At 55.8% G+C, this 57671-nt stretch carries 52 protein-coding genes, 3 tRNA genes and 1 other annotated feature (2 of these 56 cut by a window edge); of the genes, 27 read left to right on the plus strand and 28 right to left on the minus strand.

Going from position 1 to position 57671, the window contains the following annotated elements:
• Both opgB and AC6I8T_RS03065 read right to left on the minus strand, forming a co-directional pair.
• A protein-coding gene (gene opgB / locus AC6I8T_RS03060) for a phosphatidylglycerol--membrane-oligosaccharide glycerophosphotransferase (protein WP_208724739.1) crosses the window boundary here: on the minus strand, positions 1-539 show its 5' portion. 1759 nt of this gene lie to the left of the window's left edge; the window shows 539 of its 2298 coding nt (coding positions 1-539); its start codon is at positions 537-539; the stop codon falls past the left edge of the window.
• A gap of 215 nt (positions 540-754) precedes the next feature.
• On the minus strand, positions 755-1144 hold the full coding sequence (locus tag AC6I8T_RS03065) for a tautomerase family protein (RefSeq protein WP_021185799.1): 390 nt from the start codon (positions 1142-1144) through the stop codon (positions 755-757).
• Positions 1145-1264: 120 nt separating this feature from the next.
• Here AC6I8T_RS03065 and AC6I8T_RS03070 point away from each other — a divergent pair, with 120 nt between their 5' ends.
• The gene (locus AC6I8T_RS03070; RefSeq protein ID WP_497833493.1) at positions 1265-2188 is read left to right on the plus strand and encodes a LysR family transcriptional regulator; all 924 of its coding nucleotides are present in this window, start codon (positions 1265-1267) and stop codon (positions 2186-2188) included.
• On the opposite strand, the gene AC6I8T_RS03075 is transcribed toward AC6I8T_RS03070, so the two are convergent.
• A complete protein-coding gene (locus tag AC6I8T_RS03075) occupies positions 2162-3181 on the minus strand; it encodes a glycosyltransferase family 32 protein (protein ID WP_208724740.1) in 1020 nt (339 codons plus the stop codon). The genes AC6I8T_RS03070 and AC6I8T_RS03075 overlap by 27 nt on opposite strands.
• Before the next feature lie 401 nt (positions 3182-3582).
• On the opposite strand from AC6I8T_RS03075, the gene AC6I8T_RS03080 reads away from it, so the two are divergent.
• Positions 3583-4533 (plus strand): beta-propeller fold lactonase family protein, encoded by a 951-nt coding sequence (locus AC6I8T_RS03080; protein ID WP_021185802.1) that lies wholly within the window; start codon positions 3583-3585, stop codon positions 4531-4533.
• Here the strand turns inward: AC6I8T_RS03080 and AC6I8T_RS03085 are convergent.
• Positions 4526-5080: a histidine phosphatase family protein gene (locus AC6I8T_RS03085; RefSeq protein WP_021185803.1), complete on the minus strand. Its 555-nt coding sequence runs from the start codon at positions 5078-5080 to the stop codon at positions 4526-4528. The genes AC6I8T_RS03080 and AC6I8T_RS03085 overlap by 8 nt on opposite strands.
• A 584-nt stretch (positions 5081-5664) precedes the next feature.
• On the opposite strand from AC6I8T_RS03085, the gene AC6I8T_RS03090 reads away from it, so the two are divergent.
• The 4 genes from AC6I8T_RS03090 (at position 5665) to AC6I8T_RS03105 (ending at position 10565) form a co-directional block, all read left to right on the plus strand.
• On the plus strand, positions 5665-7059 hold the full coding sequence (locus AC6I8T_RS03090; RefSeq protein WP_208724742.1) for an MFS transporter: 1395 nt from the start codon (positions 5665-5667) through the stop codon (positions 7057-7059).
• A 53-nt stretch (positions 7060-7112) separates the two neighbouring features.
• Positions 7113-8135: a LacI family DNA-binding transcriptional regulator gene (locus tag AC6I8T_RS03095; protein WP_208724743.1), complete on the plus strand. Its 1023-nt coding sequence runs from the start codon at positions 7113-7115 to the stop codon at positions 8133-8135.
• 8 nt (positions 8136-8143) lie between these two features.
• Positions 8144-9127, plus strand: coding sequence for a nucleoside hydrolase (locus AC6I8T_RS03100; RefSeq protein ID WP_036627489.1), 984 nt, complete (start codon positions 8144-8146; stop codon positions 9125-9127).
• Positions 9128-9344: 217 nt separating this feature from the next.
• A complete protein-coding gene (locus AC6I8T_RS03105; protein ID WP_497833494.1) occupies positions 9345-10565 on the plus strand; it encodes an MFS transporter in 1221 nt (406 codons plus the stop codon).
• Here the strand turns inward: AC6I8T_RS03105 and AC6I8T_RS03110 are convergent.
• The 3 genes from AC6I8T_RS03110 to AC6I8T_RS03120 all read right to left on the minus strand — a co-directional run bounded on the left by AC6I8T_RS03110 (position 10562) and on the right by AC6I8T_RS03120 (position 13111).
• Positions 10562-11014: a YbaK/EbsC family protein gene (locus AC6I8T_RS03110; protein WP_021185808.1), complete on the minus strand. Its 453-nt coding sequence runs from the start codon at positions 11012-11014 to the stop codon at positions 10562-10564. The genes AC6I8T_RS03105 and AC6I8T_RS03110 overlap by 4 nt on opposite strands.
• A gap of 85 nt (positions 11015-11099) precedes the next feature.
• Positions 11100-11903: a siderophore-iron reductase FhuF gene (gene fhuF / locus AC6I8T_RS03115; protein WP_208724744.1), complete on the minus strand. Its 804-nt coding sequence runs from the start codon at positions 11901-11903 to the stop codon at positions 11100-11102.
• A gap of 113 nt (positions 11904-12016) precedes the next feature.
• Complete coding sequence (locus tag AC6I8T_RS03120; RefSeq protein ID WP_021185810.1) at positions 12017-13111, minus strand: diguanylate cyclase; 1095 nt, start codon at positions 13109-13111, stop codon at positions 12017-12019.
• 232 nt (positions 13112-13343) lie between these two features.
• Between AC6I8T_RS03120 and AC6I8T_RS03125 the strand changes: the two genes are divergently transcribed.
• Positions 13344-13628: a DUF1435 domain-containing protein gene (locus AC6I8T_RS03125; RefSeq protein ID WP_021185811.1), complete on the plus strand. Its 285-nt coding sequence runs from the start codon at positions 13344-13346 to the stop codon at positions 13626-13628.
• A gap of 84 nt (positions 13629-13712) precedes the next feature.
• Here AC6I8T_RS03125 and AC6I8T_RS03130 read toward each other — a convergent pair.
• The 4 genes from AC6I8T_RS03130 to rsmC all read right to left on the minus strand — a co-directional run bounded on the left by AC6I8T_RS03130 (position 13713) and on the right by rsmC (position 15208).
• Positions 13713-13799, minus strand: a tRNA-Leu gene (locus AC6I8T_RS03130).
• Between the two features lie 29 nt (positions 13800-13828).
• Positions 13829-13915: transfer RNA gene (locus AC6I8T_RS03135), tRNA-Leu, on the minus strand.
• A gap of 32 nt (positions 13916-13947) precedes the next feature.
• A tRNA-Leu gene (locus AC6I8T_RS03140) sits at positions 13948-14034 on the minus strand.
• A gap of 142 nt (positions 14035-14176) precedes the next feature.
• The gene (gene rsmC, locus AC6I8T_RS03145; protein ID WP_497833495.1) at positions 14177-15208 is read right to left on the minus strand and encodes a 16S rRNA (guanine(1207)-N(2))-methyltransferase RsmC; all 1032 of its coding nucleotides are present in this window, start codon (positions 15206-15208) and stop codon (positions 14177-14179) included.
• 106 nt (positions 15209-15314) lie between these two features.
• Here rsmC and AC6I8T_RS03150 point away from each other — a divergent pair, with 106 nt between their 5' ends.
• The 4 genes from AC6I8T_RS03150 (at position 15315) to yjjJ (ending at position 18275) form a co-directional block, all read left to right on the plus strand.
• On the plus strand, positions 15315-15725 hold the full coding sequence (locus tag AC6I8T_RS03150; protein ID WP_208724747.1) for a DNA polymerase III subunit psi: 411 nt from the start codon (positions 15315-15317) through the stop codon (positions 15723-15725).
• On the plus strand, positions 15697-16137 hold the full coding sequence (rimI, locus tag AC6I8T_RS03155; protein ID WP_208724748.1) for a ribosomal protein S18-alanine N-acetyltransferase: 441 nt from the start codon (positions 15697-15699) through the stop codon (positions 16135-16137). Before AC6I8T_RS03150 ends, rimI begins: the two co-directional genes overlap by 29 nt.
• Before the next feature lie 20 nt (positions 16138-16157).
• Positions 16158-16841, plus strand: a complete 684-nt coding sequence (gene yjjG / locus AC6I8T_RS03160; RefSeq protein ID WP_021185813.1) for a pyrimidine 5'-nucleotidase — start codon at positions 16158-16160, stop codon at positions 16839-16841.
• A gap of 105 nt (positions 16842-16946) precedes the next feature.
• Positions 16947-18275 carry a type II toxin-antitoxin system HipA family toxin YjjJ gene (gene yjjJ / locus AC6I8T_RS03165; protein WP_208724749.1) on the plus strand — a complete coding sequence of 443 codons (1329 nt, stop codon included), beginning with the start codon at positions 16947-16949 and terminating at the stop codon, positions 18273-18275.
• 76 nt (positions 18276-18351) lie between these two features.
• Here the strand turns inward: yjjJ and AC6I8T_RS03170 are convergent, their stop codons facing one another.
• Positions 18352-19005, minus strand: a complete 654-nt coding sequence (locus tag AC6I8T_RS03170) for a YtjB family periplasmic protein (protein WP_208724750.1) — start codon at positions 19003-19005, stop codon at positions 18352-18354.
• Positions 19006-19112: 107 nt separating this feature from the next.
• On the opposite strand from AC6I8T_RS03170, the gene serB reads away from it, so the two are divergent.
• The 3 genes from serB (at position 19113) to nadR (ending at position 22827) form a co-directional block, all read left to right on the plus strand.
• The gene (gene serB, locus AC6I8T_RS03175; protein WP_021185816.1) at positions 19113-20090 is read left to right on the plus strand and encodes a phosphoserine phosphatase; all 978 of its coding nucleotides are present in this window, start codon (positions 19113-19115) and stop codon (positions 20088-20090) included.
• A 13-nt stretch (positions 20091-20103) separates the two neighbouring features.
• Positions 20104-21486, plus strand: a complete 1383-nt coding sequence (radA, locus tag AC6I8T_RS03180; protein WP_013507777.1) for a DNA repair protein RadA — start codon at positions 20104-20106, stop codon at positions 21484-21486.
• A gap of 102 nt (positions 21487-21588) precedes the next feature.
• Positions 21589-22827, plus strand: a complete 1239-nt coding sequence (nadR, locus tag AC6I8T_RS03185) for a multifunctional transcriptional regulator/nicotinamide-nucleotide adenylyltransferase/ribosylnicotinamide kinase NadR (RefSeq protein WP_021185818.1) — start codon at positions 21589-21591, stop codon at positions 22825-22827.
• Positions 22828-22906: 79 nt separating this feature from the next.
• Here nadR and AC6I8T_RS03190 read toward each other — a convergent pair whose 3' ends face one another.
• The 3 genes from AC6I8T_RS03190 to ettA form a co-directional block, all read right to left on the minus strand.
• Positions 22907-24193 (minus strand): MFS transporter, encoded by a 1287-nt coding sequence (locus AC6I8T_RS03190; RefSeq protein WP_021185819.1) that lies wholly within the window; start codon positions 24191-24193, stop codon positions 22907-22909.
• The gene (locus AC6I8T_RS03195) at positions 24186-25340 is read right to left on the minus strand and encodes a mandelate racemase/muconate lactonizing enzyme family protein (RefSeq protein WP_497833496.1); all 1155 of its coding nucleotides are present in this window, start codon (positions 25338-25340) and stop codon (positions 24186-24188) included. Before AC6I8T_RS03195 ends, AC6I8T_RS03190 begins: the two co-directional genes overlap by 8 nt.
• Positions 25341-26521: 1181 nt before the next feature.
• Entirely contained in the window at positions 26522-28189 is a 1668-nt protein-coding gene (gene ettA, locus AC6I8T_RS03200) for an energy-dependent translational throttle protein EttA (RefSeq protein ID WP_071783592.1), read from the minus strand.
• A gap of 186 nt (positions 28190-28375) precedes the next feature.
• Here ettA and AC6I8T_RS03205 point away from each other — a divergent pair, with 186 nt between their 5' ends.
• On the plus strand, positions 28376-29323 hold the full coding sequence (locus AC6I8T_RS03205) for a 2-hydroxyacid dehydrogenase (protein ID WP_497833497.1): 948 nt from the start codon (positions 28376-28378) through the stop codon (positions 29321-29323).
• On the opposite strand, the gene deoR is transcribed toward AC6I8T_RS03205, so the two are convergent.
• From deoR to atzF, 9 genes are all read right to left on the minus strand, one after another.
• A complete protein-coding gene (gene deoR, locus AC6I8T_RS03210; RefSeq protein ID WP_021184804.1) occupies positions 29320-30084 on the minus strand; it encodes a DNA-binding transcriptional repressor DeoR in 765 nt (254 codons plus the stop codon). The genes AC6I8T_RS03205 and deoR overlap by 4 nt on opposite strands.
• Before the next feature lie 50 nt (positions 30085-30134).
• Positions 30135-30833, minus strand: coding sequence for an urea ABC transporter ATP-binding subunit UrtE (urtE, locus tag AC6I8T_RS03215; RefSeq protein WP_021184803.1), 699 nt, complete (start codon positions 30831-30833; stop codon positions 30135-30137).
• A gap of 1 nt (position 30834) precedes the next feature.
• Positions 30835-31626 carry an urea ABC transporter ATP-binding protein UrtD gene (gene urtD, locus AC6I8T_RS03220; protein ID WP_021184802.1) on the minus strand — a complete coding sequence of 264 codons (792 nt, stop codon included), beginning with the start codon at positions 31624-31626 and terminating at the stop codon, positions 30835-30837.
• A complete protein-coding gene (urtC, locus tag AC6I8T_RS03225) occupies positions 31619-32695 on the minus strand; it encodes an urea ABC transporter permease subunit UrtC (protein WP_497833498.1) in 1077 nt (358 codons plus the stop codon). The genes urtD and urtC overlap by 8 nt, the downstream gene beginning before the upstream one ends.
• Positions 32695-34260, minus strand: a complete 1566-nt coding sequence (gene urtB, locus AC6I8T_RS03230) for an urea ABC transporter permease subunit UrtB (RefSeq protein ID WP_497833499.1) — start codon at positions 34258-34260, stop codon at positions 32695-32697. The genes urtC and urtB overlap by 1 nt, the downstream gene beginning before the upstream one ends.
• Before the next feature lie 212 nt (positions 34261-34472).
• Positions 34473-35741, minus strand: coding sequence for an urea ABC transporter substrate-binding protein (gene urtA / locus AC6I8T_RS03235; protein WP_021184799.1), 1269 nt, complete (start codon positions 35739-35741; stop codon positions 34473-34475).
• A 30-nt stretch (positions 35742-35771) separates the two neighbouring features.
• Positions 35772-36473 (minus strand): GntR family transcriptional regulator, encoded by a 702-nt coding sequence (locus AC6I8T_RS03240; RefSeq protein WP_021184798.1) that lies wholly within the window; start codon positions 36471-36473, stop codon positions 35772-35774.
• Between the two features lie 9 nt (positions 36474-36482).
• Entirely contained in the window at positions 36483-40100 is a 3618-nt protein-coding gene (gene uca / locus AC6I8T_RS03245; RefSeq protein ID WP_497833500.1) for an urea carboxylase, read from the minus strand.
• A gap of 2 nt (positions 40101-40102) precedes the next feature.
• Positions 40103-41899: an allophanate hydrolase gene (atzF, locus tag AC6I8T_RS03250; RefSeq protein WP_497833501.1), complete on the minus strand. Its 1797-nt coding sequence runs from the start codon at positions 41897-41899 to the stop codon at positions 40103-40105.
• 259 nt (positions 41900-42158) lie between these two features.
• Here atzF and sltY point away from each other — a divergent pair, with 259 nt between their 5' ends.
• Positions 42159-44078: a murein transglycosylase gene (gene sltY / locus AC6I8T_RS03255; protein WP_208725487.1), complete on the plus strand. Its 1920-nt coding sequence runs from the start codon at positions 42159-42161 to the stop codon at positions 44076-44078.
• 44 nt (positions 44079-44122) lie between these two features.
• On the plus strand, positions 44123-44431 hold the full coding sequence (gene trpR / locus AC6I8T_RS03260; protein ID WP_013507794.1) for a trp operon repressor: 309 nt from the start codon (positions 44123-44125) through the stop codon (positions 44429-44431).
• Here the strand turns inward: trpR and yjjX are convergent, their stop codons facing one another.
• Positions 44432-44950, minus strand: coding sequence for an inosine/xanthosine triphosphatase (gene yjjX, locus AC6I8T_RS03265; RefSeq protein ID WP_021184794.1), 519 nt, complete (start codon positions 44948-44950; stop codon positions 44432-44434).
• A 51-nt stretch (positions 44951-45001) separates the two neighbouring features.
• Here yjjX and gpmB point away from each other — a divergent pair, with 51 nt between their 5' ends.
• On the plus strand, positions 45002-45649 hold the full coding sequence (gene gpmB / locus AC6I8T_RS03270; protein ID WP_208724757.1) for a 2,3-diphosphoglycerate-dependent phosphoglycerate mutase GpmB: 648 nt from the start codon (positions 45002-45004) through the stop codon (positions 45647-45649).
• Between the two features lie 42 nt (positions 45650-45691).
• Here gpmB and robA read toward each other — a convergent pair whose 3' ends face one another.
• On the minus strand, positions 45692-46573 hold the full coding sequence (robA, locus tag AC6I8T_RS03275; protein ID WP_208724758.1) for an MDR efflux pump AcrAB transcriptional activator RobA: 882 nt from the start codon (positions 46571-46573) through the stop codon (positions 45692-45694).
• Between the two features lie 195 nt (positions 46574-46768).
• On the opposite strand from robA, the gene creA reads away from it, so the two are divergent.
• Positions 46769-47242: a protein CreA gene (creA, locus tag AC6I8T_RS03280; RefSeq protein WP_013507798.1), complete on the plus strand. Its 474-nt coding sequence runs from the start codon at positions 46769-46771 to the stop codon at positions 47240-47242.
• Positions 47243-47308: 66 nt separating this feature from the next.
• Here the strand turns inward: creA and arcA are convergent, their stop codons facing one another.
• Positions 47309-48025 carry a two-component system response regulator ArcA gene (gene arcA, locus AC6I8T_RS03285; RefSeq protein WP_013507799.1) on the minus strand — a complete coding sequence of 239 codons (717 nt, stop codon included), beginning with the start codon at positions 48023-48025 and terminating at the stop codon, positions 47309-47311.
• A gap of 609 nt (positions 48026-48634) precedes the next feature.
• On the opposite strand from arcA, the gene AC6I8T_RS03290 reads away from it, so the two are divergent.
• The 5 genes from AC6I8T_RS03290 to thrC all read left to right on the plus strand — a co-directional run bounded on the left by AC6I8T_RS03290 (position 48635) and on the right by thrC (position 54361).
• On the plus strand, positions 48635-49339 hold the full coding sequence (locus AC6I8T_RS03290) for a tRNA/rRNA methyltransferase (RefSeq protein ID WP_021184790.1): 705 nt from the start codon (positions 48635-48637) through the stop codon (positions 49337-49339).
• Positions 49340-49524: 185 nt separating this feature from the next.
• On the plus strand, positions 49525-49596 hold the full coding sequence (gene thrL / locus AC6I8T_RS03295; RefSeq protein WP_071783593.1) for a thr operon leader peptide: 72 nt from the start codon (positions 49525-49527) through the stop codon (positions 49594-49596).
• Positions 49532-49653 (plus strand) — a sequence feature (Thr leader region). It overlaps the preceding gene by 65 nt.
• Positions 49654-49679: 26 nt before the next feature.
• Positions 49680-52142 carry a bifunctional aspartate kinase/homoserine dehydrogenase I gene (thrA, locus tag AC6I8T_RS03300; protein WP_021184789.1) on the plus strand — a complete coding sequence of 821 codons (2463 nt, stop codon included), beginning with the start codon at positions 49680-49682 and terminating at the stop codon, positions 52140-52142.
• A 2-nt stretch (positions 52143-52144) separates the two neighbouring features.
• A complete protein-coding gene (gene thrB / locus AC6I8T_RS03305) occupies positions 52145-53074 on the plus strand; it encodes a homoserine kinase (protein ID WP_208725488.1) in 930 nt (309 codons plus the stop codon).
• Positions 53075-53077: 3 nt separating this feature from the next.
• Positions 53078-54361: a threonine synthase gene (gene thrC / locus AC6I8T_RS03310; RefSeq protein WP_497833502.1), complete on the plus strand. Its 1284-nt coding sequence runs from the start codon at positions 53078-53080 to the stop codon at positions 54359-54361.
• 117 nt (positions 54362-54478) lie between these two features.
• On the opposite strand, the gene yaaA is transcribed toward thrC, so the two are convergent.
• Positions 54479-55255: a peroxide stress protein YaaA gene (yaaA, locus tag AC6I8T_RS03315; protein ID WP_208724761.1), complete on the minus strand. Its 777-nt coding sequence runs from the start codon at positions 55253-55255 to the stop codon at positions 54479-54481.
• A 213-nt stretch (positions 55256-55468) separates the two neighbouring features.
• Between yaaA and tal the strand changes: the two genes are divergently transcribed.
• The 3 genes from tal to AC6I8T_RS03330 all read left to right on the plus strand — a co-directional run.
• A complete protein-coding gene (gene tal / locus AC6I8T_RS03320; protein ID WP_013507805.1) occupies positions 55469-56422 on the plus strand; it encodes a transaldolase in 954 nt (317 codons plus the stop codon).
• A 108-nt stretch (positions 56423-56530) separates the two neighbouring features.
• Entirely contained in the window at positions 56531-57118 is a 588-nt protein-coding gene (gene mog, locus AC6I8T_RS03325; RefSeq protein WP_036626658.1) for a molybdopterin adenylyltransferase, read from the plus strand.
• A 112-nt stretch (positions 57119-57230) separates the two neighbouring features.
• On the plus strand, positions 57231-57671 hold the start of the coding sequence (locus tag AC6I8T_RS03330; protein WP_497830052.1) for an MFS transporter. 870 nt of this gene lie beyond the right edge of the window; the window shows 441 of its 1311 coding nt (coding positions 1-441); its start codon is at positions 57231-57233; its stop codon lies off the right edge, out of view.

The raw sequence follows: 57671 nt of genomic DNA on the forward strand, positions 1-57671 counted from the left end.
GTTTTTTCGTTAAAGTAGGTTCGCTCCAGACTTTCGCCATAGATATAGACCAGGTTGAGCTTTGGCTCGCTAATCACCGATTTTGGCGTCTTGTAGTAAGTCTCGAAATCGGAATCCGCCAGTCGATTATGGGAAGCAATTAAATCCTTCACCTGACGAAATGCCGGAGTGGTTTGCACTGAGCCCGCAGCACAGGCAATAGCCAACAGACTCCAGCCAAGATGGTGTTTCTGTTTGCGACGACGTAGCAGCCATGTGAGCAGACAGAACAGGAGAAATAAGGCAATGATGATACCGATCGCCGGCACCACGTATTTGCTGACGCCCGCACCGGTCAGGCTGTTAGTCAGGGTATAGAGCACCGCGTCATTAATCCCGTCGCCAGTAAAATAGTTGCTGGCAAACAGCGTGATGTTGAGCACGATGAACAGGGTAAGAAGAAGCAAAATCACACCAAACCAGAACTTATTACGTCCGGCTTTGTGGGAATAGACTGCAATCGCAGCTAAAAAAAGTACAACCGATAATACTTCGGACAAGGTCGGATCCTCAGGCTGATTGAATACGCAATCCGTGCGTAACCACCCTCTTTGGGGGTTTTTGCGTCAATCTATATTGGCTGTCACATGTCTGCAACACGACCAGTCAGATTTGTGCGGCTGATTTGACTTTGTTTAAAGCGGGTTTAGGCAGGCTATGGTTTGCACTGGCAGCAATCAAAGATCGCTGCCAGATAAGGGGGAAGAGAAGAGGATCAGAGTTTGCCGGTCAGGTACTGCGCTTCGCCATCGGCAAAGCTCCAGTCACCTTTATTATTGGTAATAAAACTGATCATCAGGTCATTGCCCTGCACGCCACAGTTTTCCTGTAACTCGCGTGCTAACTCTGCCATGAAGAGCGTTTTCTGTTCTTCACTTCTCGGGCTGGTGTAGACCCGTACCATCACCAGATTGTCACTGCGCTCAAAACCGAGGCCGGTATCCTGAAAAACCATCTGGTATCTTTTGTTTTCGTGAACAATCTGATAACGATCGCGGGGTGGGACTTTAAAAGCAGTCAGAACGGCGCGATGAGCCGCATCCAGCAGAGTACGTAATTCTGATTCAGAACGGCCCTGAATCACGTCAAATTGCAGTAACGGCATAAATAAACCCTCGTTTTTGCTCACATGGAAAGAGTAGGATGTGGTGCTATGCTGCCGTGTACCGTTGCAAAGAAAAAGCGCGCTGCCTGAAATGATTATTTATTATTTTGAACAATCATCATGAAAGAGATTAAAACCGATGCACTTTGGGTGCACCTGCACTGGCTGACCGTACTGGCTGAGTTGGGGAGCTTTACCCGTGCGGCTGAACGGCTGGACGTCAGTAAGGCGGCGATGAGTCAAAAGATTAAAGAGCTGGAAGAGATGGCGGGCGTCGCGCTGGTGCAACGCACCACCCGCAGCGTACGCCTGACATCTGCCGGAGAAAAGCTGGTGGATGAGCTGCGAGATCCCTTTGCGCGTATTGAGCAGAGTTTTTTCAGCGTGCGTGATGAGGCGGGCCCGGTACGCGGCATGGTTCGTGTCAGCGCCCCCGTAGCCTTTGCCCGGCAGCAATTGGTGCCGATTATCGGCGATTTTTTGCGTGAATATCCGCAGGTGCGTATCCAACTGGATGTGACCGACCGCTTAGTCTCGCTCGGCAGTGAGGGTTTTGATTTGGCGATTCGTCACAGCCAGCAGTTGCCGGAAACGCATGTCGCATTGCCGCTGTGTGAAACCCAGACCTTATTGGTGGCGTCCCCCGCTTACCTGGCGGAGCAGGGTACACCACAAACCCCACAGGCATTGCAGCAGCATAATTGCCTGTACTATCCGCGCGGGCTGGAGTCACCACAGTGGCGTTTCCGTCAACTGAACGACGCCAGCGAAACGGTGCTGGTCAGAATCCAGGGGAATTTTGCCACCAACAATAGCGAATCGATTCGCGATGCGGCGTTGCAGGGGCTGGGCATTGCTATGCTGCCAGATTTCAGCGCCAGCGCGGCGCTGGCGGCGGGTACGTTACAACGGGTTTTACCGCAATGGCAGTCGGTGGACGCCTTCGCCGATCGTTTATGGGTGGTGCGCCCTTTTGCGGCCCAGGTGCCACGGGCGGTCACCACCTTTATTCACTGGCTACGCGCGCGCTTTGTTGATGGCTGAGGGCGACACCAGCGCAACCGGTGCATGGGGTTGCATCATTTGTCCCAGCAGGCTGGTGCGATTGTAGTTGCCAAGGCGCAGGTTGAAGTCGAGATGCTGACGTTCATTACCGCTTAATTTAATCACCGGTGGCGGGGTGTGCGGGCGCTGCTGAAATAACACCGATTTAGCAAACGCCGCGCTATTCCAGCCGCTCAGGCGTTGATAAAAGTAGGCATTCGCTTCGCCCTTGCGCAGATAGATATTCGCCCGGCGATATTCACGCATCGCCGCCTGTTGCGCCAGGGAGCAAAGTTGCTGCTCTGGCTCGGCAATTTTTTGCGCCAGCAGGGTAAAATCATCGCGCTTATTCAATTCACTGAAGAAACGTTGCGCCCCAAGATGTTTAATCGGCGCGTACTGCTTCTGCCATTCGCGGATAAAAGGATTATTGGGGCTGGCGGCGAGAAACCAGTTTTCCATCACCGGCGACAGGTAATTCATGGTTGAGACTTCGCAATAAAAACCAATCACATCCATAGGACGTTCCTGATGCACACGATGTACCCAGGCGAGATCTTCAAACAGCAGGGTGCTGCAATCAATGGCGATGCCGCCGTAGCGTAATAATAATTCCAACCGAATGGCATCACTTTTTTGTTTCAGCGTTAATTCTGGTGAAGTGAAGATAAAATCGGGCAAGACTTCTTTTACCGTCTGACGATTTAACAAATGCACCTGATGATCGGGATTATCCTGGCGGATTTTTTGAATATTTAACGCCATTGATTTCGGTAAATATTCATCGTCCCAATACATCCAGACTATTTTAGGGATATCTGCCAACTCTTTTTCGGCAGAAATCAACACCACGTTATCCTCTTCGCTCGGATCGTATTCCGGAGCGACAAGGCTATTTTGCTGCTTTTTTTGCAGTAACATCTGGCCGGTAAAAGCAATTTTCTGCCAGTTGTGCCACAGCATACGGGCAGTTTGGAGGCGTTTTTTTGTCATGGTGCACCTGATTATTGTGATTATCGCGGTTGGGGATTCCCTGATGCTGGCGCGTGGGCGCGCTCTTGTTTCCTCACGGCTGTGTGTAAAAGACTACCCTTGCTTAATAAAACATTCCTGCGCGCGAGACCATCATTTTCTTTATCTTTCAGATAAACCGGAAAATGAATGAGCCACTCAAGTTAAAATTATCATTAAATAATTTTGGTAATCGGTGTTTGTTTAATTAAGTATGGATAAGACTATTCCTAATAAAATAGAATTTCGCTGTGGTTTGATGCGGGCAGGATTAAAAAACGTGAGTCAAATGATGGGTTAACCGTACTGGATTTTTCACTGGCCTACCCAACGCTGATCCGCGTTAGCTACGCTTAAAGGACGTTGTTAAAAAAGGAGACGCTATGCAGCCTGATAACCGCGGATTACTGGCAGTCGATAAACAGGGCAATCGCGTGTTGTTTCTCAACCCGGACACTTTTGCAGTGCAACAGGAACTGAATGCCTTTCCACCCCGGCCACATGAGTTGTTGATGCTGCCGCAGTGGGAGAAAGCCTATGTCCCGATTTATGGTGATGGCATCCACGGCGATAATCCCCATCCGGGCCACAAAATCGCGGTGATTAATCTGCGTCAGCGGGTGATCAGTGGTTTTATCGATGTTACGCCCTTGCAGGCGCCACACAGCGGGCAACTGGGGCGCGACGGTAAAGTGTATCTCTGCTGCGAAAACAGCGCCACCGTGGCGGTGATTGATCCGCTTACCGATCGGCTGGAGAAAACCATTCCCCTGCCGTCACATAACGCCCACCGGCTGGCACTGTCACCCAGTGGGCGCAAGTTGTTCACTGAAAACGAAGAAGATGCCAGCATTACGGTGGTTGATCTTTGTGAGGCTGAAGGGCGGGTTATCGACACCATTCTGATGCCAGGACCGATTGCCGGTATCGCCGCCTCGCCAAAACATCCTTATCTGGTCGCCAGCGCGGCCGATGCCCCCTTACTTTATGTGGTGGATCGTCAGAGTCATCGCATTCGCCAGCGGTTACGTTTAGCGGGTCATCAGCAACCTTGTCAGGTCGTTCGTTTCAGCGCTGACGGCGAGCGTCTGGTGGCGATTGGCGATCATGAGGCAGTGATTACGCTGTTCGACGATCTTCTCAATCCCTTGGGTGATATCGCCGTGGGTGATAAACCGATGGATGGCTGTTTCAGTGATGACAAACGCACGTTGTTGATTGCCAATGAAGGCGAGGGGTCGTTGAGCGTGATCGATTTGGCGCAGTTGAGGGTGGTTGCCACGCCGCAGGTTGGGACGGGTTGTGAGGTGCTGAGTTATTTCACCCTCAAATAAAGGGGCGATGATAAATGGCGCTACTCCAGTGGCGGCTGCTGGCGTGTTTTTCTGCCTGCCAGCCGCGCTTGCGCAGTTCGCGTGCAATCAGTTTGTTCATAATGCCGTGGCCAACCAGCAGCACGGTGCCACGGTTTGATAGCAAAATCAGTTTGTCGGCAGCCTGTTGGGCGCGCTGGCGCGCATGCTGCACCGATTCCACATGCCCGGAATAGCCACATAGCCACAACAGGCGCAGCAGCGCCAACCAGACATTGAGCGGCAAATGTAGCCTTGCGTAGGGCAAGAGCGGCATTGCCACTTCGCTGAAGACTTCATCCACTGCATGTGGCTGTAGCCCCAGGCGTGTCAGTGAGGATCGGGCACGCGGTAACGGGCTGGAGGCGATGACACTGGCCTGGCTGGCGATCGCCATGCTGCGAGGTGGTGGTGAATCACAGATATCCGCCTGGTCGTAACCTTCACACCAGTCAGCCAGCGCTCGCGCCGTAAAGCGCCCGCTCACCGGATGGTTGGGTTTGCCATGTCGCATAAGAATGATGGTCATAACGCCTCGCAATGAATTTCTCCAGTGTAATGCAGCCGGTTGGCAACCTGGGAGAGTGGCAAGATTTCAGACAAATTCTCATCTGTCATCAAAACTTAACTGAATTATGCGACAAGTGGCGCGATGCAGGTTCAATCGCCACTTTGCTAATGATAAGCAGAAATCGTCAGTCTGGTGCATTTTTGACGTTTTTTTGCGCGCTCGCATTGCATTGTAATGTCATGAATTGACGCCATTTTTATCGATAATCCCTGAGAAATAGTAAAGATAAATTAATTGTTTTTACTGAAATCACTTGATTTATCTACGCGCGTAGATAGACTAATTACACAGTGATAGCTCACGGTGCCAAAGACGAAGTTGGCCTTGAGATGACGAAGTTACATTTGCCTTGTTAATGCGATCGGTGAAAAAAACATCGGCGAAGTCTGGCAAATCAGAGAATTCCAACACCAGGGAATCCTTTATTGACCTTGCATCCAGGTTTGCCCACTAAACGTCGCCACCGGGGCGTTCCGCTTGTTGCAAGGGAACCAGACCACGGAAGGGCGTTTGCTCGATCCTCATCTATCAGGGAAATGGTTATGACGGTACATCACTCCGTTTCGCAACAACGCGCACTGTCTTCTTCTTCGGCCGCCGATGCGCGGCTCGAAACTTCCTCTGGCCGCAAAGATTTCTGGCGCGCCACCTTATCCTGCTGGTTGGGTACGGCAATGGAGTATGCGGATTTCGCGCTCTATGGCCTTGCTGCCGGCATCATTTTTGGCGATGTATTCTTCCCCGAAGCCAGTCCGACGATGGCGCTGCTCTCCAGTTTTGCCACCTGGTCGGTAGGCTTTATTGCCCGTCCGATTGGCGCGCTCCTGTTCGGCTGGATTGGCGATCGTAAAGGCCGCAAGGTGGTGATGATCACCACCATCATTTTGATGGGTGCCTCTACCACGCTGATTGGTTTAATCCCCTCCTACGCCAGCATTGGTTTGTGGGCACCCGCCTGCCTGGTCCTGTTGCGCTTTACCCAGGGGTTAGGGGCGGGGGCTGAGTTGTCTGGCGGTACGGTGATGCTGGGCGAGTATGCACCGGTGCAACGTCGTGGCCTGGTCTCGTCGGTGATTGCGCTCGGTTCCAACAGCGGTACGCTGATCGCGTCACTGGTCTGGCTGGCGGTGGTGCAGATGGACCAGCAAAGCCTGCTTGCCTGGGGCTGGCGCATTCCGTTCCTCAGTAGCGTGCTGATTGCGCTGGTGGCGTTGTGGCTTCGTCGCCATCTGCGCGAAACCCCGGTATTCGAACGCCAGCAGGCGGAGCTGAAAGCGGAACGTGACGCGAGCCTCGCCATCCATGCCGCACCCACCGATACCCGCAGTTTCTGGCAGCGTAGCCGTGCCTTCTGGACCATGGTTGGCCTGCGTATTGGCGAAAATGGACCATCGTATCTGGCGCAAGGTTTTATCGTGGGTTATGTGGCGAAAGTGCTGATGGTGGACAAATCGGTGCCCACCACTGCGGTTTTTATCGCCTCGATTCTGGGTTTCCTGATCATTCCTTTGGCCGGCTGGCTCTCTGACCGCTTTGGCCGCCGCATTACCTACCGTGGTTTCTGTCTGTTGCTGATGTTCTACGCCTGGCCTGCGTTCCACCTGCTCGATAGCCGTGACCCGGCCATTGTTATTCCAGTGATGGTGGTGGGGATGGCGCTGGCGTCACTCGGTATCTTTGGCGTACAGGCGGCGTGGGGCGTTGAGTTGTTCGGTGTGAAGCATCGTTACACCAAAATGGCGGTGGCAAAAGAGCTGGGGTCTATCCTTTCAGGAGGTACTGCGCCATTGGTGGCTGCGGCGCTGCTGTCGTTTACCGGCCACTGGTGGGCGATTGCTATCTACTTTAGCGCCATGGCAACCATTGGGTTTCTGACCACCTTTGTGGCACCGGAGACGCGCGGGCGTGACCTCAATCTGCCGGATGATGCGATCTGACGTGCATCTGCCGCTACGGTTGGGTGCCAGGAACAGAATTCGAGGTAAAAGTATTGGCTAAATCGTCGTCCGGAAATGTCACGCGTAGTGACGTCGCCAAAGCCGCAGGCACCTCTGTGGCGGTGGTGAGTTACGTCATCAACAACGGACCTCGCCCGGTGGCAGAAGCTACACGTCAGCGGGTGCTGGAGGCGATCAAACAAACCGGCTACCGGCCAAATGCCGTGGCGCGTGCGCTGGCATCGGGCAGCACCAAAACCTTTGGCTTGATTGTGCCCAATATTGCCAACCCGTTTGTCGCATCGATGGCGCATCTGTTGTTACAGGAGTCGCTAAACCACGGGCACGTCATGTTGCTGGGCGATGCTGGTGATGATCGTCAGCGCGAGCTGGAGTTGATTCAGGGACTGCTGAATCGTCAGGTCGACGGCCTGTTTTATAACAGCGTCGATCGCCACCCTTATATCGATGTGATCAAAGCCAGTGGGACACCGTTTGTCATGCTCGATCGCGTTGAGCCACAACCCGGCGTCAGCATGCTGCGGGTGAATGAGCGCGAAGCGGCACGTCAGGTGACAGCGCATCTGCTCAGTCACGGTTATCAGCAGGTTGGGATGATCAGTGGTCCACTGGAAATGTTGAATACGCAGGATCGTATTCAGGGCTGGCGTGATGCGCAGGCCGAGTATGGCTTGCAGGTGGATGAGGCGTTGATCTTCCCCACCAGTTATACGCGACAGGGCGGCTACGATGCCGCATGGCGGATGATGAACAGCAACCGGGTGCCGCGTGCGCTTTTTGCCAGCAATGAAGGGCAGGCGATTGGCTGCATTCGTGCCTTTGCTGAATCTGGCTTACGCGTGCCGCACGATGTTGCGTTGGTCTGTTTTAACGGTACTGAGCAGTCGGCCTTTCATGTGCCGACGCTGACAACAGTACGCCAGCCGCTGCGTGAAATGGCGCAGCGCGCAATTGCCATGCTAAAAAACTGGGATGGCGAGGCGGAGCTGGCGGAATTTCCTCACCATCTGGAGATCGGTGAGTCCTGTGGTTGCCAACTAACCAGCCGAAAATAAATAACACCATGAAAAGATTGATTATTGATTGTGATCCGGGGAATGGCATTGCCGGTGCAAACACCGACGATGGGTTGGCTTTAGCCTTAGCGCTGGCGTCACCTGCTTTGTCAGTGGAATTGATTACCACCGTCACCGGTAATACCCCTTGTGCGGTGGGAACCCAGGTGGTGAAGGATCTGTTGCAGCGACTGGGCCTGAATATTCCGGTGGTGCAGGGTGCCCAGCAGGCATTACGCGAAGACCCGGCACCGTGGCGCGCGCGTCTTGATGGTGTCGAGGACAAAAAACTGGCCGAACTGTGGCGCGGCGTACGTCAGCCACAGTTGTTGCCAGCCGATGGCAATGATGCCGCAGGCGTGATGGGCCAGCTGATTTGTGACAATCCGGGCGAGTTTACCCTGGTGGCGATCGGTCCACTTACCAATGTGGCACAGGCGCTACAACGTTATCCGCAGATGGCGGAAGCGGTGGCGGAGATTGTCATCATGGGCGGCGTATTTGCGCTGGACGATTATATCAAAGACACCAATTTTGGCCTCGACCCGGAAGCGGCGCATCAGGTGCTGCACAGCGGGGCGACGGTGACGCTGGTGCCCATGGATGTCACCACGCAAACGTTGCTGACGCATCAGGATCTCAGCCGTCTTACCCACCATCAACATACACTCACCCAGTTTGTCCGGGAAACGCTGCGACCGTGGATTGATTACTCCATCCGTACCCGCCATTTGCCGGGCTGTTGGATCCACGATGCTTTGGTGGTCGCCTGGCTGTTGAATCAACGTGTCGCCGACGGCATGGATTATCATGTCGATGTGGAATTACGGCCTGGTGCCACGCGGGGTAAAAGTTGGCGTTATCGCACGCCGCTGCGTCTGGATGTGGGCATTCCGCACGATGCCGGCGCGCTGGTACATGTCCTGCACAGCGTCGATAACCCCTTGTTGCTGGACATCATCGAGCAGGCATTTAACGGCCTGAACAACTAAAAAAAGCCCGGTCATCGCGCTGGCGATGACCGTATTTCACCTGACATGCTTCCTTACACCGGGACGCACTCGCTGACAATTCCGCGTCACAGCCTGCCTTTCTGACATGCTATATACAAATAGTTAACAAAATAGTAACCGATGCAATCATTCGCACGGTAACGTTCACAATAATGTCCGGCCAACGATCCGGGCGCTGTCAGACAGGATACCCCCTATGTTTAACTGGACTGCGACGCAGCGAAATGTGGCTTTTGCCAGTTTCGCCAGCTGGACGCTGGATGCGTTCGACTTTTTTATTCTGGTGTTTGTACTCAGCGATCTTGCCCAGTATTTCCACACCAGCGTTTCTGATGTTTCTATCGCGATTATGCTCACGCTGGCAGTGCGGCCAATGGGTGCGCTGCTGTTTGGTCGTCTCGCGGAAAAATATGGGCGTCGCCCGATTCTGATGCTCAATATTGTGTTGTTCTCGCTGTTTGAGCTGCTGTCAGCCTGGTCACCGAACTTTGCTGCTTTCCTGACGTTCCGCGTGATTTACGGCGTGGCAATGGGGGGCATCTGGGGCGTGGCCTCGTCGCTGGCGATGGAAACCATCCCGGATCGTTCGCGGGGTTTGATGTCCGGAATTTTCCAGGCGGGTTATCCCTGTGGCTACCTGCTGGCGTCGATCATCTTCGGTTTGTTCTTCGAGAGCGTGGGCTGGCGCGGAATGTTTATGATTGGTGCGCTGCCGATTTTGTTGCTGCCCTTTATCTATTTCAAGGTGCCGGAATCCCCGGTGTGGCTGGCGGCGCGACAGCGTAAAGAGAGTACCGCCTTGCTGCCGATTATTCGCCAGCACTGGAAAATCTGTATTTACATGGTGCTGTTGATGGCCTGCTTCAACTTCTTCAGCCACGGTACCCAGGATCTCTATCCCACCTTCCTGAAGGTACAACACCAGTTTGATCCGCACACCGTAAGCATTATTGCGATTAGCTACAATATCGCGGCGATGCTGGGCGGTATCTTTTTCGGTTCGCTGTCGGAGCGTATCGGGCGTAAGAAAGCCATTATGCTGGCGTCGTTTCTGGCGCTGCCGGTGCTGCCGTTGTGGGCGTTTTCCAGCGGTTCCTGGATGATTGGCATCGGTGCGTTTCTGATGCAGTTTATGGTGCAGGGCGCATGGGGTGTGGTACCGACCTATCTCACCGAGCTGGTGCCTGCCAATGCGCGTGCGGTGCTGCCGGGGTTTGTGTACCAGTTGGGGAACCTGATTGCCTCGGTTAACGCCACCTTACAATCGCGTATTGCGGAGGCACACGGCGGTAACTATGGCTTAGGGATGGCGATTGTTGCCGGGACGGTGGCGGTGTTGATATGCGTGTTTGTCGCATTTGGACGGGAAACGCGTGGCATTGAAATATCCGGTGCCGTGGCGCGCGAGTCGCATTAAAACGACTCGCAGACGTCAATCCATTTTGCCGCAGTGAGATCCGCCATACGCTGCGGCGAAATGCGCACCGCATTGTAAATTGAACCCGCCGCAGGCAGCACCTCATCGTAGCTACGCAATGAGACATCGCAATAGACGGTCAGCGGATTTTCCAGGCCGAATGGGCTGACTGCGCGGGCGGGATGGCCTGTCAAATTCACCACCTCATCGACGCACAACATACGTACTTTCCTGCCAAGTGTCGCTTTTAATTTGTCATTATCAAGACGCGCATCACCGCGCGTGACAATCAGCACGATTTTATCTTTTACTTTAAAAGACAGGGTTTTAGCGAGTTGTCCTGGCTCCACGTCATGCAGGCGTAGGGCCAGTTCAGCGTCCGGCATCTCGATGATATCGACATCCGGTGCATGTTCGGCAAAGAAGTGCCGTACCGACTCCAGGCTCATTTTTTTCTCCGGCAAAATCAAGCGCTAAAACTGCCATAAGCCCTCTCAACTGTAAACGAGAATGCAGGAGAATCTGTAACAGAATTTACTGAGCACACACCGCTGTTAATGTGCAGTTACCACAGCGTTCAACGTCGGGAATGCGGTAACGCTGGCAGCAACTACGTCGTTCCATCACGCCATTGCGTGGGATCATAGTGCGGTAAAGCGGGTTATCGCTGCCATCCAGCAGGGTACGGCTGAAGAACAACGCCTGCTCCAGCTGTGACACCACATCTGCGGGCAACAGCGTTTTTAACTCTCCAAGGAACCACCAGAAGGAGAATCCCATGTTGTTCCAGATCAGTTTGGCGTTGATATCACCGTGCTGCGCCATGCCATTTACGGCTGGAATCAGGTAGTACTGGATCAGGCGATCGAGACGCTGCTGTGCGTTGAGGTAACGAGCATCCTCATCCTCCTGCACATCAATCCAGAAAGCGCAGGGATGGCCATTTTCATGGAATTCAACGTGAATCAGATGGGGAGCGCAGTTAAGCGCGCGTGGTTCCAGCAGCAGTGCCAGCATCAACGGTGACAGCAACAGGCCGAAGTACCATTGCGCCCAGAGCGACTGGAGGGGCTTCGCCTCATGCGGGACATCAGGATGATTGCGATACAAATAATCGCTGTAGCGCTGGGTGAGGCGGCGGTAATGCTGGGGTTGGGACCATTCGGTAAGTGTTAAGGTGCCTGATGGCGCAGGCTGGCCGAGGTGTATTGTTTCCAGCATGTAGCTGCGCTGTTCACGCATCAGATCTTCCAGTGCGCTCGCCAGCGTGCGGTCGCTTTGGATAAAGATCAGTGGATGTTCGCTGAAGCGATGATCCTGACGGGTGATAGTAGCCATGCCGGTCCTGAATGAAAACGGGAAGCGAAAAACAAATGATAATCGTTCCCGCTTCAGCTCACAAGACAACCCGGCGTTGGATTCACCGTCATGGCACCCGTGAATCCAACGTTTCAGGCGAGATCTTTGGTATCCAGCGGCGCTTTGGGTAAATCATCCCACGCCAGGATGGTATTACGTCCCTGATTTTTCGCCACATACAGGGCACGGTCAGCATTCGCGACCGCCTGATCAAAATCATCATCAAAAATCGGGGCGATACCTGCACTGATGGTGACGTGGGTCGAAACCTTCTCATTAAAGCGATGGGGAATTTCCAGATCGACCACGTACTGGCGAATGCGCTCGGCCAGTTTCATGGCAATTGAGGCGTTAACGTTCGTCATCAGTACCAGAAACTCTTCACCGCCGTACCGTGTCACCACATCGCGCGAGCGTACGGCATCGCGAATGGCGACCGAAACCCGTGCCAATGCCTGATCGCCCATCGCATGGCCGTAGTTGTCGTTGTAGGCCTTGAAATGGTCGATATCCAGCAGTAAGACGAAGTGGCTGCCTGCGTGATTTTCCAGAATGGTATCCAGACGGTTTTTCAGCCCCCGGCGGTTATACAAACCGGTTAACGGGTCCAGCATGCTTAAGTCGCTGAAACTCTCTTTCTCTTCATATAGCTGCCGAACCAGACGGCGGGTGAAATGATCGAAGCGGCGACGCATCAGATGGTGTAATGAAAAACCAATCAACGGCAAGGTGATGGTAAACAAAATCATCATTAAATGCTGACCATCATCCAGCAGTAAAACAGTGAATACCGGCGGCGTGATGTGTAAACAGAAAGCAACTAAATAATCACTTAGCGCAATGGCACTGACAAAAAATACGCTCAACAGACTGATTATTAAAAAACTACCATCAAAATAGAAAACCAGATGGTATTTGTGGTTTATGTGCCATGCCCATAATGCACCAAATAACAATGCCACAGGATTTAATAGCGGTAATTTTAGTTTTGGGCTGATTAAACAAAGTGTAAGTAAAGAGATGCTAAAGCCTGCCACCAGTACTGCTGGCAGTGAGTGGATGCTGGATGCCTCCCCTAAAAATGGTAACAAAGAAAATAGTGAAACAGCGACATTCAAAAACAGAAAAAGCATCAGTGAGAGCCGATATTTGCTGTGTTTCAATTCATCGTAAGATTGTAATTTCATTATTATTACTCGTAACAGCCCTGAAATATCAAAGCGCTACCCGACCGGAATATTCTCCCTGCCAGGGTAATGAGCACATTATTGCTGTGTTATCAAAATAGTTATCGGCGGCAATTTAGCATTTTCCAGTAGTACTGTCATCCGCAGGGCTTTTTCGATAAAAAAAATCCGCTGCACAATGAGAAATATTATCATATGATAATACGAATACTTATCATTTGAGGGTTGCGCGATGATCATGGCGATGTTGGCTGCCTGCGGCTTATGGGGTGTGAGCTGGATTATGGGTAAACGCCTGGATAGCGGCTGGGGTGTGCTGTTGCCCTGTGCGGCGATGCCGGTCTTCGCACTATGGGAACCCAGTTTCAGCCAGTGGCGGTTGGTGATGATTGTGGCGTTGTTGCTGACAATAGTGATGTTGTTTCATCATCGTCTGCGTCATTACCTGCTGTTGCCTTCCTGCCTGGCGCTGGCGGGCGGATTAGCGGCGGTGTCAGTGAATTTTCATCTGATCTGAACGACAGAAATGACAAAATCACGCATAAGCGTGAGCAGAAGCTGTAAACATGATGGATGAGATAACCGGGAAGGATGACAACGTTGGTGCGAAGAGAGGGACTTGAACCCTCACGTCCGTAAGGACACTAACACCTGAAGCTAGCGCGTCTACCAATTCCGCCACCTTCGCATCGTAGTTGTCTGTTCATATCACCGCATTGGTGCGAAGAGAGGGACTTGAACCCTCACGTCCGTAAGAACACTAACACCTGAAGCTAGCGCGTCTACCAATTCCGCCACCTTCGCATTGTGCAGTGCGATATGAACTACGTGGTTTTTGGTGCGAAGAGAGGGACTTGAACCCTCACGTCCGTAAGGACACTAACACCTGAAGCTAGCGCGTCTACCAATTCCGCCACCTTCGCGTACCTGCAATACCTTAAGTATTGCTAACCACGGAGGCGCATTTTAGAGATTTTACTCAATGCGTCAACACATATTTCGCGGCGGTGAAACGATTGCTGGAAAAAGCAACGTTTCTGCCGCCGCGTCAGCAACATCGCTGAATTAACGTGCTTTCGCGCCGCGGCCGTAAACCGCACGGTAAACTTTAAAGCGTCCGGTTTGCGCCAGCACTTCATGGTTTCCGAAAGTCTCATCCAGCACCTGCGGATAGGGCAGGAAGGCGTTGGCGACGATACGCAGTTCGCCGCCACTGTTGAGATGTTTTGCCGCGCCACGAATCAGCGTATGTGCCGCATCGAGGCTGGTTTGCAGGCCATCATGGAACGGCGGGTTGGAGATGATCAGGTCAAAACGACCGGTGACATCGGAGAAGACGTTGCTGGCAAAGACTTCACCTTCAAGGCCATTAGCCGCCAGCGTGGCTTTACTCGCTGCTACTGCGGCGGCATGCACATCACACAGCCACAGACGGACTTTCGGCGAATGTTGCGCCAGCACGGTTGCCAGTACGCCACTGCCACAGCCAATATCCAGCACCTTACCTTTGGTGTGCGGCGTCAGCGTCGAGAGCAGCAGCGCGCTTCCGGCATCAAGGCCGTCACGGCTGAATACGCCAGGCTGGGTGTGAATGGTCAGGCCATCCAGCATATAACTGTCGTTGAAGGCGTCGGCATCGAAGATGGGCTGCTGTTCCAGTTGCCCGTGGTACAGGCCACAGCGACGTGCGCTGTCGATCTTTTCCAGTTTGGCCCACGACTCCACCATGCCTTCCGCGCTACGGACACCGCTACGGTTTTCGCCTACGACAAAAATATCGCTACCAACCGGCATCAGCGAGAGCAGGTTTTGCAGTTGGAACTGCGCTTCCGGTTTATTCTTCGGCCAGAAGTAAACCAGGGTATCGCAGCCTGCCACATCCGCCGCACATGCGACCAGGCCATAGACCGCGCGCTCCGCGAGGCGGCGGCTAAGGTTCTGCCAGTGATGATATTGTTGGGTATGCACGCGTGTTGACGCGGTTTCCAGCTGAGCGGGCAGGTCATCCTGCAAATCGCCAGCAAACAAAACATGGCGGGCGGTAAATTCATCACTGTGGCGCAGAATCACTTCACTGGCCGGGGTAAAAGCAGACATGGATGGCTCCTGTTAAATCAGAGCGGGGATTATAGTGCTTTGTTGGCGCATGTTCGATGGGTTTGCTAGCATAGCGTCGCATTCTGGCAGCACAACGGGTAATAGCATGACATCAAGGCGCGACTGGCTTTTACAGCAAATGGGGATTACGCAGTATCAACTGCGGCGTCCACGCGTGTTGCAGGGAGAGATTGCCGTTCGGCTTACGCCAGAGACTCGTCTGGTCTTGGTGGCGGAACACGCCCCGGCGTTGCATGAGCCGTTAGTTCGCGATGTGCTGCGTACCTTAAACCTGCAACCCGCGCAGGTAATGACGCTCACGCCAGAACAGCTCCAGATGCTACCGGAACAGGTGGATTGTGCGGGCTGGTTGCTGGGTGTCGATAGCTCGCATCCTTTTAATGGCGTCACTTTTGCGACCGCCGCTTTCAATGAATTAATCAGTAGCGGTGCGGCGAAACGCGCCCTCTGGCAACAGATGTGTAACCATGACAGCCATCTCTTTAGTCACCCCTGAAGACCAACCACAGCTGCTGGCGATTGAGCGCCGCAGCCATGCGTTTCCCTGGAGCGAACAGACGTTTGCCAGCAATCAGGGGGAACGTTTTTTAAATTTTCGCATTGAGGCGGAAGGCCGTCTGGTCGGTTTTGCCATCACCCAGGTGGTGCTGGATGAAGCTTCGCTGTTCAATATCGCTGTCGATCCTGATTTTCAACGCCGTGGCTATGCCCGCCAGTTATTGCAGCATCTGATTGCTGAACTGGAGAAGTGCGAGGTCATGACGCTGTGGCTGGAAGTTCGTGCCTCCAATCTGGCGGCGATAGCGCTGTATGAACAGCTGGAGTTTCACCAGGTAAGCCGCCGCCCCAATTACTACCCCACTGCCAGCGGAAGAGAAGACGCCATTATCATGGCATTGACGCTGTAGCGTTTTGGCTGAGGAGATCTATGTTAAACGACTGGGACTGCATTATTTTTGATGCGGATGACACGCTATTTCACTTCGACGCCTATGCCGGTTTGCAACGAATGTTTGCCGGTTATGACGTGCAATTCACCGATCAGGATTACGCCGATTACCAGGCGATCAACAAACCGCTGTGGGTCGATTATCAGAACGGAGCGATTTCGGCGTTGCAACTACAGACACGCCGCTTCACCGGTTGGGGCGAAAAACTCAGTGTGGCCCCGGAAGTGCTCAACAGCGGCTTTCTGAACGCAATGGCGGAAATCTGCCTGCCTTTGCCGGGGGCGGCCCGTTTGCTTGACGCGCTGCACGGCAAGGTGAAGATCGCCATCATTACCAACGGCTTTACCGCGTTGCAGCAGGCGCGTCTCGAACGTACCGGCTTCCGTGATTATTTTGATGCGCTGGTGATTTCGGAGCAGGTCGGCGTACCCAAGCCCGATCGTGCCATCTTTGATCACACGCTGGCGCTGCTCGGCAACCCGGCGCGTGAACGGGTATTGATGGTGGGGGATACGCCGGAATCGGATATCCTCGGCGGCATCAATGCCGGATTGAAAACCTGCTGGTTCGATCACGGTACGCGCCCGTTGCCTGAGCACATCATCCCGGACTGGCAGGTCACCTCGCTGTCTGAGTTGGAAAACTTACTGACGCAGCGTTAAAAGTATCTATTCATCATTGAGATGATTATGCGTCTGAAGGCCCGCTGAGCGGGCCTTTTTTCATGCTAGAATCTATTCATAAATCTATTCATCAACGAGGGCGCGATGGCGGATATCACGACACAGCTGTTGGATGGCCCATTAGGTGCGGCAGAGCTGTTGCGCCGTCTTGGCATCAGCCAGGCGACGCTTTCGCGCCAGTTACGTCAACAGGATCAGGTCGTGCGTTGGGGCAAAGCCCGCGCCACGCGCTATGCTCTGCTGCGCCCGTTGCGCGGTGAAAGCCGTTTTCCTCTTTATCGGGTGCTGCCGTCGGGTCAGACGGTACAAGCAGGCTGGCTGGTACGTACCTGGCCGCAGGGCAGTTGTTTGCATCTGGATGAACAGGAGAACGGGACGTTCTACGATGGATTGCCGTGGTTCCTCAGCGATATGCGTCCCCAGGGGTTCCTCGGACGGCTGTGGGGAAGAGAGAATGCGCATGCACTAGGGTTAACCGAGGATCTCCGTGTCTGGAGCGATGAGCAGTGCCTGATGGCATTGACGGTAACGGGCATGGACATGCCGGGCAACTGCCTGCTCGGTGCGACGGCGTATCAGCGCTGGTTGCAGCAATCTGCCCCCGTGCTGCTGAGCGCCGGGCAAAAAATTATGCGCTATCCGCAACTGGCACAACAGGTGCTGAACGGTGATGAGGTGGGGTCATCGGCGGCGGGTGAGCAGCCAAAGTTCCTGTGTTATGCCGAAACCGCCCACGGCGAACATCACTGCCTGGTCAAATTCACGGTGCCGCGTCAGAGCGAAAACAGCCAGCGCTGGCGTGATTTACTGCGGGCGGAACATCTGGCACTACGGCAATTGGCCGAGACAGGGCTGGCGGCAGCACGTAGCCAGATTATTGAACAAGGCGGCCAGTTGTTCCTCGAAGTTGAGCGCTTCGATCGTGAAGGCGAACGAGGACGGCGTGGGATGTGTTCGCTGGAAGCGGTTAGCGCGGAATTTTTGGGGCGACAGCAGCACTGGCCGGATGCGTTGCGCGAACTGGCGCGCCAGCAACGGCTGGATGAAGCATCAAAGCAGCGTGGGACGCTGCAATGGGCCTTTGGTCGCCTGATCGCCAACAGCGATATGCACGCCGGGAACCTGTCGTTTTTTACCGACGGGGAACAACTGCAACTGACCCCGGCCTACGACATGCTACCGATGGCGTTGGCACCGAACTCGCTCGGTCATATGCGTGACGAGGTGAATTTAACCCTCGACTTTTCGCTTTCCGGTGAGGTGTGGCGGACGGCCAGCGCAATGGCGAAAAGCTATTGGCAGACCATTGCAGCTGAAGGGGCGTTTAGTGAAGGGTTCCGGTTGATTGCGCGCCAGGCACAGCAGCAACTGGCTGCGCTGGACCTGACGCTGGAAAAGATGACGGAGAAATGAAATACGCTGTAGCGGTGCGATTTATCGCGCGGGTTTTACCGACAGCGTACACGGAAATGCGCGATAAATCGCGCCGCTACGGTTTACCGTTTTCCGCCTCTTCTTCTTTATCCTCTTTCACCGGTGTACTGGCGGTGAGCAGGAACGGCGACTGCTGCCAGCGGGTGCGGCGGTCGCGCAGCAGGGTACGGGTCAGGATGATGCCAATCGCCAGCGCCAGCAGCATCATCAGACGCAGAATGTTGGTGGTGTTATCTACCTGGCGCGATTCGGTGACCAGTACGTGGGTGTCCAGCGTGATACGCAGAAAACCCAGCGGGCCGTCTTTACCATTGAGCGGCTGCACAATCTGATGATTGAAATAGCTACCGGCGCGCTTGCCATCGAGGGCGAGGCGGTCGCGCACATCGATGCTTTCGCCGCTGTGCGCCACCAGGCTGCCATCATCAGCATAGACAGAGGCATCCAGGATGCGGCTGTTCTCCGTGAGCTGATTCAGCACCGCTTCAATTTGCGTGCGATTATCGTCGCTGTTATCCATCAAGGGTTGCAGGCTGAATGCCACCTGTTTGGTCAGGGTGCGGGCCAGCTCCTCCACCTGTTCGGAGCGCGCCATTTGGTGCCCGAGACTAAACCAGGATGCCCCCTGCATCAGCACCACTAACAGGGCCAGCGAGATAAGAACAATCACCGTGCGGTGCAGGCGAAATTTCAGTGCGGTTTTAACCATCAGAAACCCGTGTGACATAACAGCAGAAAGGCTGGCAATTATGTTGCCAGAACCCGCGCAGACAAGGTAGCCTCTTGCGTGGTTTTGTTGTCCCTACAGGAGCTGTAATGCCAAATCGTCTTACCTGGTGCGATCTGCCCGCCGATGTATCCCTTTGGCCGGGTCTACCCCTTTCCCTCAGCGGTGATGAAGTGATGCCGCTGGATTACCGTGCTGGTCGGACTGGCTGGCTGCTGTATGGGCGCGGGCTTGATAAACAAAAGCTGACTGACTATCAGCATCAGCTGGGCGCAGCGATGGTGATCGTCAGCGCCTGGAATGTTGATGAGTACCAGGTGATTCGTCTGGCTGGCTCTCTGACGCCGCGAGCGACCAAACTGGCGCATGATGCCGGTTTTGATGTGGCACCGCTTGGCAAAATTCCCCACCTGAAAACCCCGGGTTTGCTGGTGATGGATATGGACTCCACGGCGATTCAGATCGAATGTATTGATGAAATCGCCAAACTGGCGGGCAGCGGCGAACGCGTGGCGGAAGTAACCGAACGCGCGATGCGTGGCGAACTGGATTTCAAAGCCAGCCTGCGCGAACGAGTCGGCACGCTGGCCGGTGCCGATGCCAATATCCTGAAGCAGGTGCGTGATACGCTGCCTTTGATGCCGGGCCTGACCACGCTGGTGCAGAAATTACAGGCGCTGGGTTGGCAGGTGGCGATCGCCTCTGGCGGCTTTACCTATTACGCTGACTATCTGCGCGACACCTTGCATTTGGCAGCGGCCGTGGCTAACGAACTGGAAATCCGCGACGGCAAACTGACCGGCCAGGTGCTGGGCCAGATTGTCGATGCACAATTTAAAGCCGATACCCTGAATAACCTGGCGCAGCGTTTTGCCATTGCCCCGGAGCAGACCGTGGCGATTGGCGACGGAGCCAATGACCTGCCGATGATTAAAACCGCCGGTCTGGGTATCGCCTATCATGCTAAACCCAAAGTGAATGAGCAGACGGAGGTCATTATCCGTCACGCTGACCTGATGGGGGTGTTCTGCATCCTGAGCGGCAGCCTGATTCACGAAGAACGTTAATTAAGGAACGGATTTGGCCAAAGCGGCAAAACGCGCTTTCGTTTGTAATGAATGCGGCGCTGACTATCCGCGCTGGCAGGGGCAATGCAGCGCCTGCCATGCCTGGAATACCATCACCGAGGTGCGCATTGCCGCCTCGCCAGCCGCTGCGCGCAACGAGCGCCTGAGTGGTTACGCTGGAAGCGCCGGTACCAGCCGGGTGCAGAAGCTGTCGGAGATCAGCCTTGAGGCCCTGCCGCGTTTCTCCACCAGTTTTAAAGAGTTTGACCGTGTGCTCGGCGGCGGCGTGGTGCCGGGCAGCGCGATTCTGATTGGCGGCAACCCCGGTGCCGGGAAATCAACGCTGCTGTTGCAGGTGATGTGTAAGCTGGCGGAGGGGATGAAAACCCTGTACGTCACTGGCGAAGAATCGCTGCAACAGGTGGCCATGCGCGCCCATCGTCTGGGATTACCCACCGAAAATCTGAATATGCTGTCGGAAACCAGCATCGAGCAGATCTGCCTGATCGCCGAGCAGGAACAACCGAAACTGATGGTGATCGACTCGATCCAGGTGATGCATATGGCGGAGATCCAATCTTCGCCGGGTAGCGTAGCGCAGGTGCGTGAAACTGCCGCTTATCTGACGCGTTTCGCAAAAACGCGTGGCGTGGCGATTGTGATGGTGGGACATGTCACCAAAGATGGCTCACTGGCTGGTCCAAAAGTGCTGGAGCATTGCATCGACTGTTCCGTGTTGCTGGATGGTGACGCCGATTCACGTTTCCGTACCCTGCGCAGCCACAAAAACCGTTTTGGCGCGGTGAACGAATTAGGGGTGTTCGCTATGACCGAGCAGGGGATGCGTGAAGTCAGCAATCCCTCGGCCATCTTTCTGTCTCGCGGTGATGAAATCACCTCGGGCAGCTCGGTGATGGTGGTGTGGGAAGGTACACGCCCGCTGCTGGTGGAGATTCAGGCGCTGGTGGACCACTCCATGATGGGCAATCCACGTCGCGTGGCGGTGGGGCTGGAGCAGAATCGCCTGGCGATCCTGTTGGCGGTGCTGCATCGTCACGGAGGATTACAGATGGCGGATCAGGACGTGTTCGTCAACGTGGTGGGTGGCGTAAAAGTCACGGAAACCAGTGCCGACCTCGCGTTGCTGCTGGCGATGGTCTCCAGCTTGCGCGATCGTCCTCTGCCACAGGATCTGGTGATTTTCGGCGAAGTCGGGTTGGCCGGTGAAATTCGCCCGGTGCCCAGTGGTCAGGAACGTATTTCCGAAGCCGCCAAGCATGGTTTCAAGCGCGCGATAGTGCCCGCAGGCAATGCACCGAAGAAACCGATTGAGGGGATGAAGGTTTACAGCGCGAAGAAGCTGGCGGATGCGCTGGCGATTCTGGACGAGCTGTAATGCCTCAGCCTGACTAACATTTTGCACACCTTCCTCTCCCGTCTTGCGGGAGAGGGCCGGGGTGAGGGCAACCAGCCGCACTTTCCATGCAGGAGGCACATCATGTCATCATTTGACTACCTGAAAACCGCCATTCGCCAGCAGGGCCATACGCTGCAACAGGTGGCGGATGCCAGCGGGATGACCAAAGGCTATTTAAGCCAGTTGCTGAATGCCAAAATCAAAAGCCCCAGCGCCGCTAAACTGGAAGCGTTACATCGCTTTCTCGGTCTGGAGTTTCCGCGTCGCGAGAAGACCGTCGGCGTGATATTCGGTAAGTTCTACCCGCTGCACACCGGTCATATTTATCTGATCCAGCGCGCCTGTAGCCAGGTTGATGAACTGCATATCATCATGGGACATGACGATCCGCGCGATCGCGAATTATTTGAAAACAGCGCCATGTCGCAGCAGCCGACGGTCAGCGATCGCCTGCGCTGGCTGCTGCAAACCTTCAAATACCAGAAAAACATCCGTATTCACTCCTTCAACGAAGAAGGCATCGAGCCTTATCCGCACGGCTGGGATGTGTGGAGTGAAGGCGTTAAAGCGTTTCTGGCGCAGCAGGGCATTGAAGCGGATTGCGTCTACACCAGCGAAGCACCGGATGCGCCGATGTATCAGCAGCACCTCGGTATTGAAGCGGTGGTGCTCGATCCCAATCGATCCTTTATGAGCATCAGCGGCGCGCAGATTCGCCAGGATCCGTTTCGCTATTGGGAATATATTCCGACTGAGGTCAAGCCGTTCTTTGTGCGCACCGTGGCGATCCTTGGCGGTGAGTCGAGCGGGAAATCGACGCTGGTCAATAAGCTGGCGAACATCTTCAATACCACCAGCGCGTGGGAATATGGCCGCGATTATGTGTTCTCCCACCTTGGTGGTGACGAGATCGCGCTGCAATATTCGGACTATGACAAAATCGCCCTTGGTCAGGCGCAGTACATCGATTTTGCCGTCAAGTACGCCAACAAAGTGGCCTTTATCGATACCGATTTCATCACCACCCAGGCGTTTTGCCTCAAGTATGAGGGGCGCGAACATCCGTTTGTGCAGGCGCTGATTGATGAATACCGCTTCGACCTGGTGATTCTGCTGGAGAATAACGTGCCGTGGGTGGCGGATGGGTTGCGTAGCCTGGGCAGTTCAGTGGATCGACGCGAGTTTCAGTCGTTGCTGATCACCATGCTGCGTGAGAACAATATCGACTTCGTCCATGTGAAAGAGGACGACTACGACACGCGCTTCCTGCGCTGTGTCGAGTTGGTTAAACAGATGCTGGGGAACGGCGTCCCCCGTTAAACATGCCTCTGGCGTAGCGGCGCGATTTATCGCGCAATGTTTTTGGCGCGTGTAAATCACGCCGCTACGTATTTCCGCCTTAATGCGACGCCAGTGCGCGCAGCGTATTAACCCCTTTCTGCCGTACCAGCAGCGCCAGCAATAGCATTCCCGTCAAAGCCAGTACGCTCGCCAACACAAAGGCGGTGTGATAGCCGCCGCCGTACTGGATAAGGAAGCCAGTAATCCCCGGTGACAGAATGCCCGCCAGATTCGCCAGCAGATGAACAAACCCGCCTGCCGTACCAATTCGTCCTGCCGGAACGATATCCTGCAACAATGACCAGCAGGCTTGCGGCGTCATATAAGCAAACACGCTCGCCAGGGTAATCAGGGTGACGGCCGCAGCCAGGCTCTGGCTCCAGGCGGTCAGCAGCACGCATAACGCGGCGACGGCCAGTCCGACAAAAATCACCAGCTTACGAGACAGCAGGAAATTCTGCGTGCGGCGAAACAGCATGTCGCACACCACGCCACCACCGAGAAAACCAACGGTGGCACCGAGCCACGGCAGAATACCGATGATGCTCATGCTTTTGATATCCAGATGCTGGAAGTCGGTCAGGTAACTCGGTAGCCAGGAGAGGAAGAAATACTGGATGTAGTTGAAGCAGAAGAAGGCGCTGGCGACGCCTAACACCGGCAGTGAGAAGACGTAGCGCCACAGCGAGTGCTGATCCTGCTGCGGGGTGCTGGCGCTCTGGCTGGCCGGACGTTGCTGCATAATCAGCTGACTTTCCTCGCGGCTGACGCGCGGATGCTGCTCTGGCTTATCACGGAACAGCAGCAGCCAACTGGCGACCCAGATAAAGCCCAGCGCGGCAATCACGATGAAAGCAATACGCCAGCCAAAATTCAGCCCAACCAGACCAACAATCGGTGCGGCAATGGCTGCACCCAGCGGCTGTCCGGCATTGGTAAAACCGACTGCCCGGCCAACTTCCTGACGCGGGAACCAGTTAGCAATCGATTTGTTGGTGGTGGTACCCATCGGCCCCTCGCCGATACCAAACAGCATACGCACAATCAACAGATGACCGAAGCCGGTGACCAGCGCGGTGGCACCGCAAAACAGCGACCAGATCGAAGCCGCCCAGGCATAGACACGACGTGGGCCAAAGCGGTCAGCCCCCCAGCCGCCAAGAAAACAAAACAGGCAATAACCAATAAAGAAGCAGCTAAACAGGATGCCCATCTGTGCATCATCAATGCCGAGATCTTTTTTCACCAGTGGCGCCATGACCGACAGTGCGGCGCGATCGAGATAGTTGAGCATCCCGGCGCAGAACAGCAGCAGGGCAATGACCACACGATAATTTTTAAACATGATGCACTCCCTGTTGATCCACCCGTTGATGGGTTATCCGATACTCGCGTAACACCTGCTCGTCGGGCTGATAACCGAGGCCAGGACGATCGCTCAGGGTAAAGTGCACGTCGTGGGGCAGATCGGGGTAAAGATCGACGGCGAAGTCGATCCACGGGATCTCCATTTTGACGCTGTCTGGCAGCAACGCGACCAGATGAGCGGTAGCCAGCATCCCTGCGCCGTAATAGAAGCAGTGCGGCACCACGCGTACGCGATATTGCTGCGCCAGGTCGAAGACATGCAGGGCGGCGGTGATACCGCCGACTTTGGTGACGCTGGGTTGCACCACATCGACCGCGCCACTTTCCAGCAGATTGACGAAACCGAAATCACCATCGACGTTTTCACCGGCGGCCAGCGGTACACCGACGCGACGCAACTGCGCCAGACCGTCAAAATCATCCGGTGGCCAGATCGGCTCCTCCAGCCAGCCCAGCTCCAGCGCACGCAGTTCATAAGCGTGCTGGCTCGCCTGAGCACGCGTCCACGGACAGTTAACGTCCACCATTAACTGCGCGTCAGCAGGTAGTGCAGCACGGGCAGCAGCGATAGCGGGGCTGGCTGTTTCATGCAGCTTCATGGTGCGGAATCCCTGCTGATAAGCGCGCTGCACCTGGGTGGCGACTTCTTCGGGATCATTGGCGTAGCTTACCAGGCTGGCATAGCGCTCGATCTGATGACGCGTTGCTCCCAATAGTTGCCACAGCGGTTGCTGGTGCTGCTGGCCGAGCAAATCCCACAAGGCGATATCAAGAGCGGAAAGGGCGTAGCGCACCGGGCCACTGCGGCCAAACGCATGCAGAGCCTGCTCGGCGTTCTGCATTAATGACGCGATTGCCGGTTCGCTGTCGGGGAGTGGCTGTTGCAGGAAAAAGGGGGCGACCAGGCTGCACAGTGCCTGCTCCGTGACCGGGTTAGCCAGATGCCCGAAGGCTTCTCCCCAACCCACCAGTCCGTTGTCGCTGGTGACTTTAACCAGCAGGGTTTCCATCCGGCTCAACGACGGCGAGGCCGCGTTAAACGTGGTTTCTTGCTCCGCTGGTGGACGTCGATGAGCATCAAAGGGGATCGCGATGCGCATCACTTCAATCGTAGATATCTTCATGCCATAGACCTCAAAAGGGTGCGCCCGGCGTGAGTAGTTATGAAAAATGCCGGGACGGATAGGGATACATCGGGTCAATAGCGAGTATAAAAAGCAGGCAAAACGGGAACATCGGGCAACAGCCCAGGAGTGAAAGCGGATTCAGGCGGGTTTTTGTGCTGATTAACGGCGCGTGGTGCAGGGGATCACAAATATGATGGAAATATCATAACTGCACGATAAATCGTGCCGCTACGGGTTGGGCAAATATCATCACTGCACGATAAATCGTGCCGCTACGGGTTGGGCAAATATCATCACTGCACGATAAATCGTGCCGCTACGGGTTGGGCAAATATCATCACTGCACGATAAATCGTGCCGCTACGGGTTGGGCAAATATCATCACTGCGCGATAAATCGCGCGGCTACGGGTTGGGCAAATATCATCACTGCACGATAAGTCGTGCCGCTACGGGTTGTGCAAATATCATCACTGCACGATAAATCGTGCCGCTACGGGTTGGGCAAATATCATCACTGCACGATAAGTCGTGCCGCTACGGGTTGGGCAAATATCATCACTGCGCGATAAATCGCGCGGCTACGGGATGGGCAAATATCATCACTGCACGATAAATCGCGCGGCTACGGGATGGGCAAATATCATCACTGCACGATAAGTCGTGCCGCTACGGGTTGGGCAAATATCATCACTGCGCGATAAATCGTGCCGCTACGGGTTGGGCAAATATCATCACTGCGCGATAAATCGCGCGGCTACGGGATGGGCAAATATCATCACTGCACGATAAATCGTGCCGCTACGGGTTGGGCAAATATCATCACTGCGCGATAAATCGCGCGGCTACGGGTTGGGCAAATATCATCACTGCACGATAAATCGTGCCGCTACGGGATGGGAAAATATCATCACTGCACGATAAATCGTGCCGCTACGGGTTGGGCAAATATCATCACTGCGCGATAAATCGCGCGGCTACGGGTTGGGCAAATATCATCACTGCACGATAAATCGTGCCGCTACGGGTTGGGCAAATATCATCACTGCGCGATAAATCGCGCGGCTACGGGATGGGCAAATATCTGTAGCGGCGCGATTTATCGCGCGAGCCGTTTCAGGATTTATCGCGCAAAAAAAAGCGCCGGTTAAGGCGCCTTTTATTATCGCGTTAGCGCAATTACTTCGCCATACGCTTGTACTTGATACGCTTCGGCTCCAGCGCTTCTGCGCCGAGGGTGCGTTTTTTGTACTCTTCGTATTCGGTGAAGTTACCTTCAAAGAACTCCACTTTACCCTCATCCTGGTAATCGATGATGTGGGTAGCGATACGGTCAAGGAACCAACGGTCATGCGAGATAACCATCGCACAGCCAGGGAATTCCAGCAGGGCGTTTTCCAGGGCGCGCAGGGTTTCGATGTCGAGGTCGTTGGTCGGTTCATCGAGCAGCAACAGGTTGCCGCCGACCTGCAACAGTTTCGCCAGGTGCAGACGACCACGCTCACCACCAGACAGCTCGCCCACGCGTTTGCCCTGGTCGGTGCCTTTGAAGTTAAAGCGACCAACGTAAGCGCGGCTTGGCATTTCGGTGTTGCCGATACGCATGATGTCCTGACCGCCGGAAACTTCTTCCCACACGGTTTTGCTGTTATCCATCGCATCACGGAACTGATCGACGGACGCCAGTTTCACGGTTTCGCCCAGCTCGATGGTGCCTGAGTCCGGCTGCTCCTGACCGGACATCATACGGAACAGGGTAGATTTACCCGCGCCGTTCGGTCCGATAATCCCGACAATCGCGCCTTTCGGCAGCGAGAAGGAGAGATCGTCAATCAGCACGCGATCGCCGTAGGATTTACGCAGGTTAGCGACTTCCAACACTTTGTCACCGAGGCGTGCGCCTGGCGGAATAAACAGTTCGTTGGTTTCGTTACGTTTCTGGTATTCGGTGCTGTTCAGTTCTTCGAAGCGAGCCAGACGGGCTTTGCCCTTCGACTGACGGCCTTTCGCGCCCTGACGCACCCATTCCAGCTCTTTCTCAATGGACTTGCGACGTGCCGCTTCGGCAGAGGCTTCCTGCGCCAGACGCTGATCTTTCTGCTCCAGCCAGGAAGAGTAGTTACCTTCCCACGGAATACCCTCGCCACGGTCCAGTTCCAGAATCCAGCCCGCCACGTTATCGAGGAAGTAGCGGTCGTGGGTGATCGCCACGACAGTACCTTCGAAGTCGTGCAGGAAACGCTCCAGCCAGGCCACGGATTCTGCATCCAGGTGGTTGGTGGGTTCGTCGAGCAGCAGCATGTCTGGCTTTTCCAGCAGCAGACGGCACAGCGCAACGCGGCGGCGTTCACCACCGGACAGGTTAGCGATTTTGGCATCCCACTCTGGCAGACGCATGGCATCCGCCGCACGGTTCAGCTGGGTTTCCAGGTTGTGACCATCATGGGCCTGGATCACTTCTTCCAGACGGCCCTGCTCAGCGGCCAGTTTGTCGAAATCGGCATCCGGGTCAGCGTACAGCGCATAAACTTCGTCGAGGCGCTTCAGCGCACCGACCACTTCAGACACCGCTTCTTCTACGGATTCACGCACGGTGTGTTCCGGGTTGAGTTGCGGTTCCTGCGGCAGATAGCCGACTTTGATACCCGGCTGTGGGCGGGCTTCCCCTTCGATATCTTTATCGATGCCCGCCATGATACGCAGCAGGGTTGATTTACCCGCACCGTTCAGGCCGAGGACACCAATTTTGGCTCCAGGGAAAAAGCTGAGAGAGATATTCTTCAGAATATGACGCTTCGGCGGAACCACTTTGCCGACGCGATGCATGCTATAGACGAATTGAGCCACGTTGTAATGAGCCTCTTGGTCTGTGGAGGTGGACGTCAGATGCTGAAGTTTAGCCGTTTTCCCGATCCAATCACAGCGACACAGCAGGGAAACTTCTGGAGCTGGCGCGATAAACGGATAACTGTTTGATTCTCACTCAGCCATCGGACTATGCTGGCTTTTTGCCTTAAAACGGGAGGAGGTGCGATGAGAGTGCTGATTGCTGCGGATGAACAGGCCTGGGGCGGTTTAATCCCGTCGATTCGTCAGATGTTACCCGATGTGGAGTTTGTTGCGTCAGCGGGTCATGCGGCCGAGAGCCTCGCCGGGTTTGATGCATTGGTGCCCGGTATGTGCCGGGTCGATGCGCGGCTACTGGCGACGGCTGATCGCCTGAAGCTGATTCAGCAGGCAGGCGTCGGGCTGGAAGGCGTTGATATCGCTGCGGCCAAGAAGGCCGGCATCATGGTGGCGAATGTCCCCTCTGATCACTCCGGCAACGCCGATTCTGTCGCAGAGCTGGGTATCTGGATGATGATCGGCCTGGCGCGCCGTCAGCAGGAAATCGCGCAGTGCCTGGCGCAGCAGTTGCTCGGACAGCCGATCGGCATGGGGTTGATGGGCAAAACCGTCGGCCTGGTCGGGTTGGGCGGTATCGGTAAAGCGCTGGCAAAACGCCTCGCGCCTTTTGGTATGCGGATGATTGGTGTGAAACGGGAAGCGGATGAAGCCTTTGCCCGTGAGCATCAGCTTGACTGGGTAGGCAGTATCAGCCAGTTGCCGCAACTTTTGGCCGAGTCTGATTTTGTGGTGTTAAGTCTGCCGCACAGCGCGGAAACCCATCAGATTATTGATGCGGCGGCACTGGCGCAGATGAAGTCCACCGCTTTCCTGGTAAACCTTGGGCGTGGCGGGCTGATCGACAAAGCGGCGTTTATCTCCGCGCTAGAGAATCAAACGCTGGCCGGTGCCGGTTTAGATGTGTTCTGGCAGGAGCCGCCTGATCCCAACGATGCGGTGTTTCAGCATAACGTGATTGCCACACCGCATATTGGCGGCGTCACCGATATCTCGCTGGCAGGGAATATCAAAGGCGTGTGCGATAACCTGCGCCGTCTGCGTGACGGCGAGGCGGTGATTGATCGCTGGGCCTAACCGCAGCACAGCTTAACCCCGGCCACCTGCATCACCTTCAACAACGCAGGTGGCGGCGGGCTGTCGCTCAGCAGAATATCGAATAACGAGAAATCGCCGATCCGGGCGGGCAGCACCTTGCCATATTTGCTGCTGTCGCCCACCACGATACATGTCTGCGCCCGTTGCAACGCCAGATGTTTAATCGGTAACTCATTCAGGTTGTAGCAGGTGGCACCCTGACGTACATCCATTCCGGCGGCAGAGATAAAGGCCTTGGTCGGACAAAGCGCGTCCAGTACCGTCACTTGTTCCAGTGGCGTGAATACCGCGTTGTCGGCATGAAACTCCCCACCCGATAAAATCACCCGGCAGTTAGGCTTCTCTTTCAACGCCAGAAAGGTATTGATGGCGCTGCAAATGGCGGTGAATGGCAGCTCGTCATCAATGGCATCAATCACCAGCGGCAGCGTGGTGCCACAGTCAAAAAAAACCGTGTCGTTGGCCTCAATCAGGGCCGCCGCATGCTGCGCCAGCTGCTGTTTTTTGCTGACGTTGAGATTTTGCTGGTCGCTGACAAAGTAATGCGCGATGTTCTGACGCGGATCGCGCATGATGTAGCCGCCCAGCAGCACCACGCCGTTTGCCGGTTCGGTCAGATCGCGGCGGATGGTCATCTCGGACACGCCCAGCAGCTGTGCCGCTTCCTTCAGATGCAGTTTATCGGTGCGTTTCAGCGCCAGCGCCAGGCGGGTGATACGATCAAAGCGGCGGGTTTCCATCTCTCGGTTTTTCCTGGAAAAAACATGCGCCATGTTAACCAGAAATCACCTCAGATCGCCACCAGTCCACGCACCCCATCCGCTTCCATTGTTTCCCCACGGCCACGCTGCACGATTTCACCGCGTGACATGACGAGGTAGTTGTCGGCCAGCTCAGCGGCGAAGTCGTAAAATTGCTCCACCAGCAGGATCGCCATATCACCGCGTTGTGCCAACTGACGGATCACCGCGCCGATCTCTTTGATCACCGACGGCTGGATCCCTTCGGTGGGTTCATCAAGGATCAGCAGTTGTGGTTTGGCGGCGAGGGCGCGGCCAATCGCCAATTGTTGCTGCTGTCCTCCGGAAAGATCGCCGCCGCGTCGCGCTTTCATCTCCTTCAGTACCGGGAACAATTGATAAATCTCCTCCGGCACCGCTTTGGCCTGTGCACCTGAGAAGCGCGCCAGTCCCATTAACAGATTCTCTTCTACCGTCAGACGCGGAAAAATTTCCCGTCCCTGGGGAACGTAGGCGATGCCAGATTGCACCCGCTGATGCGGTTTGCGCTGGTTGATCACCTTATCTTGCCAGCGGATCTCGCCGGACTTAGCTGGTATCAATCCCATCAGGCACTTCAGCAGCGTGGTTTTGCCTACGCCGTTACGTCCCAGCAGGCAGGTGATTTCGCCGGGTTTGGTTTCAAACGACAAGCCGCGCAGAATGTGGCTGCCGCCATAATATTGATTCAGATCCGATACCTGTAACATCTCAGCGCCCCAGATAAACGTCGATTACCCGATCGTCGGCCTGTACTTCGCGCAACGATCCCTCGGCCAACACCTGGCCCTGATGCAGTACCGTCACATGGTCGGCAATGGTTTCGACAAACCCCATATCGTGTTCCACCACCATCAACGAATGCTGACCGGCGAGGCTGCGGAACAATTCTGCGGTGTACTCGGTTTCCGCATCGGTCATGCCCGCTGCCGGTTCATCCAGCAACAACAGGTGCGGGTCCTGCACCAGCAACATGCCAATCTCCAGAAACTGTTTTTGTCCGTGTGACAGCAGACCGGCTTTGCGCTGACGTTCGCCGCCCAAACGCAGCAGCTTCAGCACCTCGTCGATACGATCCTGCTGCTCACCGTTGAGACGGGCGCGCAGGCTGGCCCACACCGATTTGTCATTTTTTAGGGCGATCTCGAGATTTTCGAACACCGTCAGCGCTTCAAATACTGTCGGCTTCTGAAATTTACGGCCAATCCCGGCGCGGGCGATCTCCACCGGAGACAGGGCGGTCAGGTCGGTGTCCTGATCGTAAATCACTCGTCCATTATCGGGTCGTGTTTTACCGGTGATCACATCCATCAGCGTGGTTTTACCCGCGCCGTTAGGGCCGATGACGCAACGCAATTCGCCAACGCCGATCTGTAACGACAGGTCGGTCAGCGCGCGAAAACCGTCAAACGACACATTAATATTTTCCAGCAGCAGCACCGGATCACGTTGATCGCGATGGCGATCCGCCGGATGCGGTTGGGTAAACAGTTGTTCAGTCATCTTTCCTCCGGCGCAGCAGGCCAATCACGCCACGCGGCAGGAACAGCGTAACGAGGATAAACATCAGTCCCAGGAAGAACAGCCAGTACTCCGGGAAGGCGACGGTGAACCAGCTTTTCGCGCCGTTGACAATCGCCGCGCCGAGCAAGGGACCAATCAGGGTGCCACGCCCACCCAGCGCCACCCAGATAGCGGCTTCGATGGAGTTGGTGGGGGACATTTCGCTTGGGTTGATGATGCCGACCTGCGGGACGTAGAGCGCACCCGCCAGCCCACACAGCACGGCGGAGAGGGTCCAGACGAACAACTTAAAACCACGCGGATCGTAGCCGATGAACATCAGGCGGTTTTCTGCATCGCGCACCGCCGTCAGCACCCGACCAAACTTGCTGCGCGCCAGGGCAAAACCGACGCCGATGCTGGCCAGCAACAACAACACGGTGGCGACAAACAATCCGATGCGCGTACCGGTGGCGGTGACGTTAAAGCCGAGCAGGGTGGTGAAGCCGGTGAAGCCGTTGTTGCCGCCAAAGCCGGTTTCGTTGCGGAAAAACAGCAGCATGCCTGCGTAGGTCAGCGCCTGCGTCATGATCGAGAAATAGACACCTTTGATCTTCGAGCGGAAGGCGAAGAAACCGAACACCAGCGCCAACAGGCCTGGCACCAGCACGATCAGGCATAGTGCCCAGGCGAAGTGTTGTGTCCCGGCCCAGAACCACGGCAATTCATTCCACGACAGGAACGACATAAACGCAGGCAGGCCATCGCCGGACGCCTGACGCATCAAATACATCCCCATCGCATAACCGCCGAGGGCGAAAAACAGGCCGTGGCCGAGCGACAGCAGCCCGGCATAACCCCACACCAGGTCAAGCGCCACCGCGACAATGGCATAGCAGAGGATCTTGCCGACCAGCGTCAGCGTATAGGTCGAGAGCGCCAGCGGATGGCTGGCGGGCAGCAGCGCAAAGAACGGCATGATCAACAGCAGCAGCGCGATAAGCACGCCCAGGCTGAGGGTCAGACGCGGCGCTTTGCGCGCGGTGGTTAAGGTCAGTGGCTGGCTCATCAGTCAATCACCCTCCCTTTAAAGGCAAACAGGCCCTGGGGACGTTTCTGAATAAACAGAACGATCAACACCAGAATCAGGATCTTACCGAGCACCGCACCAATCTGCGGTTCCAGCACCTTGTTGAGAATGCCCAGCCCGAACGCGGCCACCACGGTGCCTGCCAACTGGCCGACGCCACCCAGCACCACCACGAGGAAGGAGTCGATAATGTAACCCTGACCGAGTTCAGGGCCGACGTTACCCAGTTGCGACAACGCCACGCCGCCCAGCCCGGCGATACCGGAACCCAGGCCAAACGCCAGCATATCGATGCGCCCGGTAGGAACGCCGCAGCAATCTGCCATCGCCCGGTTTTGCGTCACGGCACGCACGCTGAGGCCGAGGCGGGTTTTGTTCAGCAGCAGCCAGGTCAAACCCAGCACGGCGAACACGAACACGATGACCGCGATACGGTTATACGGCAGCACCAGGTTTGGCAGCAGCTGCATCCCGCCGGAGAGCCAGTCCGGGTTGGCGACTTCCAGGTTCTGCGCGCCGAACAGCATCCGCACCAGTTGAATCAACATCAGGCTGATGCCCCAGGTGGCGAGCAGGGTTTCCAGCGGGCGACCGTACAGATGACGGATAATGGTACGTTCCAGCACCATCCCCATCACAGCGGTGGCCAGGAAGGCGACTGGCAGCGCCAGCAGCGGATACCACGCCAGCCATTGCGGCGCGAACTGCTGAAACAGGCTTTGTACCAGCCAGGTGGCGTAAGCACCCAGCATCAGCATTTCACCGTGCGCCATATTGATCACGCCGAGCAGGCCATAAGTGATCGCCAGGCCGAGCGCCGCCAGCAGCAGGATCGAACCGAGCGACAGGCCGGTAAAGGCCTGGCCGAGCAGGTCGCCCCACATCAGGCGATGCTTGATTTGTTGCAGGCTGTCGCTGGCGGCGGCCCGTACCTGCGCATCGGGTTCGTTCGCCGCTTGCGTCAGCTGTTGCAGGCTGGCCTGCATATTAGGATCGCTGGATTCTCCCAACAGTTTTACCGCTTTCAGGCGTACCTGCGCATCGGGGCTGGTGAGTTGCAGGTTGGCGGCAGCCATCGCCAGGGTGGCGTGCACCTTGCTGTCTTTTTCGCTGGCGAGACGTTGTTCAATCAGCGGTAATTGGTCGGCAGCGCCGTCGTTTTGCAGTTGCTGCGCGGCGCGCAGGCGAATGGCGGGGTCGGCACTGACCAGCTGATGTGCGGCGAGCGCACTGGCGATCAACACGCGCAGCCGGTTGTTCATAAAGAGTTTTTTGGTTTCGCCACTCGGCTGTTGTGCGCTGTCGAGCGGCTGGAATTTATCGTCCTGTTTACTGAACGGTTGTTTGTGTTCATCAATGACCACGGTTTCATTGCGCAGTGCCTCCAGCAGCGGCAGGCGACTGGCCTGTGGCGCGGCGGCCCATTGCTGGAGCAGCGTGGCCTGCTGCGTACGACTGGCGGCAGCGAAATCTGCGCCATCGCCCGCCTGGGCCAGCCAGGGCAGGAGCAACAGCAGACAGCAGAGATAGCGGCGAATTGTCATGGTTCTGGCCCTGTGGTTGGGGTGGGTAATGGGGGGAAGGTGCGTGCTGTTACCCTCACCCCGGCCCTCTCCCATAAGGGAGAGGGAGGTGTGCTACATGCAAACGCTTGCTCGATCTGTCCCTCTCCCTAAGGGAGAGGGAGGTTTGTGAACTCGATCTGTCCCCTCTCCCGCTTGCGGGAGAGGGTTAGGGTGAGGGCCCAGGCCGCACCCTACTGCGTTGATTTCACCGGATAATCAGGCTTCTTATCGTTACCGGCGATATACGGGCTCCACGGCTGGGCGCGAACCGGTTTGTCGGTCTGCCACACCACGTTGAACTGACCGTTCTCTTCGACTTCACCGATCATCACCGGCTTATGCAGATGGTGGTTGGTTTTGTCCATGGTCAGGGTGAAACCGTCCGGCGCTTTAAAGGTTTGTCCGGCCATGGCGGCACGTACTTTATCCACATCGGTGGTACCGGCTTTCTCTACCGCCTGCGCCCACATATGGATGCCGACATAGGTCGCTTCCATCGGGTCGTTGGTCACTACGGTGTTGGCGTTCGGCAGGTTATGCGCTTTGGCATAGGCTTTGTAATCGGCGACAAACTTCGCGTTGGTCGGGTTATCGACTGACTCAAAGTAGTTCCACGCCGCTAACTGACCCACCAGCGGTTTGGTATCGATACCGCGCAGTTCTTCCTCGCCCACCGAGAAGGCGATCACCGGAATATCGGTGGCTTTGATGCCCTGGTTCGCCAGCTCTTTGTAGAACGGCACGTTGGAGTCGCCGTTGATGGTGGAGATCACCGCAGTTTTGCCACCCGCAGAGAATTTCTTAATGTTGGAGACGATGGTCTGGTAATCGCTGTAACCAAACGGCGTATACACTTCCTGGATATCTTTGTCCTGTACCCCTTTCGAATGCAGGAAGGCGCGCAGGATCTTGTTGGTGGTGCGCGGGTAGACGTAGTCGGTGCCCAGCAGGAAGAAGCGTTTAGCGCTGCCGCCGTCTTCGCTCATCAGATATTCCACCGCCGGAATCGCCTGTTGGTTCGGTGCCGCACCGGTGTAGAACACGTTCGGCGACATCTCTTCCCCTTCGTATTGCACCGGATAGAACAGCAGGCCGTTCAACTCTTCAAACACCGGCAGCACCGATTTACGCGATACCGAGGTCCAGCAGCCAAACACCACCGCGACTTTGTCCTGCGTCAGCAGCTGACGGGCTTTCTCGGCAAACAGCGGCCAGTTGGAGGCCGGGTCAACTACCACCGGTTCCAGCTTTTTGCCCAGCACGCCACCTTTGGCGTTAATTTCATCAATGGTCATCAGCGCAACATCTTTCAGCGGTGTCTCCGAAATGGCCATGGTGCCGGAGAGCGAGTGCATAATCCCCACTTTGATGGTATCGGCAGCCTGGGCACCAAAGGCAAAGCCCATGCTGACAACGGTAGCGGAGAGAGCGAAAGCCTTAAGCAACGAACGTCTTTTCATCGTTTAAACCCCTAAATGTGTAATGTGTTGTTATTCAATGGGTTGAAGCCGGGCCTGCTGTAACATGTGTAAAGTGATTTTTCTGACCTCTGCTTTGCTGACGGCGATATGGTCGGTCAGAATGCGCTGTGCCTCCTCGGTATGTTGCTGAAATATCGCCCGTAAAATCTGAGCGTGCTCGCGGTACGTGGCATCGACCCGGTCGTCGCGCGTGAAGTCGAGACGACGGATGATGCGAATTTTTTCGGTCAGTTCGGCGTGCACACGGGCCATTTCCCGGTTGCCAGTGGCGCTGACCAGCGCCATATGAAAGGCTTCGTCGTGCAGTGACACGGTTTTGCCATCTTCCAGACGCGGGTTATCGATCCAGAAAATTTTCAGCTCGGTCAGGGTTTCCGCGCACTGCAACGGCGGCAGCGAGCAGAGACGGCGCACCGCTTCGCGTTCCAGCACGGTGCGGAAATCGTATAGCTCCTCGAAGTATTCAAAGTTGAACGGCTTAACCTGCCAGCCGCTGCGGAACCACACCTCGACATAACCTTCCCGCTCCAGCCAGAAAAGCGCCTGACGCACCGGCGTGCGGCTGACCTCCATCCGTTCGGCGATTTCGCTTTCGCTAAAGCGGTCGCCGGGCATCAGGCGAAACTCGAAAATATCGTTCTTCAGCGCCTGGTAGACTTTCTCTGCCAGCGCTTCCGGACGGCCTTTGCTGCGTTGCGGGCTGGTACTCATGGGCATTCCTTATTCCAGCCACAGCAGGGTGTCGCCCGGACTCACCGGACGCCCCGCCTGGCAGGCGATACGTTTCACGCGACCCGCCTCGGGTGCGACAATAGCCAGCTCCATTTTCATCGCCTCGACGATGATCAGCGTCTGACCGGCGGCCACTTCATCACCCGGCTGCACCAGCACTTTCCAGATGTTGCCGTTCATATCGGCGCTCACCGCCAGTGCGGAGTCGTCCTCTTCCGCCACCACCAGCGTCTCTTCACTGGTCAGCGGTGCGTTCTGCTCCTCCTGCGCCCACAGCGTCACTTCCTGTTCAAAGGCGGCGGCCTGGCGGGCACGGAACTCAGCGATCGAGTCGGCGTGCTCAACCAGGAATTGCTGATGGGCGGCGAAGTCGAACAGCGTCTCCTCGATGCGGATACGTGCGCGACCTTCGCGGAAGTCGTCGCGTAACTGTGTCAGTTCTGCTTCGCTTACCGGGTAGAAACGCACCTGATCGAAGAAGTGCAGCAGCCAGGGTTCGTCGGCCGCGAACTGATCGTTTTTCAGGAATTTATTCCAGATGGGCAGCGTGCGGCCGACCAACTGGTAGCCACCGGGGGAGTCCATGCCGTAGATACACATGTACATGCCGCCAATGCCTACGGTGCCTTCAGCGGTGAAGGTACGCGCCGGGCTATATTTGGAACTCAGCAGGCGATGACGCGGATCGACCGGCACCGCGCAGGGCGCGCCGAGATAGACATCGCCCAGACCGAGGATCAGGTAGCTGGCATCGAAAATGGTATCGCGCACCGCTTCACGGCTCTCCAGGCCATTAATACGCTGAATAAAGTCGACGTTGTTCGGCAGCCACGGGGCAGTGGCGCGCACGGTTTCTTTGTAGCGTTCCACCGCGCCGAGCGTGGCGCTATCTTCAAATGCCATCGGCATCCAGACAATGCGCGACGGCACTTTCAACTGGCTGACATCACCCAGTCCGGCTTCCAGTTCCAGCAGCAACGCCATCAGTTGCGGCTGGCTGAGGATCAGGCTGTCGTAGCGCACCTGCAACGAACGCACGCCGGGTGACAACTCTTCCACACCAGGCACGGCGCGATCCCGCAGTGCTTGCATCAACAGATGCACGCGCAGGCGCAGCGCCAGATCCAGCACGTTGTCGCCGTACTCAATCAGCACGTATTTATCACCGGCCTGGCGATATACCACTGCCGGGGTGCTGGTGGTGGCGGGTAATGCCGCCAGCAGCGTCGCCGAGCCGATGTCGCTGGCCGCCAGTGACGGTACGTCAAACGCAGGTGCATGGGCAGAACGCAGGGTCGCGACGCTATGGGCCTGGGCTTTCTCCAGCGCCACCGCTTCGTCGGCGCTGATGGGGTGGAATCGGATACGATCACCCGGCTTCACCTGACCAACTTTCCACAGCTCGGCTTTGGCGATGGTGACCGGGCAGACGAAGCCGCCGAGGCTTGGGCCGTCATGGGTAAGGATCACCGGGAAGTCACCGGTGAAGTTCACCGCGCCGATGGCATATTCACAGTCGTGCACGTTGGAAGGATGCAACCCGGCTTCGCCACCGTTGGCACGCGTCCAGCTCGGTTTCGGACCTACCAGACGCACACCAAGACGGTTGGAGTTGTAATGTACCTGCCAGTCGCTGGCGAAGAATTCATCGATAGCGGCCTGGGTGAAGAAATCCGGTGCGCCGTGCGGTCCGTAGAGTACGCCGATACGCCATTCGCTGCCGTAGTGCGGCACCAGTGCGTGATCGAGCGCCTGGGGTTCGCTGACTGGCGCAGGCGTGGTGCAGGCCGCAAGCAGAGGTTGGGAGATCGGCAGCATATCGGCGACGCGTAGCGTACGTCCGGCATGGCCGCCAAACTGGCCGAGTGAGAAGGTTGAACGGCTGCCGAGATACTCCGGCACATCAAAACCGTTACGCACGGCCAGATAAGTGCGACAACCGCTGTGGGCGCGGCCCAGTGTCAGTGTCTGTCCTGCCGTGACCTTGACCGGTTGCCAGTAGCTAACCGGCTCACCGTCGAGATCGGCCGGGCAATCGGCACCGGTCAGGGCAATCAGCGCGTCGCTGTGAAAACGCAGCGTCGGGCCTTGCAGGGTGAATTCCAGACCGGCAGCGGCTTCGTGGTTGCCAACAATGCGGTTGGCAAGACGGAAGGCAAAATCATCCATCGGGCCAGATGGCGGCACGCCGATATCCCAATAGCCGAGGCGACCCGGAAAATCCTGAATGCTGCTGAAGGTGCCGGGTTGCAGCACTTCAATCACGCTGGCCGCCGGGGTGAAGCTGTCGAGGTAACGTGTCCAGACCTTGCCGCTGCGGAACGCCTCGGTGGCAACGATCTGACGCAGATAATCCAGGTTACTGGCGATACCGTGCAGTTGGGTGGCCCCCAGCGCTTGCTGCATTTTCGCCAGCGCGGCATCACGGGTGTCGGCATGGACGATCAGCTTGGCGACCATCGGATCGTAATACGCGGAGACTTCGGTGCCGGTATCGATCCAGCCATCAACGCGCACATCGTCCGGGAAGCTGACGCCGGTCAGCACGCCAGGGCTGGGCTGGAAGTTTTTCAGCGGATCTTCCGCGTACAGGCGCACTTCAATGGAGGCGCCTTGCGGTGCCTGCTGCATTCGCGCCCAGTCGAGGCTGTCGCCCGCCGCCACTTGCAACATGCACTCCACCAGATCAAGACCGGTGACGCACTCGGTGACCGGATGTTCTACCTGGAGGCGGGTGTTGACTTCGAGGAAATAGAACGCGTCCTGTTCGGCGTCGTAGATATATTCCACGGTGCCTGCGCTACGGTAGCTGACCAGCTCGCCGAGACGCACCGCTGAGGCCAGCAGCGCTTCACGCGTGGCCTGCGGTAGGTTTGGCGCTGGAGTTTCTTCCACCACTTTCTGATTACGACGTTGCAGCGAGCAGTCGCGTTCGCCCAGAGCAATTACTTTGCCGCTGCCGTCGCCAAAAATCTGTACTTCAACATGGCGGGCGCGATCGATGCAGCGCTCAAGAAACACGCCTGCGTCACTGAAAAATTGTTCGCCGAGACGACGCACGCTCTCCCAGGCGTTGCGCAGCGCATCGGCGTCGGCGCAACGCGTCAGGCCGATACCACCACCACCGGCGGTGCTTTTCAGCATCACCGGATAACCGATGCGATCGGCAGCGCTCAGGGCTTCTTCCAGCGAGGTCAGCAACGCGGTGCCCGGCGTCATCGGCACGCCAGCACTGGCTGCCAGTTCTCGGGCGCGGTGCTTGAGGCCAAACTCGCCAATCTGCTGCGCGGTTGGGCCAACAAAGGCGATACCGGCTTCTTCGCAGGCGGCGGCAAACGGCAGGCTCTCAGAAAGGAAACCGTAGCCCGGCCAGATGGCTTCTGCGCCGGTTTCTTTAGCGGCAGCAAGGATTTTTTCGATTCTCAGGTAGCTGTCGCTGGCTTTGTCGCCGCCAAGGGCAATCGCCACATCAGCCTCTTTCACATGGCGTGCGTTGCGGTCAGCGTCGGAATATACCGCCACACTTTTCACGCCAAGACGTTTCAGGGTGCGGATAGCGCGGCAGGCAATTTCGCCACGGTTAGCAATCAGAACGGTACTGAACATGATTATTTACTCCCCAGGGATGTCAGCCAGTTGCGCCAGCCGCCAAATTCGGTGATCTCCAGTGCCTGTTTCAGCACCATCGGTTCACAGATAAAACCTTTCACCACCCGGCCATCGGCCAGCGTCAGCGAGCCAATTCCCAGCGGCGGCGGGATTTCCGCCACAAACTCGCCAAAGCGTGCCAGCGGGATATCCCACAGCTCGACGGTGATCGCTGCCCCTTGTTCATCGCGCAGCAGGCCCGGTTTTTTGATCGGCCCATCCAGCAGCGCAAACAGGCGGTAATGGCTGGCGGTGGTGGTTTCCTCCACCAACACCGCCTGGCGGGTGGTGAGTTGGAAGTTGAGCGGCATACCGGTGAGGTGAGCACCCACGACTGCGACGCGCACATGATCGGCGGAAGGCGGCAGTGCGCGATGCTGCGTCGGCTGCGCTTTGCCGGTGGCACCGAGCGGCAATGCCAACTGCTGCTGCCAGCGCAGGCCGAATTCCACCAGGGCACGATCATGCCAGGCGGGGGCGATCAGGGTGATGCCCGCCGGCAGGCCATCGGCACGGAACGGTGCCGGTAGCGCCAGCGCGCTGAGGTCGGCCAGATTGGTGAAGTTGGTGTAGGTGCCGAACTGCGAGTTGTAGCGCACCGGCTCCTGCTTCATCTCTTCAATGGTGTGGATGGTGGGGGAGGTCGGCACCACCAGCGCATCGAACTGCGCCAGCGTTTGCTGAATTTGGCGCGTCAGTTCCGCGCGCAGATATTCGGCTTTGAAGGCATCGACCGCGCTGTAATCCAGACCGCTTTTCACGATGCCATAGACCACCGGGTCCATCTCTTCCGGGCGGTTGATCATCTCGCCCACCGCCACGGTGCGCTCCGTTACCCACGGGCCGTAGTACAGCTGCTCGGCCAGTTGCTGGAATGGGGTAAAGTCGATGGGGTGCAGCGTAGCACCGCTGGCGAGCAGGCGTTCCAGTGCACTGTCCCAGGCGGCTTCTGCTTGCTTGTCATCAAAGAATTCCGGGTTGGCCGGAATGGCAAAGTCGGGGTGTGCCTTGATGCTGGCGGGCGCAGTATGCGGATTGCTGCGCGAATAGGCATCGGCCGCGTCATAACCGCCAGCGGCGCTGGCGACGGCAAAGGCATCTTCCACCGTCAAGGCAAATACTGAAATGGTGTCGTTCAGGCGGCAGGCGGGCAGCAAACCACTGGCCGAGAACCAGCCTTTGGTCGGTTTCAGGCCCACCACATTATTGAAGCCAGCCGGTACGCGACCGGAACCGGCGGTATCGGTGCCGAGCGAGAAGCCTACCAGACCGCGTGCCAGTACCGACGCCGAGCCGGAACTGGAGCCGCCGCTGACGTAGTCGGCATTAAAGGTATTACGCACCGCACCATAAGGGGAACGGGTGCCGACCAGACCGGTGGCATATTGGTCGAGGTTGGTTTTGCCAATGACCACCGCGCCGGCGGCTTTCAGTTGGGCGACGACAAAGGCATCTGCGCTGGCGGTATAAGTCAGCGCCGGGCAAGCGGCGGTCGTCGGCCAGCCCGCGACATCGATATTGTCTTTGACGGCAAAAGGTACGCCAAACAACGGCAGTGCCGCCGGGTTGCGCAGATAGCTGGCTAACAGCGGTTCAATTTGTGCCTGAAGTTGTGCCGGGGTGGCGAGATACAACCACGCATTATCCTGGTTATCGATAGCTGCGAGGTGTGCTTCCAGCAGGGCGGTGATCTGCTGCGGTTCCTGTTGGTAACGCTGTTGCCAATCCTGAAGCGTGTAGCCAAAAGTCGATGCCATGAGTGAATTCCAACTGGTATACAAGATGGAATTCAACAGAGCAAAGGCCGTGCCATATTTGTAACAGAATGATTATGCGAAATTAGTTCCAGTACGATAAGTTTTTGTGATGAATAAGTGCACAATGGCGGCGCAGCATCTGGTCGATAGCGGTGCGTGATCGTAAATTTTATGAAGAACATGGCAAGAGCGTGTTGGCCTGGTTAGCATGAAGAAAGTCTGGCATGCAGCTGGATCGCAGCACAAAGAGGAGAGTGAAGTGGATAAGTGGCGTAACTGGATTATAGGGATCTGCCTGGTCAGTGCGGCCAGCAGCGTGTGGGCCGATTCGCTAGACCAGCAACGACAGCGTTATGCCCAGATAAAACAAGCCTGGGATAACAAGCAGATGGACACCGTGGCACAGTTGATGCCAACGCTACAGGATTACCCGCTCTATCCTTATCTGCAATACCGTATGCTGGCGCAGGATCTCGATCAGGAAACGCCGCTGGCGGTGAAGAATTTTATTCAACAATACCCGACGTTACCGCCTGCGCGTGCGCTCTCCACCCGTTTTGTCAATGTGCTGGCACACCGTCAGGCATGGCAGGAATTGCTGAATTTCAGCCCGGAAGCACCGCAACCGGTACAGGCGCGTTGTAACTGGTATTACGCCAAGTGGGCCACCGGCCAGCAGCAGGTGGCATTTGATGGCGCGAAAGATATCTGGCTGCGCGGGACATCGCTGCCTAATGATTGCGACCAGTTGTTCTCAGTGTGGCAATCTGCCGGGCAACTCTCGCCGATCACCATCCTTGAGCGTATTCGCCTGGCGATGAAAGAGGGTAACGATAGCCTGGTCAATTATCTGGCGAAGATGTTGCCAGCGGATTATCAAACTATCGCCACGGCAGTGATGACGTTGCAGCAGAACCCGCAAACCGTCACCAGCTTTGCCAGCAGCGTTGGGCCGACGGATTTTACCCGCCAGGCCACCAACTTTGCTTTCGCCCGTGTGGCACGGCAGGACGCAGAAAATGCGCGCCTGATGATTCCGGGACTGGTGCAGTCGCAGAAGATGGGACCGGCAGATGAGCAGGCGCTGAAAGAGATCGTCGCGTGGCGTCTCATGGGCAACGATGTGACTTCTGAGCAGGCGCGCTGGCGCGATAACGTGGTGATGAACAGCGAATCCACCACGTTGATTGAGCGCCGGGTGCGACTGGCGCTGGGTAATAACGACCGGCGTGGACTGAATACCTGGATTGCTCGCCTGCCGGTAGAGGCCAAAGAGAAAGATGAGTGGCAATACTGGCAGGCCGATCTGCTGATTGAGCAGGGACGTAAAGATGAAGCCGACGAAATCCTGCGCAAGTTGATGCAGGGACGGGGTTTCTATCCGATGGTGGCGGCCCAGCGGTTGGGCGTCGACTACCCGTTGCAGGTGAATCCGGCTCCGGCACCGGAGAGCAATCTGGTGCAGGGGGCGGAGCTGGCACGGGTGCGCGAGCTGATGTACTGGGGGCTGGATAACCTGGCGCGCAGCGAATGGGCTAACCTGATTTCCAGCAAAACCCGTGAGCAGCAGCAGATGCTGGCGCGCTACGCCAATGAGCAGGACTGGTGGGATCTGAGCGTGCAGGCCACCATTACCGCCAAAATGTGGGACAGCCTGAAAGAACGCTTCCCGCTGGCATGGCGCAATCTGTATCAGCAATACACCAGCGGCAAAGCGATTCCGCAAAGTTATGCCATGGCGATTTCGCGTCAGGAGAGTGCGTGGAACCCGAAAGCGCGTTCGCCGGTGGGGGCCAGTGGGCTGATGCAGGTGATGCCCGCGACCGCCACGCATACCGTGAAGATGTATAACATTCCCGGTTATGTGAACAGCGGCCAATTGCTTGATCCACAAACCAATATCCAGATTGGTACGCAATATCTGGATTATGTCTATCAGCAGTTTGAGCAGAACCGTATCTTTGCCTCGGCAGCTTACAACGCCGGACCGTCGCGAGTGCGTAGCTGGCTGAACAACAGTGGTGGGCGTCTGGATGCGGTGGCGTTTATTGAAACCATTCCCTTCTCGGAAACCCGTGGCTACGTGAAGAACGTGCTGGCGTATGATGCCTACTATCGTTACTTCATGGGACAACCCGATAAGATTCTGGCAGATAGCGAGTGGAATCGCCGCTACTGACTGTGCTATGCTTCCGTACTCGTTAATGAGTACGGAAGCCCTTCATGAGCCAACCCCTTTCTTCCCAGCCTGTTGAAGATAACTGGCTGCGTTTTGTTGACCTGATGCAAAATGCCTTCGCCGATGGCGTCGCCTTACCGTTGCTGCAATTGATGATGACCCCGGATGAGCGGGAATCTTTTGGCACGCGTCTGCGCATCATTGAAGAGTTGATGAACGGAGAGATGAGCCAGCGTGAGCTGAAGAATGAGCTGGGCGTTGGCATTGCCACCATCACCCGTGGCTCCAACAGCCTGAAAGAAGCTCCGCCGGAGCTGAAACGTTGGCTGGAAGCGCGTCTGGGACGCGCCTGATCACTGCTGGTACAACGGATGGGTGAACGGGCAAAGCGCCAGAATCAGCGCCTGATGGTAGACGCTGGAACGCGTCAGCAGCCCGTGGGTAAAGGCACCAATCGCCCCGCCTTTCTGTTTGATATTTTCCACGCCGGTTAAGCGCGCCATTTCATCACCCAGCTCATGACCGGCGCTCAAACCTGCCATCACTACTGCTGGCAGCGTAAAGCTGGCGGAGCGTGATTCACCGCGCTGCTGCGCATTTTCCACCACCATCCACGCGAAGGCGCTGTCGCCTTCAATTCCGGCTTCAATGGCCACCCAAAAGTCCGCATCCGCTTTTTTGGCGCGTGCGTTGGCAACACGCTGACGTGCGCCAGTTCGCGTTTCGACATCCGTCAGCGGCTGGGCTGCAACGCCGCTCTCGACCTCGACCCCTTCAATATGGCAGGATCCTTCGCCGAAAACGTCGTTGAACGCTTGTGCAATCGCGCGGATTTTTGCCGGATTGATGGTGGCTGCGACAACATGGTACATAATTGTTTGAACCCTCAAGGCAAATTTGTCGCAGTATAACGGAAATTAAGCATGCTACAGGTCTATCTTGTTCGTCACGGTGAAACGGTTTGGAATGCGGCCCGACGCATTCAGGGGCAGTCCGACAGTCCGCTGACGGAAAAAGGTGAGCAACAAGCCCATCAGGTGGGTGAGCGCGTTAAATCGCTGGGGATTACCCATGTGATTGCCAGCGATTTAGGACGTACTCGTCGCACTGCGGAAATTATCGCGGATGCCTGCGGTTGTGGGGTAACGCTTGATGCGCGCCTGCGCGAACTCAATATGGGGGTGCTGGAACAGCGCCCAATCGAAGGGTTGACGGCGGAAGAAGAGAGCTGGCGGAAAACTCTGGTGGATGGCACCGAAAACGGTCGCATTCCTGGCGGTGAGTCGATGGCGGAGATGGCGGCGCGGATGCACGCGGCGTTAAATGATTGTCTCGGATTACCGGCAGGCAGTCGTCCGCTGATTGTCAGCCACGGTATGGCACTTGGCGTGCTGGTCAGTACCATTCTTGGTTTACCGGCACATGCCGAACGCCGTTTGCGTCTGCGTAACTGCTCCATCTCTCGCGTTGACCATCAGCAGAGCGCCTGGCTGGCAGCAGGTTGGGTGGTGGAGACGGCCGGGGATGTGTCACATCTTGATGCACCAGCGCTGGATGAATTGCAACGCTGAAGCGCAATATGAAAATGCCGTCATGACGACGGCATTTTGCTGTTAGCGTTCCTGCATCGGACGGATCGGAATCAGATACTCGCAGCGAATCTCGGTAGGTGGCTCACTACGCTTCTTGCCACCGTGGGTGAAGAAACGTTCGATATCTTGCCCCTGACGACGTACCAGGCCCAGCGTGGGCATGCAAGTCCCGTACAGCAGCAGAATAAATTCCTGCAACGCGGTACGCGGTCCGTTATAGGTGAACTGCACATAATCACCCGCTTCCAGAATCACACTCTGATTGGATTGCATGCTTTTTGCCAGTTGATCGGCAGGCACCGCGGTGGTGTAGAGAATCTCCTGCTCATCATCCTTTTCATGGCTGGCGCGTACCTGATGCAAGCCATACAGCACCGGCGGCACGGTATCGGTTTCCAGCAGGAACTGTTTCCAGAAATGCACACGCATTTCGTCGCGATAGCTGGAGATCTGCTCCAGCGTGCAGCTGTAGCTTTGGGTTTGACCCACCAACACCGTTTCCGGCAGCGTGACAAACTGCGGCTCAGGCATGTGGTTATCTTCCAGACGAATCGGCGGGCGGATACCGAAGGAGTTCCAGTCTGACGAACGACGATACCAGGCGGGCGTCTGATTAAACTGCTTTTTGAACGCACGGGTAAAGGTCTGCTGGGAATCGAAACGGTATTGCAGGGCGATGTCGAGTATCGGGCGGCTGGTGAGGCGTAACGCCACCGCGGCCTTAGACAGCCGGCGAGCGCGGATATAAGCGCCGATCGCGTGGCCTGTCACGTCCTTAAACATGCGCTGCAGATGCCATTTGGAATAGCCCGCTTTCAGGGCGACATTATCCAGTGAAAGGGGTTGATCCAGATGGCTCTCCAGCCAGACAAGCAAATCGCGAATGATACCGGCTTGGTCCATAAAACATCCTCATAACTCTCTGGTGGCGCAACTTATGAAGTCGTCGAATAATAGCACGAAATGCAAAAAGGCGAGAGGGCGGTTTTGTAAGTCGACTGTGCTACATCAATGCGGGTTGTTACCCATTTGGTTTGGTTCTGTTATCGATTGCCAGTACATTACATTCTCATCTATTCCGTTTGCAATGGTAACTCCATGACAATAGCTCGCCTTCTTATAGTCACCCTGGCAACATATGCCTTCGCGGGATCCCTCCAGGCAGAGGAGATCGGCTCAGTTGACACGGTTTTCAAGATGTTTGGCCCCGATCATAAGATCGTGGTGGAAGCCTTTGATGACCCCGATGTAAAAAATGTAACCTGTTATATCAGCCGGGCGAAAACCGGTGGGATCAAAGGCGGATTAGGTCTGGCCGAGGACACTTCCGATGCGGCGATTTCCTGCCAGCAGGTAGGGCCGGTTACGCTGAGCGATAAAATTGCGCAAGGTAAAGCGCAGGGGGATGTGGTGTTCCAGAAGCGCACATCGCTGGTTTTTAAGAAGCTACAGGTTGTACGCTTTTATGATCAAAAGCGCAACGCGCTGGTCTACCTGGCCTACTCAGATAAAGTGGTGGAAGGCTCGCCAAAAAACGCGCTGAGCGCTGTGCCGATTATGCCCTGGCATTAACAACAGGCTGGCACCTATTCGTAGCGGCGCGATTTATCGCGCCGCTACAGAACAGATATGTGCAGATTAGTCCTGCAACTCACCGCAGAAGCGATAACCTTCGCCATGAATGGTGGCGATGATTTCTGGGGTATCCGGCGTAGATTCGAAATGCTTACGGATACGGCGGATGGTGACATCCACGGTGCGGTCATGCGGCTTCAGCTCGCGACCGGTCATCTTTTTCAGCAGGTCAGCACGGGTCTGAATTTTGCCTGGGTTTTCGCAGAAGTGCAGCATGGCGCGGAATTCACTGCGCGGCAGCTTGTACTGCTCGCCGTTCGGGCTGATCAGTGAGCGGCTGTTGATATCCAGCTCCCAACCGTTGAAACGATAGCTTTCCACCTGACGACGCTCCTCATTGGGCATCGCCAGATTCATGGTACGCGACAACAGGTTACGCGCACGGATGGTCAGCTCACGCGGATTAAATGGCTTGGTGATGTAATCATCCGCGCCAATTTCCAGACCAAGGATTTTGTCCACTTCATTATCACGGCCGGTGAGGAACATCAGCGCTACGTTCGCCTGCTCACGCAGTTCACGCGCCAGCAACAAGCCGTTTTTGCCCGGCAGGTTGATGTCCATAATCACCAGATTGACGTCGTTTTCCGTCAGAACCTGATGCATTTCGGCGCCGTCGGTGGCTTCATAGACCATGTAACCTTCAGCCTCAAAAATGCTTTTGAGGGTGTTACGCGTGACCAGTTCGTCTTCAACGATAAGAATGTGCGGGGTCTGCATGTTTCGCTACCTAAAATTTGCCAACAAATCGAAAACAGGGCGTACGGCGGTTGCACTTACTGTTAATCGTAACAGCATGCCGTTCGCAACCGGTGTACGAAATAATCTTCGGAATACACCATCCATCTACGTCAACTTCAGTGTTAGCTCAGCCAGTCAGGATGAATATTTGCGTGCCCCGTGGGTATCGGACTGGCGCTTATCCTAACCGTATTAACAGCAACCTAACAGCACCAACAACAACCGATAAGCATAAAAACAACGCTTCGTTGACTTATATCAAATGCAAGTGTAGCACGTTAACACTTTTATGAAAAACTTCTCCAGGAATGCCAGCTTAGCTCACAAAAAGCAGCATTTTTGCTACATTCCGGCTGCATAATAGCAAAACAAAAACTTGCCGGAAATTATATTTCAATAAGATGATATCTAATGCTTTTATAATAAAATGGCACGGAAATTTAGCTTTAATACGTTAATTTATGCTACCTCGCGGTTTTATTCTGTTTTAACATCCTTAACATCTTATTTTCTTATATCCGCATGGTTGGTATTTTCCGGTGTGCATGCCAACATACGCTGAGTTGTTAACAGTTCGATGGAAAAATCATGCATTTCCCCCTCATTCTTGTCTCTCCCGCCCGACCAGAAAATATCGGTGCCGCCGCCCGTGCCATGAAAACCATGGGTTTTAGCGAGTTGCGTATTGTCGCCAGCGATGCCTGGCAGGATCCGGCGGCCCGACGCGTGGCGCACGGCGCAGGCGAAATCCTTGATAGCGTAAAAACTTATGACACGCTTAGTGACGCACTTCAGGACGTGGACTTCTCTGTCGCGACCACGGCGCGCAGCCGGGCGAAGTTCCGTTACTACGCCACACCCGCACAAGTGGAAACCATTTTGCAGGAGAAACGCCAGTGGCTGAGCCGGATAGCGCTGGTGTTTGGCCGCGAGGATAGCGGATTGACCAATGAGGAGCTGGAACAGGTAGACCTGCTCACCGGCATTCCGATGGCAAACGACTATCCCTCGCTCAATCTCGGTCAGGCAGTGATGGTGTATTGCTACCAACTTTCTGCGCTGAATCAGGTGGCGGCCCAGCCCGCAGCGATGGCGGATGCGCAGCAGTTGCAGGCGTTGCGGGTGCGTTTCCAGCAATTGTTGGTTCGTCTGGCAGTGGACGACGATGCCAAGATGGTGGACTGGATCGATCAACGTATCGGTTTGCTGGAACAACGTGACAGCGCCATGCTGCACCGTCTGCTGCACGACGTAGAAAAAAAACTTATAGATAATAACTCGGGTAAATCCTGACTTTGCAGTGACAGATCGGGGGTTGTGGCTATTTGCTGAACGATCCCGATGGCATTTTCCGGGCAAAGCGCAGCACTGCGTAGTGGCGAAAAATCCGGCTTAGGACAAATTCGTTGACTTAACGTGCGCTTTGCTTTAATTCTGGAAGGCAGACGGACAATCAAGACAGACAGAAAAAAATCTCAATGCGTACAAACAGCCTGAACACCACCATTATTATTACCACCACCATTACCACAGGTAACGGTGCGGGCTGACGCATACAGGAAAAACAAAAAAGAAGCCCGCACCTAACCAGTGCGGGCTTTTTTTTCGGCATAAATTCAGGAGAGCTTTAACCATGCGAGTGCTGAAATTCGGCGGGACCTCGGTAGCCAATGCGGAACGTTTTCTCCGCGTGGCAGACATTCTGGAAAGCAATGCGCAACAGGGACAGGTTGCAACCGTACTCTCTGCGCCAGCGAAAATTACCAATCATCTGGTGGCGATGATTGAGAAAACCATTAGCGGGCAGGATGCGTTGCCGAATATCAGCGATGCCGAACGTATTTTTGCCGAGCTGTTGCAGGGGTTGGCCGATGCACAGCCGGGCTTCGATTATGATGGATTGAAGACTCGCGTTGACCTCGAATTTGCTCAACTTAAGCAGGTGCTGCATGGCATCAGCCTGCTGGGACAGTGCCCGGATGCGGTCAATGCTGCCATCATCTGCCGGGGTGAGAAGCTGTCCATCGCCATTATGGAAGCGCTGCTCCAGGCGCGCGGCTACAAAGTGACGGTCATCGACCCGGTGGAAAAACTGCTGGCCGTCGGCCACTACCTTGAATCTACCGTGGATATCAATGAATCCACCCGCCGTATCGCCGCCAGCCAGATCCCTGCCGATCATATGATCCTGATGGCCGGTTTCACCGCCGGAAACGAGCGTGGCGAACTGGTGGTGCTGGGCCGTAACGGTTCTGACTATTCGGCAGCGGTACTGGCGGCCTGTCTGCGTGCTGACTGTTGTGAAATCTGGACTGACGTCGATGGCGTCTATACCTGTGACCCGCGTCAGGTGCCGGATGCGCGCCTGCTGAAGTCCATGTCCTATCAGGAGGCAATGGAGCTGTCGTACTTTGGTGCCAAAGTGCTGCACCCCCGCACCATCGCCCCGATTGCCCAGTTCCAGATTCCCTGCCTGATTAAAAACACCGCTAACCCGCAAGCACCCGGCACCTTAATTGGTGGCGAAGGTGAGCATGATGAAAACCCGGTAAAAGGCATCACTAATCTCAACAACATGGCGATGTTTAACGTCTCCGGACCGGGGATGAAAGGCATGGTTGGCATGGCGGCACGCGTGTTTGCTGCGATGTCGCGCACCGGTATCTCGGTGGTGTTGATTACCCAATCCTCTTCCGAGTACAGCATCAGCTTCTGCGTGCCGCAGAACGAGCTGGCGCGCGCGCGCCGCGTGCTGGAAGATGAATTCTACCTCGAATTGAAAGACGGCTTGCTGGACCCGCTGGAAGTGGTCGAGCAACTGGCGATTATCTCGGTGGTCGGTGACGGCATGCGTACCCTGCGTGGCATCTCTGCCAAGTTCTTCTCCGCGCTGGCGCGAGCCAATATCAATATCGTGGCCATTGCCCAGGGTTCCTCGGAGCGTTCCATCTCTGCCGTGGTGAGCAACGATGAAGTCACTACTGGCGTGCGTGTGGTGCACCAGATGCTGTTTGCCACCGATCAGGTGATTGAAGTGTTCGTGGTCGGTGTCGGCGGCGTCGGCGCGGCGTTGCTGGAGCAGCTACATCGTCAGCAGGCGTGGCTGAAGCAAAAGCATATCGATTTGCGGGTGTGTGGCATCGCTAACTCGCGCGCGTTGCTGACCAACGTGCACGGCATCGATCTCAGTAACTGGAAAGGGGCGCTGGCGGAAGCCAAAGAACCGTTCAATCTTGGTCGTCTGATCCGTCTGGTGAAAGAGTATCACCTGCTGAACCCGGTGATTGTCGATTGTACTTCGAGCCAGGCGGTGGCCGATCAGTACGCGGATTTCCTCGCGGATGGTTTCCATGTCGTGACGCCGAACAAAAAGGCCAACACCTCTTCATGGAATTATTACCAGCAGATGCGTGCGGCAGCGGAGAAATCGCGCCGTAAGTTCCTGTATGACACCAACGTGGGAGCGGGTTTGCCGGTGATCGAGAACCTGCAAAATCTGCTGAATGCCGGTGATGAGCTGATCAAATTCTCCGGTATTCTTTCCGGCTCGCTGTCGTTTATTTTCGGCAAGCTGGATGAGGGCGTTTCCCTGTCTGAAGCGACCAAAATGGCGCGAGACATGGGCTTCACCGAACCGGATCCGCGTGATGACCTGTCGGGCACCGATGTGGCGCGTAAGCTGCTGATTCTGGCGCGTGAAGCGGGACATCAACTGGAGCTGAGCGATATCGAGATCGAACCGCTGCTGCCTGCCAGTCTGACGGAGATTGCTGACGTTGAGCAATTCATGCAGCGTTTGCCGGAACTGGACAACGCCTTTGCGGCGCGCGTTGCCAAAGCGCGTGATGAAGGTAAAGTGTTACGCTTCGTCGGTGCCATCGAAGAGGGTGGTGCTTGCAAAGTGAAAATTGATGCAGTGGACAGTAACGATCCGCTGTTTAAAGTCAAAAATGGCGAAAACGCCCTGGCGTTCTATAGCCGTTATTATCAGCCGATCCCGCTGGTTCTGCGTGGATACGGTGCCGGGAATGATGTGACCGCAGCCGGTGTGTTTGCCGATCTGCTGCGCACGCTGTCGTGGAAGTTGGGAGTTTGATGATGGTAAAAATTTATGCACCGGCCTCGATAGGTAACGTCAGCGTCGGCTTTGATGTGCTTGGCGCGGCGGTTTCGCCGGTGGATGGCACCCTGCTGGGTGATTGTGTGTCGGTCGAGGCGGCCGACCGCTTTAGCCTGGTAAACAAAGGGCGCTTCGTCAGCAAACTGCCGGACAATCCACAGGAAAACATTGTCTATCAGTGCTGGCAGCGTTTTTGTGAAGCGATTGGTAAAGATGTGCCGGTGGCGATGACGCTGGAAAAAAACATGCCGATCGGCTCGGGTCTTGGCTCCAGCGCCTGCTCGGTCGTGGCTGGCCTGATGGCGATGAACGAATTTTGCGGCAAACCGTTGAATGACACCGAACTGCTGGCATTGATGGGCGAGCTGGAAGGACGTATCTCCGGTAGCGTGCATTACGACAACGTTGCGCCGTGCTTCCTCGGCGGCGTGCAGTTGATGATTGAAGAGAACGGCATTATCAGCCAGTCAGTGCCGTCGTTTGACGAGTGGCTGTGGGTGATGGCCTATCCGGGCATCAAAGTCTCCACCGCTGAAGCGCGTGCGATTCTACCGGCGCAGTATCGTAAACAGGACATCATCAAACACGGTCGTTTACTGGGCGGTTTCATCCATGCCTGTCATACTCAGCAGCCAGAACTGGCCGCGAAGCTGATGCAGGATGTGGTGGCGGAGCCGTATCGCACCAAACTGCTGCCGGGCTTTGCGGAAGCACGCCAGGCAGCAGCCGATATTGGCGCGCTGGCCTGCGGTATTTCGGGTTCCGGCCCGACACTTTTCGCCGTTTGCAACGAGATGGCAACGGCACAGCGGATGGCAGACTGGCTGAGCCAGCACTATCTGCAAAATGAAGAAGGTTTCGTCCATATCTGCCGTCTTGATACGGCTGGCGCACGTAAATTGGGATAACGCATGAAACTCTACAACCTTAAGGATCATAACGAGCAGGTGAGCTTCGCTCAGGCCGTGAAGCAGGGCCTTGGCTCGCAGCAGGGGCTGTTTTTTCCGCTCGAACTGCCGGAATTTGAACTGACCGACATCGATGCGATGCTGGAGATGGATTTTGTTACCCGCAGCAGCAAAATCCTCTCGGCTTACATCGGTGACGAAATTGCCGCACATCAGTTGGCTGAGCGCGTGAAAAACGCGTTTGCGTTCCCGGCCCCGGTGGCAAAAGTGAGCGACGATGTCGCCTGCCTCGAACTGTTTCATGGCCCGACGCTGGCGTTCAAAGACTTCGGCGGCCGTTTTATGGCGCAGATGCTTTCGTATGTCAGCGGTGCCGATGAAAAAATCACCATTCTGACCGCCACGTCTGGCGATACCGGCGCAGCAGTAGCCCATGCGTTTTACGGCATGGAAAACGTGCGCGTGGTGATCCTCTATCCGCAGGGCAAAATCAGCCCGTTGCAGGAAAAATTGTTCTGCACCCTGGGGGGGAACATCGAAACCATCGCCATCGACGGCGATTTCGATGCCTGCCAGGCGCTGGTGAAACAAGCCTTTGATGATGAAGAACTGAAAAAGGCGATCGGCCTGAACTCAGCCAACTCCATCAACATCAGCCGTCTGCTGGCGCAGATTTGCTACTACTTTGAAGCTGTGGCGCAACTGCCGCAGGAAAAACGCAATCAGCTGGTGGTGTCGGTGCCAAGTGGTAACTTTGGTGACCTGACCGCAGGCCTGCTGGCGAAATCACTCGGTCTGCCGATCAAACGCTTTATCGCTGCCACCAATGCCAACGATACTGTGCCGCGCTTCCTCGCCAATGGCGAATGGACGCCGCATGCCACCGTTGCCACGCTGTCCAACGCTATGGATGTGAGCCAGCCGAACAACTGGCCGCGCGTGGAAGAGTTGTTCCGTCGCAAAACCTGGCGTCTGGGCGATCTGGCCTATGGTGCGGTGAGCGACGAAACCACCAAAGCGACCATGCGTGAGCTGGCAGAAATCGGTTATCTGTCTGAACCGCATGCGGCGATTGCTTATCGTCTGCTGCGCGATCAGTTGCAGGAAGGTGAGTACGGCCTGTTCCTTTGCACTGCGCATCCGGCGAAGTTCAAGGAGAGCGTGGAAGCGATTCTGGAGCAGACGCTGCCGCTGCCGGAAGCACTGGCTGAGCGTGCCGACCTGCCGCTGCTGTCGCATAATTTGAAAGCAGATTTCGCCGCGCTGCGCGCGTTCTTGCTGAAATAACATAAGAATGGCTGGCAAATGCCAGCCATTCTTTTATCTGTCGTAGCGGCGCGATTTATCGCGCAATTCCGTGCACGGTGTCGGAAAAAACCGCGCGATAAATCGCGCCGTTACGGGTTATTGCTGCTCGTGGCGTTTAAACACCAGCTCGTTTTCGCTGCTTTCAGCCGCAGCAAAGAAATAACCATCCACATCGAATTTCTTCAATTGCTCCGGTTTGGTCAGGCGGTGCTGAATCACATAACGGCTCATCAGGCCACGCGCTTTCTTGGCGTAGAAGCTGATCACCTTAAACTTGCCGTTCTTCTCATCCAGGAACACCGGCTTAATCAGTCGCCCGGCCAGTTTTTTCGGCTTGATAGCTTTGAAATATTCATCTGACGCCAGGTTAATCAACACGTCATCGCCTTGTTCCGCCAGCGCCGCATTCAGCCTTTCCGTCAGCAAATCACCCCAGAAACCATAGAGATCTTTCGCCGCCGGGTTCGTCAGTTTGATCCCCATTTCCAGCCGGTAGGGCTGCATTAAGTCGAGCGGGCGCAGCAAACCATACAAACCCGACAGCATACGCAGATGCTGCTGGGCGAAAGCAAAATCTTTTTCGCTAAAGGTTTCAGCCTGCAAACCGGTGTAGACATCCCCTTTGAACGCCAGAATCGCCTGACGCGCATTCTCCAGCGTGAAGGGGGGCTGCCATTCGTTAAAACGTTCTGCGTTCAGATGGGCCAGTTTGTCGCTGATGCCCATCAGCGAGGCGATTTGCGCCGGTGACAAATCACGGGCGACATCAATCAGCTGTTGTGACTTTTCTAACAGCGCTGGTTGAGTGAAGGTTTGCGTCGCAAGCGGGCTTTCATAATCCAGCGTCTTGGCTGGCGAGATGACCATCAGCATCGTGTTATCCTCGGTTGACCCGCAGGTTTATCAGGGTATTAACGGAAAATTTGTTCGGCGAGTGTAGCAAAAAAGCGTGACGGATCGGCAAATCGTTCCCATTTGTCCGTGCTATCGGAAAGGGCACGCCGCGACCTTGCACCGTGGTTACCGCGTGATATTATCGCAACAGCCTTTTTCACCCTGACAGTCAACCTAAGAGAAAAGAGAACCATGACGGACAAACTTACTTCCTTGCGTCAGCTGACTACTGTGGTCGCCGACACCGGTGATATCGCGGCAATGAAGCTGTATCAACCGCAAGATGCCACCACCAACCCTTCTTTGATCCTCAATGCCGCTCAAATTCCTGAATACCGTAAACTGATTGACGAAGCCATTAGCTGGGCACGTCAGCAGAGCAGCAACAAAGAAGAGCAGTTACAGCTGGTTTCTGACAAGCTGGCCGTCAACATTGGTCTGGAAATTCTCAAACTGATCCCGGGTCGTATCTCGACTGAAGTCGATGCGCGTCTGTCTTATGACACCGAAGCGAGCATCGCCAAAGCGCGTAGCCTGATCAAACTGTACAACGATGCAGGTATCAGCAACGATCGCATCCTGATCAAACTGGCTTCAACCTGGCAGGGTATCCGTGCCGCTGAGCAGCTGGAAAAAGAAGGTATCAACTGTAACCTGACCCTGCTGTTCTCCTTCGCTCAGGCGCGTGCTTGTGCTGAAGCGGGCGTGTTCCTGATCTCTCCGTTCGTAGGTCGTATCCTCGACTGGTACAAAGCGAACACCGACAAGAAAGAGTACGCTGCGCACGAAGATCCGGGCGTGGTTTCTGTTTCTGAGATCTACAACTATTACAAGCAACACGGTTACGAAACCGTGGTAATGGGTGCCAGCTTCCGTAACGTCGGTGAAATCATCGAGCTGGCCGGTTGCGACCGTCTGACCATCTCCCCGAACCTGCTGAAAGAGCTGGCTGAGAGCGAAGGCGCTGTTGAGCGTAAACTGAGCTACAGCGGCGAAGTGAAAGCGCGTCCGGCGAAAATGACCGAAGCCGAGTTCCTGTGGCAGCACAACCAGGACCCGATGGCCGTCACCAAACTGGCGGAAGGCATCCGCAACTTTGCCATCGACCAGGGCAAACTTGAGAAGATGATCGCTGAACTGCTGTAAGTGATGACACCGTGGCGGCACTGCCCGCCACGGTTTTAAGCTTTTCTCTCCCTTTTGCTTTGTATTATTCTTCTTTTTATCCCCCTCATGCACCACAGCGATAACTCTATGGATACATTACGTATTGGATTAATTTCTGTTTCCGATCGCGCGGCGAACGGCATTTATCAGGATCAGGGCATTCCGGCGCTGGAAAGCTGGCTTGGCAGCGCATTAACGACGCCCTTTGAGATCGAAACCCGGCTGGTGCCGGATGAACAACCGATGATCGAACAGGCGATTTGCGAGCTGGTGGATGAATTGTTCTGCCATCTGGTACTGACCACGGGCGGTACGGGACCCGCGCGCCGTGATGTGACACCTGATGCGACCCTTGCGGTTGCCGATCGTGAGATGCCGGGTTTTGGCGAGCAGATGCGCCAGATCAGCCTGCAATTTGTCCCGACGGCGATCCTGTCACGCCAGGTGGGGGTGATCCGTAAGCAGTCGCTGATCCTCAATTTGCCGGGGCAACCGAAATCGATCAAAGAAACGCTGGAAGGACTGAAAGGAGATGACGGCGTGGTGAAAGTGCCGGGTATCTTCGCGGCTGTACCGTATTGTTTACAGTTGCTTGACGGGCCTTATGTCGAGACTGATCCGGTAGTGGTAGCAGCATTTCGGCCAAAAAGCGCGAGGCGTGAGACAAACGTCTGAATATCGCCGTTTTCAGGCATAAAATTCAGACGTACTGGTGTGGCAAAAAATTGACGGTATAGTAAGCGTAACTTTACAACTAGATTTTTTTGCCTCTGGATACCGCTACGTTATGGATTCGCTCGCAACTCGTCGCCTCAACCGACAGGATTATAAAACCCTGTCGCTGGCCGCCCTTGGCGGGGCGCTGGAATTTTACGACTTCATCATCTTTGTGTTCTTTGCTGCGGTGATCGGCCAACTCTTCTTCCCGGCAGATATGCCGGAATGGCTGCGTCAGGTGCAGACCTTTGCCATCTTTGCCGCAGGTTATCTGGCGCGCCCGCTTGGTGGCATCATCATGGCGCACTTTGGTGACAAAGTTGGCCGTAAGAAGATGTTTAGTCTGAGTATCCTGCTGATGGCTCTGCCGACGTTGGCAATGGGGGCGTTGCCGACTTACGACAGCATTGGTATCGCTGCTCCGCTGTTGATGCTGCTGTTGCGCGTGTTACAGGGGGCCGCGATTGGTGGCGAAGTGCCGGGCGCATGGGTGTTTGTCGCGGAGCATGTG

This window comes from Pantoea sp. X-Soil-OKNW-556 (genome assembly GCF_059730695.1).

Bases quoted from the DNA above. Each gene is read 5' to 3' on its own strand.
- AC6I8T_RS03065 (WP_021185799.1), bottom strand. From the start codon at position 1,144: ATGCCGTTACTGCAATTTGACGTGATTCAGGGCCGTTCTGAATCAGAA.
- AC6I8T_RS03070 (WP_497833493.1), top strand. From the start codon at position 1,265: ATGAAAGAGATTAAAACCGATGCACTTTGGGTGCACCTGCACTGGCTG.
- AC6I8T_RS03075 (WP_208724740.1), bottom strand. From the start codon at position 3,181: ATGACAAAAAAACGCCTCCAAACTGCCCGTATGCTGTGGCACAACTGG.
- AC6I8T_RS03080 (WP_021185802.1), top strand. From the start codon at position 3,583: ATGCAGCCTGATAACCGCGGATTACTGGCAGTCGATAAACAGGGCAAT.
- AC6I8T_RS03085 (WP_021185803.1), bottom strand. From the start codon at position 5,080: ATGACCATCATTCTTATGCGACATGGCAAACCCAACCATCCGGTGAGC.
- AC6I8T_RS03090 (WP_208724742.1), top strand. From the start codon at position 5,665: ATGACGGTACATCACTCCGTTTCGCAACAACGCGCACTGTCTTCTTCT.
- AC6I8T_RS03100 (WP_036627489.1), top strand. From the start codon at position 8,144: ATGAAAAGATTGATTATTGATTGTGATCCGGGGAATGGCATTGCCGGT.
- AC6I8T_RS03105 (WP_497833494.1), top strand. From the start codon at position 9,345: ATGTTTAACTGGACTGCGACGCAGCGAAATGTGGCTTTTGCCAGTTTC.
- AC6I8T_RS03110 (WP_021185808.1), bottom strand. From the start codon at position 11,014: ATGAGCCTGGAGTCGGTACGGCACTTCTTTGCCGAACATGCACCGGAT.
- fhuF (WP_208724744.1), bottom strand. From the start codon at position 11,903: ATGGCTACTATCACCCGTCAGGATCATCGCTTCAGCGAACATCCACTG.
- AC6I8T_RS03120 (WP_021185810.1), bottom strand. From the start codon at position 13,111: ATGAAATTACAATCTTACGATGAATTGAAACACAGCAAATATCGGCTC.
- AC6I8T_RS03125 (WP_021185811.1), top strand. From the start codon at position 13,344: ATGATCATGGCGATGTTGGCTGCCTGCGGCTTATGGGGTGTGAGCTGG.
- rsmC (WP_497833495.1), bottom strand. From the start codon at position 15,208: ATGTCTGCTTTTACCCCGGCCAGTGAAGTGATTCTGCGCCACAGTGAT.
- AC6I8T_RS03150 (WP_208724747.1), top strand. From the start codon at position 15,315: ATGACATCAAGGCGCGACTGGCTTTTACAGCAAATGGGGATTACGCAG.
- rimI (WP_208724748.1), top strand. From the start codon at position 15,697: ATGACAGCCATCTCTTTAGTCACCCCTGAAGACCAACCACAGCTGCTG.
- yjjG (WP_021185813.1), top strand. From the start codon at position 16,158: ATGTTAAACGACTGGGACTGCATTATTTTTGATGCGGATGACACGCTA.
- yjjJ (WP_208724749.1), top strand. From the start codon at position 16,947: ATGGCGGATATCACGACACAGCTGTTGGATGGCCCATTAGGTGCGGCA.
- AC6I8T_RS03170 (WP_208724750.1), bottom strand. From the start codon at position 19,005: ATGGTTAAAACCGCACTGAAATTTCGCCTGCACCGCACGGTGATTGTT.
- serB (WP_021185816.1), top strand. From the start codon at position 19,113: ATGCCAAATCGTCTTACCTGGTGCGATCTGCCCGCCGATGTATCCCTT.
- nadR (WP_021185818.1), top strand. From the start codon at position 21,589: ATGTCATCATTTGACTACCTGAAAACCGCCATTCGCCAGCAGGGCCAT.
- AC6I8T_RS03190 (WP_021185819.1), bottom strand. From the start codon at position 24,193: ATGTTTAAAAATTATCGTGTGGTCATTGCCCTGCTGCTGTTCTGCGCC.
- AC6I8T_RS03195 (WP_497833496.1), bottom strand. From the start codon at position 25,340: ATGAAGATATCTACGATTGAAGTGATGCGCATCGCGATCCCCTTTGAT.
- AC6I8T_RS03205 (WP_497833497.1), top strand. From the start codon at position 28,376: ATGAGAGTGCTGATTGCTGCGGATGAACAGGCCTGGGGCGGTTTAATC.
- deoR (WP_021184804.1), bottom strand. From the start codon at position 30,084: ATGGAAACCCGCCGCTTTGATCGTATCACCCGCCTGGCGCTGGCGCTG.
- urtE (WP_021184803.1), bottom strand. From the start codon at position 30,833: ATGTTACAGGTATCGGATCTGAATCAATATTATGGCGGCAGCCACATT.
- urtD (WP_021184802.1), bottom strand. From the start codon at position 31,626: ATGACTGAACAACTGTTTACCCAACCGCATCCGGCGGATCGCCATCGC.
- urtC (WP_497833498.1), bottom strand. From the start codon at position 32,695: ATGAGCCAGCCACTGACCTTAACCACCGCGCGCAAAGCGCCGCGTCTG.
- urtB (WP_497833499.1), bottom strand. From the start codon at position 34,260: ATGACAATTCGCCGCTATCTCTGCTGTCTGCTGTTGCTCCTGCCCTGG.
- urtA (WP_021184799.1), bottom strand. From the start codon at position 35,741: ATGAAAAGACGTTCGTTGCTTAAGGCTTTCGCTCTCTCCGCTACCGTT.
- AC6I8T_RS03240 (WP_021184798.1), bottom strand. From the start codon at position 36,473: ATGAGTACCAGCCCGCAACGCAGCAAAGGCCGTCCGGAAGCGCTGGCA.
- uca (WP_497833500.1), bottom strand. From the start codon at position 40,100: ATGTTCAGTACCGTTCTGATTGCTAACCGTGGCGAAATTGCCTGCCGC.
- atzF (WP_497833501.1), bottom strand. From the start codon at position 41,899: ATGGCATCGACTTTTGGCTACACGCTTCAGGATTGGCAACAGCGTTAC.
- trpR (WP_013507794.1), top strand. From the start codon at position 44,123: ATGAGCCAACCCCTTTCTTCCCAGCCTGTTGAAGATAACTGGCTGCGT.
- yjjX (WP_021184794.1), bottom strand. From the start codon at position 44,950: ATGTACCATGTTGTCGCAGCCACCATCAATCCGGCAAAAATCCGCGCG.
- gpmB (WP_208724757.1), top strand. From the start codon at position 45,002: ATGCTACAGGTCTATCTTGTTCGTCACGGTGAAACGGTTTGGAATGCG.
- robA (WP_208724758.1), bottom strand. From the start codon at position 46,573: ATGGACCAAGCCGGTATCATTCGCGATTTGCTTGTCTGGCTGGAGAGC.
- creA (WP_013507798.1), top strand. From the start codon at position 46,769: ATGACAATAGCTCGCCTTCTTATAGTCACCCTGGCAACATATGCCTTC.
- arcA (WP_013507799.1), bottom strand. From the start codon at position 48,025: ATGCAGACCCCGCACATTCTTATCGTTGAAGACGAACTGGTCACGCGT.
- AC6I8T_RS03290 (WP_021184790.1), top strand. From the start codon at position 48,635: ATGCATTTCCCCCTCATTCTTGTCTCTCCCGCCCGACCAGAAAATATC.
- thrA (WP_021184789.1), top strand. From the start codon at position 49,680: ATGCGAGTGCTGAAATTCGGCGGGACCTCGGTAGCCAATGCGGAACGT.
- thrB (WP_208725488.1), top strand. From the start codon at position 52,145: ATGGTAAAAATTTATGCACCGGCCTCGATAGGTAACGTCAGCGTCGGC.
- thrC (WP_497833502.1), top strand. From the start codon at position 53,078: ATGAAACTCTACAACCTTAAGGATCATAACGAGCAGGTGAGCTTCGCT.
- yaaA (WP_208724761.1), bottom strand. From the start codon at position 55,255: ATGCTGATGGTCATCTCGCCAGCCAAGACGCTGGATTATGAAAGCCCG.
- tal (WP_013507805.1), top strand. From the start codon at position 55,469: ATGACGGACAAACTTACTTCCTTGCGTCAGCTGACTACTGTGGTCGCC.
- mog (WP_036626658.1), top strand. From the start codon at position 56,531: ATGGATACATTACGTATTGGATTAATTTCTGTTTCCGATCGCGCGGCG.